The organism is Arthrobacter sp. 05T423 (assembly GCF_056396245.1).
In genome coordinates this window covers 1-55987 of the sequence record NZ_JBFTLC010000030.1, presented here as the reverse complement: position 1 = coordinate 55987, position 55987 = coordinate 1, and the positions used below count along the sequence as shown (strand labels likewise).

General features: G+C 64.0%; 56 protein-coding genes, 1 tRNA gene and 1 pseudogene. 31 read left to right on the top strand and 27 right to left on the bottom strand.

All coding sequences use genetic code 11. The annotated features are described in order from the left end of the window. Window positions 1-23: 23 nt before the first annotated feature. Window positions 24-1190: a serine hydrolase gene (locus AC1DFE_RS18895; protein ID WP_476907399.1), complete on the bottom strand. Its 1167-nt coding sequence runs from the start codon at window positions 1188-1190 to the stop codon at window positions 24-26. A gap of 674 nt (window positions 1191-1864) precedes the next feature. Here AC1DFE_RS18895 and AC1DFE_RS18890 point away from each other — a divergent pair. The 3 genes from AC1DFE_RS18890 to AC1DFE_RS18880 all read left to right on the top strand — a co-directional run bounded on the left by AC1DFE_RS18890 (window position 1865) and on the right by AC1DFE_RS18880 (window position 4901). Further along, window positions 1865-2560, top strand: coding sequence for a DUF695 domain-containing protein (locus AC1DFE_RS18890; protein ID WP_476907398.1), 696 nt, complete (start codon window positions 1865-1867; stop codon window positions 2558-2560). A gap of 604 nt (window positions 2561-3164) precedes the next feature. Continuing rightward, on the top strand, window positions 3165-3458 hold the full coding sequence (locus AC1DFE_RS18885) for a helix-turn-helix domain-containing protein (RefSeq protein WP_476907397.1): 294 nt from the start codon (window positions 3165-3167) through the stop codon (window positions 3456-3458). Between the two features lie 279 nt (window positions 3459-3737). Further along, window positions 3738-4901 carry a hypothetical protein gene (locus AC1DFE_RS18880; protein WP_476907396.1) on the top strand — a complete coding sequence of 388 codons (1164 nt, stop codon included), beginning with the start codon at window positions 3738-3740 and terminating at the stop codon, window positions 4899-4901. 120 nt (window positions 4902-5021) lie between these two features. Here the strand turns inward: AC1DFE_RS18880 and AC1DFE_RS18875 are convergent, their stop codons facing one another. From AC1DFE_RS18875 to AC1DFE_RS18830, 10 genes are all read right to left on the bottom strand, one after another. Beyond that, window positions 5022-5609, bottom strand: a complete 588-nt coding sequence (locus AC1DFE_RS18875) for a hypothetical protein (protein ID WP_476907395.1) — start codon at window positions 5607-5609, stop codon at window positions 5022-5024. Then, window positions 5606-6694, bottom strand: a complete 1089-nt coding sequence (locus AC1DFE_RS18870) for a peptidoglycan DD-metalloendopeptidase family protein (protein WP_476907394.1) — start codon at window positions 6692-6694, stop codon at window positions 5606-5608. Before AC1DFE_RS18870 ends, AC1DFE_RS18875 begins: the two co-directional genes overlap by 4 nt. Beyond that, window positions 6687-7385, bottom strand: coding sequence for a DUF4913 domain-containing protein (locus AC1DFE_RS18865; protein WP_476907393.1), 699 nt, complete (start codon window positions 7383-7385; stop codon window positions 6687-6689). The genes AC1DFE_RS18870 and AC1DFE_RS18865 overlap by 8 nt, the downstream gene beginning before the upstream one ends. Beyond that, window positions 7382-9205 carry a type IV secretory system conjugative DNA transfer family protein gene (locus AC1DFE_RS18860; protein ID WP_476907392.1) on the bottom strand — a complete coding sequence of 608 codons (1824 nt, stop codon included), beginning with the start codon at window positions 9203-9205 and terminating at the stop codon, window positions 7382-7384. Before AC1DFE_RS18860 ends, AC1DFE_RS18865 begins: the two co-directional genes overlap by 4 nt. A 34-nt stretch (window positions 9206-9239) precedes the next feature. Beyond that, a complete protein-coding gene (locus tag AC1DFE_RS18855) occupies window positions 9240-10853 on the bottom strand; it encodes an ATP/GTP-binding protein (RefSeq protein WP_476907391.1) in 1614 nt (537 codons plus the stop codon). Beyond that, complete coding sequence (locus tag AC1DFE_RS18850; protein ID WP_476907390.1) at window positions 10853-12472, bottom strand: SCO6880 family protein; 1620 nt, start codon at window positions 12470-12472, stop codon at window positions 10853-10855. Before AC1DFE_RS18850 ends, AC1DFE_RS18855 begins: the two co-directional genes overlap by 1 nt. Before the next feature lie 4 nt (window positions 12473-12476). Continuing rightward, window positions 12477-13817, bottom strand: a complete 1341-nt coding sequence (locus AC1DFE_RS18845) for a hypothetical protein (RefSeq protein WP_476907389.1) — start codon at window positions 13815-13817, stop codon at window positions 12477-12479. 186 nt (window positions 13818-14003) lie between these two features. Further along, on the bottom strand, window positions 14004-14618 hold the full coding sequence (locus AC1DFE_RS18840) for a hypothetical protein (protein ID WP_476907388.1): 615 nt from the start codon (window positions 14616-14618) through the stop codon (window positions 14004-14006). A 59-nt stretch (window positions 14619-14677) separates the two neighbouring features. After that, window positions 14678-15037 (bottom strand): hypothetical protein, encoded by a 360-nt coding sequence (locus AC1DFE_RS18835; protein ID WP_476907387.1) that lies wholly within the window; start codon window positions 15035-15037, stop codon window positions 14678-14680. Continuing rightward, window positions 15034-16215 (bottom strand): MinD/ParA family ATP-binding protein, encoded by a 1182-nt coding sequence (locus AC1DFE_RS18830; protein ID WP_476907386.1) that lies wholly within the window; start codon window positions 16213-16215, stop codon window positions 15034-15036. Before AC1DFE_RS18830 ends, AC1DFE_RS18835 begins: the two co-directional genes overlap by 4 nt. Before the next feature lie 281 nt (window positions 16216-16496). Between AC1DFE_RS18830 and AC1DFE_RS18825 the strand changes: the two genes are divergently transcribed. The 15 genes from AC1DFE_RS18825 to AC1DFE_RS18755 all read left to right on the top strand — a co-directional run bounded on the left by AC1DFE_RS18825 (window position 16497) and on the right by AC1DFE_RS18755 (window position 30328). Further along, complete coding sequence (locus AC1DFE_RS18825) at window positions 16497-16841, top strand: ArsR/SmtB family transcription factor (protein WP_476907385.1); 345 nt, start codon at window positions 16497-16499, stop codon at window positions 16839-16841. Between the two features lie 91 nt (window positions 16842-16932). Then, window positions 16933-17166, top strand: a complete 234-nt coding sequence (locus AC1DFE_RS18820; protein WP_377999998.1) for an SDR family oxidoreductase — start codon at window positions 16933-16935, stop codon at window positions 17164-17166. 541 nt (window positions 17167-17707) lie between these two features. Next, window positions 17708-19147, top strand: a complete 1440-nt coding sequence (locus AC1DFE_RS18815) for a hypothetical protein (protein WP_476907384.1) — start codon at window positions 17708-17710, stop codon at window positions 19145-19147. Window positions 19148-20311: 1164 nt separating this feature from the next. Next, window positions 20312-20944 (top strand): division plane positioning ATPase MipZ, encoded by a 633-nt coding sequence (locus AC1DFE_RS18810; RefSeq protein WP_476907383.1) that lies wholly within the window; start codon window positions 20312-20314, stop codon window positions 20942-20944. Between the two features lie 20 nt (window positions 20945-20964). Further along, window positions 20965-21261 (top strand): hypothetical protein, encoded by a 297-nt coding sequence (locus tag AC1DFE_RS18805; protein ID WP_476907382.1) that lies wholly within the window; start codon window positions 20965-20967, stop codon window positions 21259-21261. 998 nt (window positions 21262-22259) lie between these two features. After that, a complete protein-coding gene (locus AC1DFE_RS18800) occupies window positions 22260-23348 on the top strand; it encodes a hypothetical protein (protein WP_476907381.1) in 1089 nt (362 codons plus the stop codon). A 105-nt stretch (window positions 23349-23453) separates the two neighbouring features. Then, the gene (locus AC1DFE_RS18795; protein ID WP_476907380.1) at window positions 23454-23678 is read left to right on the top strand and encodes a hypothetical protein; all 225 of its coding nucleotides are present in this window, start codon (window positions 23454-23456) and stop codon (window positions 23676-23678) included. Continuing rightward, a complete protein-coding gene (locus tag AC1DFE_RS18790; protein ID WP_476907379.1) occupies window positions 23675-23962 on the top strand; it encodes a hypothetical protein in 288 nt (95 codons plus the stop codon). Before AC1DFE_RS18795 ends, AC1DFE_RS18790 begins: the two co-directional genes overlap by 4 nt. 359 nt (window positions 23963-24321) lie before the next feature. Next, window positions 24322-25455 (top strand): UPF0158 family protein, encoded by a 1134-nt coding sequence (locus AC1DFE_RS18785; protein ID WP_476907378.1) that lies wholly within the window; start codon window positions 24322-24324, stop codon window positions 25453-25455. Window positions 25456-25560: 105 nt separating this feature from the next. Then, window positions 25561-25770, top strand: coding sequence for a hypothetical protein (locus AC1DFE_RS18780; protein WP_476907377.1), 210 nt, complete (start codon window positions 25561-25563; stop codon window positions 25768-25770). 206 nt (window positions 25771-25976) lie between these two features. Next, window positions 25977-26059: transfer RNA gene (locus tag AC1DFE_RS18775), tRNA-Leu, on the top strand. A 441-nt stretch (window positions 26060-26500) separates the two neighbouring features. Beyond that, complete coding sequence (locus tag AC1DFE_RS18770; protein WP_476907376.1) at window positions 26501-26740, top strand: hypothetical protein; 240 nt, start codon at window positions 26501-26503, stop codon at window positions 26738-26740. Further along, window positions 26741-28678, top strand: a complete 1938-nt coding sequence (locus AC1DFE_RS18765; RefSeq protein WP_476907375.1) for a hypothetical protein — start codon at window positions 26741-26743, stop codon at window positions 28676-28678. Further along, window positions 28671-29531: a hypothetical protein gene (locus tag AC1DFE_RS18760; protein WP_476907374.1), complete on the top strand. Its 861-nt coding sequence runs from the start codon at window positions 28671-28673 to the stop codon at window positions 29529-29531. The genes AC1DFE_RS18765 and AC1DFE_RS18760 overlap by 8 nt, the downstream gene beginning before the upstream one ends. Then, window positions 29528-30328: a DUF6339 family protein gene (locus tag AC1DFE_RS18755; protein ID WP_476907373.1), complete on the top strand. Its 801-nt coding sequence runs from the start codon at window positions 29528-29530 to the stop codon at window positions 30326-30328. The genes AC1DFE_RS18760 and AC1DFE_RS18755 overlap by 4 nt, the downstream gene beginning before the upstream one ends. Before the next feature lie 143 nt (window positions 30329-30471). Here AC1DFE_RS18755 and AC1DFE_RS18750 read toward each other — a convergent pair whose 3' ends face one another. From AC1DFE_RS18750 to AC1DFE_RS18735, 4 genes are all read right to left on the bottom strand, one after another. Then, window positions 30472-31722, bottom strand: a complete 1251-nt coding sequence (locus AC1DFE_RS18750) for a type II restriction endonuclease (RefSeq protein ID WP_476907372.1) — start codon at window positions 31720-31722, stop codon at window positions 30472-30474. A gap of 111 nt (window positions 31723-31833) precedes the next feature. Further along, the gene (gene dcm / locus AC1DFE_RS18745) at window positions 31834-33084 is read right to left on the bottom strand and encodes a DNA (cytosine-5-)-methyltransferase (protein ID WP_476907371.1); all 1251 of its coding nucleotides are present in this window, start codon (window positions 33082-33084) and stop codon (window positions 31834-31836) included. Between the two features lie 207 nt (window positions 33085-33291). Then, window positions 33292-33633 (bottom strand): hypothetical protein, encoded by a 342-nt coding sequence (locus tag AC1DFE_RS18740; RefSeq protein WP_476907370.1) that lies wholly within the window; start codon window positions 33631-33633, stop codon window positions 33292-33294. After that, the gene (locus AC1DFE_RS18735; RefSeq protein ID WP_476907369.1) at window positions 33614-33877 is read right to left on the bottom strand and encodes a hypothetical protein; all 264 of its coding nucleotides are present in this window, start codon (window positions 33875-33877) and stop codon (window positions 33614-33616) included. Before AC1DFE_RS18735 ends, AC1DFE_RS18740 begins: the two co-directional genes overlap by 20 nt. A gap of 891 nt (window positions 33878-34768) precedes the next feature. Between AC1DFE_RS18735 and AC1DFE_RS18730 the strand changes: the two are divergent. Beyond that, window positions 34769-35812, top strand: a pseudogene (locus AC1DFE_RS18730) (IS110 family RNA-guided transposase); the annotation flags it as partial. A gap of 90 nt (window positions 35813-35902) precedes the next feature. On the opposite strand, the gene AC1DFE_RS18725 reads toward AC1DFE_RS18730, so the two are convergent. Further along, complete coding sequence (locus tag AC1DFE_RS18725; RefSeq protein WP_476907368.1) at window positions 35903-36184, bottom strand: winged helix-turn-helix transcriptional regulator; 282 nt, start codon at window positions 36182-36184, stop codon at window positions 35903-35905. Next, on the bottom strand, window positions 36181-36585 hold the full coding sequence (locus AC1DFE_RS18720) for a VOC family protein (protein WP_476907367.1): 405 nt from the start codon (window positions 36583-36585) through the stop codon (window positions 36181-36183). The genes AC1DFE_RS18725 and AC1DFE_RS18720 overlap by 4 nt, the downstream gene beginning before the upstream one ends. A gap of 606 nt (window positions 36586-37191) precedes the next feature. On the opposite strand from AC1DFE_RS18720, the gene AC1DFE_RS18715 reads away from it, so the two are divergent. Beyond that, window positions 37192-38382: a glycosyltransferase family 2 protein gene (locus AC1DFE_RS18715; RefSeq protein WP_476907366.1), complete on the top strand. Its 1191-nt coding sequence runs from the start codon at window positions 37192-37194 to the stop codon at window positions 38380-38382. An 11-nt stretch (window positions 38383-38393) separates the two neighbouring features. Then, entirely contained in the window at window positions 38394-38540 is a 147-nt protein-coding gene (locus AC1DFE_RS18710; protein WP_476907365.1) for a hypothetical protein, read from the top strand. Window positions 38541-38554: 14 nt separating this feature from the next. On the opposite strand, the gene AC1DFE_RS18705 is transcribed toward AC1DFE_RS18710, so the two are convergent. Then, entirely contained in the window at window positions 38555-39778 is a 1224-nt protein-coding gene (locus tag AC1DFE_RS18705) for a glycosyl hydrolase (RefSeq protein ID WP_476907364.1), read from the bottom strand. A 206-nt stretch (window positions 39779-39984) separates the two neighbouring features. Between AC1DFE_RS18705 and AC1DFE_RS18700 the strand changes: the two genes are divergently transcribed. The 4 genes from AC1DFE_RS18700 to AC1DFE_RS18685 all read left to right on the top strand — a co-directional run bounded on the left by AC1DFE_RS18700 (window position 39985) and on the right by AC1DFE_RS18685 (window position 42989). Then, window positions 39985-40404: an Hpt domain-containing protein gene (locus AC1DFE_RS18700; RefSeq protein WP_476907363.1), complete on the top strand. Its 420-nt coding sequence runs from the start codon at window positions 39985-39987 to the stop codon at window positions 40402-40404. Between the two features lie 292 nt (window positions 40405-40696). Continuing rightward, the gene (locus AC1DFE_RS18695) at window positions 40697-41101 is read left to right on the top strand and encodes a response regulator transcription factor (protein ID WP_476907362.1); all 405 of its coding nucleotides are present in this window, start codon (window positions 40697-40699) and stop codon (window positions 41099-41101) included. A gap of 444 nt (window positions 41102-41545) precedes the next feature. Further along, a complete protein-coding gene (locus AC1DFE_RS18690) occupies window positions 41546-42016 on the top strand; it encodes a hypothetical protein (RefSeq protein WP_476907361.1) in 471 nt (156 codons plus the stop codon). Beyond that, a complete protein-coding gene (locus tag AC1DFE_RS18685) occupies window positions 42003-42989 on the top strand; it encodes a pilus assembly protein TadG-related protein (RefSeq protein ID WP_476907360.1) in 987 nt (328 codons plus the stop codon). The genes AC1DFE_RS18690 and AC1DFE_RS18685 overlap by 14 nt, the downstream gene beginning before the upstream one ends. A gap of 231 nt (window positions 42990-43220) precedes the next feature. Here AC1DFE_RS18685 and AC1DFE_RS18680 read toward each other — a convergent pair whose 3' ends face one another. The 3 genes from AC1DFE_RS18680 to AC1DFE_RS18670 all read right to left on the bottom strand — a co-directional run bounded on the left by AC1DFE_RS18680 (window position 43221) and on the right by AC1DFE_RS18670 (window position 45752). After that, a complete protein-coding gene (locus AC1DFE_RS18680) occupies window positions 43221-43382 on the bottom strand; it encodes a hypothetical protein (RefSeq protein WP_476907359.1) in 162 nt (53 codons plus the stop codon). Window positions 43383-43384: 2 nt separating this feature from the next. Continuing rightward, window positions 43385-44392: a glycosyl hydrolase gene (locus tag AC1DFE_RS18675; RefSeq protein ID WP_476907358.1), complete on the bottom strand. Its 1008-nt coding sequence runs from the start codon at window positions 44390-44392 to the stop codon at window positions 43385-43387. Between the two features lie 589 nt (window positions 44393-44981). Beyond that, complete coding sequence (locus AC1DFE_RS18670) at window positions 44982-45752, bottom strand: response regulator transcription factor (protein ID WP_476907409.1); 771 nt, start codon at window positions 45750-45752, stop codon at window positions 44982-44984. A 229-nt stretch (window positions 45753-45981) separates the two neighbouring features. On the opposite strand from AC1DFE_RS18670, the gene AC1DFE_RS18665 reads away from it, so the two are divergent. The 5 genes from AC1DFE_RS18665 to AC1DFE_RS18645 all read left to right on the top strand — a co-directional run bounded on the left by AC1DFE_RS18665 (window position 45982) and on the right by AC1DFE_RS18645 (window position 49116). Continuing rightward, window positions 45982-46593 (top strand): TasA family protein, encoded by a 612-nt coding sequence (locus tag AC1DFE_RS18665; RefSeq protein ID WP_476907357.1) that lies wholly within the window; start codon window positions 45982-45984, stop codon window positions 46591-46593. A gap of 60 nt (window positions 46594-46653) precedes the next feature. Continuing rightward, window positions 46654-47319 (top strand): signal peptidase I, encoded by a 666-nt coding sequence (locus tag AC1DFE_RS18660; RefSeq protein WP_476907356.1) that lies wholly within the window; start codon window positions 46654-46656, stop codon window positions 47317-47319. Next, window positions 47312-47707 (top strand): Hpt domain-containing protein, encoded by a 396-nt coding sequence (locus tag AC1DFE_RS18655; protein WP_476907355.1) that lies wholly within the window; start codon window positions 47312-47314, stop codon window positions 47705-47707. Before AC1DFE_RS18660 ends, AC1DFE_RS18655 begins: the two co-directional genes overlap by 8 nt. Before the next feature lie 118 nt (window positions 47708-47825). Next, a complete protein-coding gene (locus AC1DFE_RS18650; protein WP_476907354.1) occupies window positions 47826-48296 on the top strand; it encodes a SipW-dependent-type signal peptide-containing protein in 471 nt (156 codons plus the stop codon). Window positions 48297-48543: 247 nt separating this feature from the next. Beyond that, window positions 48544-49116: a recombinase family protein gene (locus tag AC1DFE_RS18645; RefSeq protein WP_476907353.1), complete on the top strand. Its 573-nt coding sequence runs from the start codon at window positions 48544-48546 to the stop codon at window positions 49114-49116. Between the two features lie 88 nt (window positions 49117-49204). On the opposite strand, the gene AC1DFE_RS18640 is transcribed toward AC1DFE_RS18645, so the two are convergent. Continuing rightward, entirely contained in the window at window positions 49205-49927 is a 723-nt protein-coding gene (locus tag AC1DFE_RS18640; protein WP_476907408.1) for a toll/interleukin-1 receptor domain-containing protein, read from the bottom strand. Window positions 49928-50558: 631 nt separating this feature from the next. On the opposite strand from AC1DFE_RS18640, the gene dprA reads away from it, so the two are divergent. Further along, window positions 50559-51467, top strand: coding sequence for a DNA-processing protein DprA (dprA, locus tag AC1DFE_RS18635; RefSeq protein WP_476907352.1), 909 nt, complete (start codon window positions 50559-50561; stop codon window positions 51465-51467). A gap of 343 nt (window positions 51468-51810) precedes the next feature. Here the strand turns inward: dprA and AC1DFE_RS18630 are convergent, their stop codons facing one another. The 5 genes from AC1DFE_RS18630 to AC1DFE_RS18610 form a co-directional block, all read right to left on the bottom strand. Then, window positions 51811-52524 carry a DUF998 domain-containing protein gene (locus tag AC1DFE_RS18630; protein WP_284987855.1) on the bottom strand — a complete coding sequence of 238 codons (714 nt, stop codon included), beginning with the start codon at window positions 52522-52524 and terminating at the stop codon, window positions 51811-51813. Window positions 52525-52575: 51 nt separating this feature from the next. Beyond that, entirely contained in the window at window positions 52576-53391 is an 816-nt protein-coding gene (locus AC1DFE_RS18625) for an alpha/beta fold hydrolase (protein ID WP_476907351.1), read from the bottom strand. Beyond that, window positions 53388-53861: an SRPBCC family protein gene (locus tag AC1DFE_RS18620; RefSeq protein WP_284987857.1), complete on the bottom strand. Its 474-nt coding sequence runs from the start codon at window positions 53859-53861 to the stop codon at window positions 53388-53390. Before AC1DFE_RS18620 ends, AC1DFE_RS18625 begins: the two co-directional genes overlap by 4 nt. Continuing rightward, a complete protein-coding gene (locus tag AC1DFE_RS18615) occupies window positions 53854-54207 on the bottom strand; it encodes an ArsR/SmtB family transcription factor (RefSeq protein WP_476874431.1) in 354 nt (117 codons plus the stop codon). Before AC1DFE_RS18615 ends, AC1DFE_RS18620 begins: the two co-directional genes overlap by 8 nt. Before the next feature lie 79 nt (window positions 54208-54286). Beyond that, window positions 54287-55567, bottom strand: coding sequence for an IS110 family RNA-guided transposase (locus tag AC1DFE_RS18610; RefSeq protein WP_476907350.1), 1281 nt, complete (start codon window positions 55565-55567; stop codon window positions 54287-54289). Between the last annotated feature and the right edge of the window lie 420 nt (window positions 55568-55987).

The window sequence follows — 55987 nt, the reverse complement described above, 5'->3', positions numbered from 1 at the left end:
GACAGCACGATCGACGGCCCGTGTTAGAACAGCTTTTCCACGACTGCCTGGGTGAGTTGATGAATGATCCTGGTTCGTGCCGGGATATCCGCCGTGCTGCTGCCCAGGGTGTACACGACAAAGGCGTAGGCGCGCGGGCCTTGGACCAGGATGGACGCGTCGTGCAGGTACCCATTCAGCAGTCCGTACTTATGGAAGACCGTGATGGTGGGTGGGACTGCGGCGGGGATCAGGGTTTCGTAGTTCGTGTGTTGCATGTAGGAGAGCAACTGGTTCGCGTGGGCAAGGCTGATCAAACGCACGGTGTAGAGGAGGTAGAGCAGTGTTGCGGTTTCAGCGGGGGAAAGCTCGTTGAGGGTTCTGTAGTAGGAAATTCCGAGTGCGGCGGCGTAATCGTAGATTCTCTGGTTACCGATGGCGGCAAGAATCAGCGCCCAGGATTGGTTGTTGCTCTGCTGGATCATCTGGTGGATCTGGTAGGCCGCGGTGTGGCCGCCCATCGGTGCCGTGAGGGACAACAGGCCCCGTTCGGCATAGTGGTAGTACGCGGCCGCCGCCAGGATCTTCCCCGTGCTGGCCGCGACGAACTTTCCCTGCACGCCGTAGGTGTGGAGGACACCGTCGGACATATCAATCACGGCAACTCCCAGCCCGTACTGCGGGTACGTGCCGATGATGGTGTTCAGCCGTTTCCGGAGAGCGACGAAGGGCGGTGCAACCGGCGCCTGTGCAACCGGAACCTGTGCAACCGGGCGGACCGGCACGGGCTTTGGAACAGGAGTAACCTTCGAGGCCGGTGCGGGTTTGCGGGCTGGAGCCTTCGGAACCGCCGGCGTCTTTGCCGCCGTGGTCCGCTGGAGTGCAGTGGCGCTGGCCGACGGGACGGCTTTGGTGGTCGCCACGGCGGCCCGTGGCGCGGACTGGTTCGGGCTGGGTGTTGCTGGAGGCTTGGCTGTGGGTGCCGTAGAGGGAACGGCTACCAACGAGGCCGGCGCCGGCCCGTCGTCGGGAGGCTTCGGCGGGGGGATGCTGATTGATGCGAAGGTTGTGGTTGCCGCAATGGCGAGGGCTGTGCCTATGGTCAGCAGTGGACGCCGGAACTCGGTGCGGTGCCGGCCTGCCCGCGAGGCTCGGTGTGCCGGCCGTTTCTGGCGTGCCCGGGCGTAGGGCCGGCTCAAGGACTCACGCATGGCCGGAACCGGACATGCGTCGTGTCTGCCAATTCCTCAACACGCAACCGCCCCAATGTCATCAGCTGGTCGTCACTTCACACGGGATAGCGACAGGGTGAGCGTGAAACCTTGGGAAAACCTTGGAAAGTGGTGGCCTTAAGCCACCAAAACGGGGGGATTGGCCTGCCAGCCTGAGTAGTAGGATCAGAAGTAAGAGAGCAGGGGGCCTCGAATGATCCGGAAATCCAGCCTTTTTCTCGGCAGGGACTGACAGGCTCTGGACACTTGGCCGATGGAGGCCGCTATTTCCCTCCAGAGAGTCGATCCTGACTACTGGCCGCGATTGGCAGGAGGGCATGGCGGGCATGCTGCAACACCGGAACGAAACGGATCAGACGCACGCCGTTACCGCGTTTTGGCGGTGGTGGTCAGCAGAGGGTGCAGGGCGCCTCCATGATGCAGTCACAACAGGTGACTACGGAGACCTTCCGAACACCATCGATAGCATGGTCAAGGCGATTGGCCGTGGGCTCAGCTGGGAGACCGCACCGGGCGTGCATGCCCGGCACCAGTTCTGTGTTTCAGGCCGGGGGGACCCCAGGCTGCGGGTCCTGGCCGAGCGGTGGCGGCGGGCTTCACCCCCGCCCACGTCCAGCTGGGAATTCGCTGGAGCCAGACATCAGAGACCCGGCATGCTCGCGGTCACCTTCGACGTTGGTGGAACCCCGATCAACCTACGCCTGAGCCGTGTCTCAGCGACCCTGGACGAAGAACGGGCCCGGGCGCACATCAGCGTCCACCACCCGGCCTTCACCAGATTGACCCCCGGCCAAAGGCACCAGATCTCCTGCCTGCTGCTGGAATGGCTGCTCGGAGAAGACAACATCCAGCGATGGATCGGTAGCGTCACCGCCACTGAGACCGAAGCCACAGACACCCTGCCAGCGACATCCCTTCCCGAGATCATCGACGCGATGACCGCCCGGCATGCGCATATCCGCTGGACACTGCAGGACGCCGGAACACCATCCGGGCCCCGCACGATCATCAAGGCGCTCCGCCCCCTGCGGTGGATCGACCATCCCCTGCTGGATCTGCACACGGCCCTCCAGGTCAGCTACCCGCAGACCCGTCCGGACGGGCTTCCGGATTACGACGAAGCAATCGACCTGCACAGGCTCGAAGAGAAGCTGACAGCAGTCCTCGGACCCCGCGGCCTGCTTGCCGCCACCCAGACATCAAACGGCCGACGCATCCTGCACTGCTACACAGACTCGGAAGACCAGAACGGCCGGGACACCATCGACCGCTTCGCGGCAAACTGGCCCCACACCGAAGTGACCCACACCCACGACCCCGGATGGACTCTAATCAACCCATTCAGTTAGCCGCAGGATGTTCGGTCCTGCCTCCGGCGCCTCACAGCTGTCCCCGACGAGGCTGGATCCAAGTCCCTGCGGCGCCGACGTTCAAGCCAGCCAGCTTCTCGACGAAAGTCTTCTTGACCTTGCGGCATGCTCCAACGCGGACAGCACCTTGACGACATAGTCACCGACCTAGATGGCGTCGCCAAGATCTTAGACGTCGAAAATTTCAGCAGGCGCCCAAGGGATGCAATGGTCTTGGATCAGGCCGTGCTGGTGGTCCTGAATGGCGCTGACATACTCACCCAGGCCCACCGCAGAGGCCCCATCATCTGACGCGCGGGAGAGTTGGCTATCACGCCCTTCATGGCAGCGGCTGGACGTAAGCCGAGACGAAACCCTGACCCCTTGGACTGGGGGTTGAACGTTCCATCCGTTTGAGTGCCCCAAGAATTTCACAACTGAGCGATTCTTAGGCCCGGCATTTCACATCCCTTGGGAATGTCCGCAAAGATCGTATCGGTACCATCGGACACGAAAGGGTGAAGATGACCCCGAACAACAGCATTAAGAACTCTGGATCTCTCTCGGTACAGCTAAGTACCAATTTGTGGTCTGAGATGGTTTCATGCGGTGGGACGGACTGAGCGTGGACCCCAAGTACCTTGAAGCTCTCTTCGCCAAGTACCCCGAGCGTCTGACGCCTCAGCACCTCGAAGAAATCTTCGGGCTCTCCCGGAACACCGTGTACCGCTGGCTCCAAACCGGAGTGATTCCTGCTTACCAAGTCGAGAAGACATGGTTGGTCTCCAGAGATCAGGTCAAGGACTGGGTCTGGGAAAACCGGAACACCCTCAGGAGGGGCCAGGCGCCGGAAGTAATTGAGGACCAGCCCCAGAGCGAAGAGGCCGAGCAGGTGTGAGGGTGGCACATGCAGATACACAGGAATGGACCTGTGCTGGATGCTGGTGCCGTCCTGGCCTCCGGCGGTGAATACGCCAACTTCGGTGCCGCGTCGTCGCAGACACCTTGGACCATGACGCCTGGGGCGTGGTGGTCATCGACATGAGCACCGTGGGTGGTCGGCGGGAGTGCCGATCTTGCCAGAACGAACGCGGCGTCTGGCTCAGGCCGGCCGTGTGGACCCTGCCCCCTGACGCCCCGATAGGCTTGAGGCTTCCGATGAGAAAAGGCAGGGCCCGTGGGGGGAATGCATGGTTTCGGCCTTACGGACAGGCCGTTGGCGGAGTTGTACCGGACGACGACGGGGCCGGTGGCGTTCATTGATGAGTCTTACCGGGAGCCGCTGTATTCGGATGAGCGGCCCTTTTATTCGATGTCGGCCGTCATCGTTGGCCGTGACCAGGGTGCGCTGGTGCGTGATGTGCTGATGGACATTCCGGGCAGCCGGTACTGGCACACGACCGATGCCTACCGCACGCCGGCCGGTAAGCGGGTCATTAAGGAAATGATTGATTACGTTGCCGGGGCCGCTGACTTCAACATCGTCACCGTCCAGACCCAGATCCGGCGGGACGATCCCGGCATGAAAACCGCGCGGCAGGAATGCCTGGGCGCCCTGACGAAGGAACTCACCCGGGGTGCGGGCGAGAACGCGGTACGGCTCCTGGTGGTCGAGTCCCGGAACGCCAAGGTGCATCCGGGCGGGGACGCCGACGACGCCCGGGTGATCAGGCAGCTGCGGTCCGCGGGCAGCATCGACCGTGCCGTGCACGTTCACCACACCTCGCCGGGCAAGGAGCCCCTGTTGTGGGCGGCCGACCTGAGTGTGTGGGCTTTTAGGCGGAACCTCGCCGTCGGGGACGGGCAGTGGTTCGAACCGTTGCAGGGCATCTCGACGGTGCTGCACGTGGACGGCGCGGATGTGTCCGTTAAAAGAAGCAACCCCCATCTGCCTCAGCCAAGTCCGGGGGTCCAGCAGACTGTCTCCCATGAATCCGGCCGTGACCGGGGCAGAGGGCCCGCTGTTGCTTCGCCCTCAAGTCTAGTGTTCGACGGGACCGAAAGCGAAGCGCTGGGCCGGATCCGGCGCATCGCGGCGGGCGCCGGGAAGAATGTTGAGCAGGAAGTGACACTGGCCGTGGCCACCAACGAACCCCGCCGGCTGGTGGCCGCGGCCAACGTCTACCTGAGGCAGTCCCGGCAACCGCAGGGGCAGCCGCGGCCGCGCACCGAGGACGCCATCACCCGGGCAGCTGAGGCGATCATGCAGCCGCAGGGGGCGGGAAAGGTCAAGGCCGCCCTGGAGCAGCTGCGCCAACAGCGCGCGGCCGACGCGGACAGCATCGCCGCCGCCGAAGGACCGGGCCAGCAAAGAAGCCATCGTCCCGGGTATCAGCGATAGCCCGGGCGATGGCCTCTCCCCTCCCCCAACTGCGGGAGGGCAGCGGAGGACCGGCAAGAAGGTGGGATGGTTGCCGGCCCTCCAGGACTATGGGCAGCCCCGTGTTGAGGCCGCCTCGTTTTAGGCGGGGAGGTCTTCGGTGACGTAGTCGGCCACGGACCATGCCCCGTTGCTCCGGGTCAGGACCAGGAAGATGTTCCGCTTCCGCTGATCGGTCTTCAGGTGTTTGCCGTCGGCGTCGCGCCAGGTCCAAGTGGCGGTGAAGTTCCGGTAGGCGGTCGTTTCGGTGTCGGTTCCTTCGTCCCCGTCAACTGGTACGCCGGGCCCAATAGAAGGTTCGGAGAAGGCCCCCAAAGGTGCGAGTTCCAGCCACAGCGCCTGGGAGGCGTTGCGTTGCGGCTCCACGGTGCGGGCCGCCAGCGCCGGAGTCATCAGCGGACGGGCGCGGACCGCGGCCGCCGTCTCCGTCCGGTCGTTCGCGACGTCCCAGCTCGTGATCAGTGCGGCGAACGCGGTAGCGGCCTTGTCCGGGTTGGCGCGATCGACCTCGAGCAGATGCTTCACGGTCGCGTCGAACGGCACCGGCTTCGGTGTCGCGCTCACGGACGGGGTTGGGGCAGGTTGTCCGTCGGTCGTGCCCTGCCCGCAGCCCGACAACGGCAGCATGGAAGCAAGAGCAACAGCGGCGAAGGTCTTGGTGAGCCTCATAGAACGCCTTTGCCTTTCAGGATGGGTGTCGGGTCAATGGGTTTCACTTCGCCGAGTTTGGGATCGACGGCGCCGAGGCGGGGGTCTTTCGGTGCGCCTTGGTACATTTCGAAGTGCAGGTGCCGGCCGGTGACGTTCCCAGTGGCTCCTTCGGTGCCGAGCGGGGTGCCGGCGGAGACCGTGTCGCCTTCCTTCACGCGCAGGGATCCGGCTTCCATGTGGGAGTAGGTGGCGGTGAGTTTGCCGTCCAGGCTCACCCCGGCCACCCAGGTGCCGCTGCTGGACTGCAGCTCGTGGGCGATAACGATCTTCATGTCCATCACGGCCACGACCGTCCCGGCCGATCCCGGTGTGGCGAAGTCGATCCCGTAGTGGAAGTTCCCGCCAATGTTCAACGTCCCCGCGGGTGTGGGGCGTGGCCCGTACCCGGAGATGAACGTTGAGCCGGGCAGCGGCTTGGACCATTTGCCGGTCAGCGCCCCGATCTCGACGTCGCCGCTGGCCGGGCAGGATTCGCCGTACTTCTCCTGGGCGGTGCGCATGATCTTGTCCACGTAATCGCGGGTCTCGGCGAACGCCGGGATCCCTTTCGCCGCTTCCACGGCGCCGGGACCGGCGTTGTACCCGGCAAGGGCCAGACGGACGATGTCCTGCCCGCTGCTCCTGGCCACCGGGAGCAGCTGTTTGATGAGGGCGGCCATGTAGCGGCCCTGGGCGGCGATGGCATGGGTGGGGTTCAGGATGTCGCCGCCTTCGCCGTACGATGCCCAGGTGCCGGGCATGAATTGGGCCAGCCCTGCTGCGCCCGCGCCGGACGTGGCGTTCGGGTTCCAGCCGCTTTCGGCTTCCAGCTGCGCGGCGAGCACGGCGGCCGGCACACCGGCGGTCTTCGCCGCCGCGGCCACCGCCCCGCCCCAGCCGTTGGGGATCTCCTCCTGATTGAAGGCCTTGCCGTTGACACTGGTGCAGGCCGCCTGTGCCGGGGCAGTTCCGCCGCCGACGGAGAGAACGGCGACCAGCAGCAGGCACGCCACGATGAGGATCGGAAGCGCCGGAACCAGAAGCAACAGCCCGGCTTTACGCATGCGCACGTTCCCCTGTGCCGGCTGCAGCGCCGGCTGTTTCCTGCCCAGCTATTTCTCGTGCCTTGGTTTCGTGGTTGAGGAAGGCGGTGAAGTCGTCGCTGGCGGGGGTGAGTTGCAGGCCGGGGCTGGTGGCGTCGAAGTGTTCCTGGCCTTCCATGCAGTTTTTGAAGGTCATCCGCTGGGACAGGGAGTCCATGGTCGGCCAGAGTGCGCGGCTGAACCATTCGGTGAGTTCGAAGCCGGGTTTGGTGTTCTTGGACCGGTAGGCGGCCTTGTGCGCGACCATCAGCGCGGTCAGCAGTTCGACGGCGTCGGGGTGGCGGTACCAGCACGCGGGGATCCACCCGGCGGAGTTGGAGGAGTGCCGCAGGATCCTGTTCTGCAGCCAGACCACAAACCCGTCCAGCTCGGTCCACAGGTCCCTGGCCTGCTCGCCGGTCAGGTCCGCCCAGTACCACGGCCCGCCGGCCGGGGCGCTGGAGATCTCTTCGAACAGCCCGGCGGCGAGTTCCTCAACGGCACCCATCCGCTCCAGAAGCTCCGGAATAACCTCAACCCCCGGTACCCCGCCAGACGGAGGCGTACCGGCAGGTTCAGGTGCCCGGGCGGGGATGGATGGTGCCGCGTCCTCGGGCGGGAGCCAGGCGTCGTCGGGCATGGGGTCTTCTTCGGGCGGCGGTTCGTGGTTCATGAGGTGGCCTGCAGGGTTGCTTCGGCGGCGGTTTCGTTGTCGGCGGCCTGGGCGGCGTTCTCGGCGGTGATGCCTTCCTGTTTCAGGCACCAGGCGCGGGAGGCCCTGAACTTTTCGCTGTCGGGCCGTTCCCACCAGGGCACGACGTTGACGACGGCCTCGATTTCGCGGTACATCAGCAGGACCCGGCCCTGGGGGAGCTTGCGGATCTCATCGACCCGCATCTTCTGATCGAGCTGTTTGGACTTGGAGATGTTCACCGAGGCCACGCCGTCCTTGCCGGTCGAGGATGAGGTGGAGGTGTGTTCGACCCAGTGCCGGCCGATCAGGTCCGAAATCTTGGTCAGGAAATTCACGTCCGAGATCCCGCCGAAGATCGTCTTGGCGGCCGCGGAATCGAAGATCGTTTCCGCGCCTTCCTCGCCCCACCGGTTCACCAGCTGGGAGTAGGTCTGGACGAACACGGAGGTGTGGATGCCGTTCCCGCCACCTTCGGACATGAGCGAGGGCAGGGACGGCAGGGCGCAGGTGTTCGCCGCCTCGTCCAGGATCACGGAGACGGGGACGTCCAGTTTCCCCGAGGCCATTGCACCGGATCTGCGGATCCCCGCCTGCACAAGGGATTCGACCAGGGCGGTGACGATCGGGGCGGTGGAGGCGTTCATCGACACCCGGGTCAGGCAGTACAGCGTGTTCGCCTCGTCCGTGAAGGTGTCCACGTTGATGCCGGGGTCATCGTCCGTGGGACACAGCATCGACAGGACGTTCTCGTTCTTCATCGGCCCGGTGATCTTGCCCAGGGTGGTTTTGGTGTTGCCGATCGTGTCCGGGTTGTTTTGCCGGCACCACTCATCGAGGTTCCCCGCCCAGGTCTTCACCGTCGGGGACTGTTGCCGGAGGATGTTCGCCGGTTCGTGCTCCGAGAAGTTCTGGGACCAGCGCAGCACGTCCCGCATCGAGCCCCCGGTCTTGAGCGCGGCGGCGTGCAACAGGGCCTCGAGGATCATCACGCAGCCGGAGTCGAAGTACCGGTCGGCCGAGGACGGGGCGCCGGTGCGGGGCATGGCGTTGACCATGGCCGAGGCCCGTTCGGAGGCGATCTGCGGGTCCTGGCAGCCGGCGACCATGTCCCAGCGGAGCTTGTCCGGGTACTGGCTGAGCCCGTCGAAGTCGGCGACGTAGACCTTGCCCGCGTCTTTGCGCACCCCGGCGGTCAGGCGCAGCACGTCCGGGCGTGTGGAGGTGGTGATGACCGCGCCGGACGCGTCGGCGACCATCCCGGCGACCATGTAGGTGGTCTTTCCCCACTTGGGCGGGGCGACGGTGCAGGCGGTGTCTTCGAGGCGGATGGCGATCTCGTGCCCGTCCAGGACGTACACGGCCGGGGCGAGCGAGGACGCATCGGCGCCTTCGATGCGGGTCCTGATGCCCTTGGCGGTGCTCATGCCCTTCTCCCCCGTCCGGGCCTTCCGGTACCGGGCCCGCAGCGCCTTCACCCCGAACAACGCACCAACATAGGCAGCGACCAGCAGCACGACCAGGCTGGCCCAGACGGTGACGGGCCAGCCCCACTCATCGCCGGGGTGACCGTTCACCGCGACCGGTGAGGCTGTCTTCGACGGTGCGATCAGGGCTATGACGGAGTCGAGCAGGGCTTTCCAGGTCGCCGGCCAGTCCGCGAAGGCCAATCCGGTGGTCCAGACCAGGGCGACGTGCCACAGGAAGGCGGCCAGGACCGCGAGGACGGCGAGTTCGCGTTCGGTCCGTTTGACGGTGGAGCCGGACGGGTTGTGCTTGTCGACGGTGATGTTCCCGCTCATTGGTCTTGTTCCCCCTTTTGGTTAGGCGACTTGTTTAGGCGACTTCGGCGTAGGCGGAGTCGGTGTCGCGCAGTGCCGAGTCGGTGTCGGTCATGGCCACTTCCCAGGCGGAGCGGACGTGCTCGATCTCGATCTCGGGGACGTCGGCACCGGATTTGAGGAGGTGGTGGCCGTTGCGCAGGACCATGATGTCGTTGGCCGAGTCGGGGTTGAGCCCGAACGTCCTGACGCACCACTGCGCCGCTTCGGGTTTGTCCTGCCGGAAGATGTGCACGGTCTGGGCTTCTTCGATGACGGCCATGCCCGGGGACCCGGCGGGCACGTCGGTGGCGCCCTTGTGGATGTTGTAGATGTTGGACAGGCCCAGGCCGCGGGAGAGCTTAATGTTCGACCGCTGCTGCAACGCCAGCGGGCCGCTAAGGATGTGGCCGGCTTCTTCGTTGATCACGTTGGTGCGGATGCCCCGGTTTTCGGGGCGGCGCACGGTGCCGAGCAGCCACAGGTTCGCCAGGCCCATGACCATGGGAATGGCCGGGCCGGTGTCGGGCAGCTGGGAGATGTCGAACGAGGTCAGTTTCCGGTTCAGCCGGACACGGGCGGAGGTTTCGCCGTCGAAGATCGCCCCGTAGGTTTCGAGCAGTTCGTTGAAGCAGAACCGCATGGCGATCCCGGACCGGTGCAACTGTTCCAGGGTGGCGTTGCTCATGCCGTGCAGGCTGGGGTCCTTGGGGTCGATGACGCCGAGCAGGTCGTGCAGGTCCGCCGTCGTGGGCGTGCGGGTCCCCTCGAAGTTCTTGATCATGGTCCGGTAGGCGAGGCGGAGGGCTTTGCGTTCCCATTCGTCGGGTCCGTGGCCGTCGCGCATGAGTGCCGGGATGGTGTTCAGGTACACGAGCTGGTTGTTCAGTCCGTCATCGTTCACCCCGGAAATGGCGGGGTCCAGGATGTTGAAAACAACCCCGGTCCCGTCCATGGCGAATTTGATGTGGTCGCCGTTGAACTCCCGGACGATGGGCGAGTACTCGCCCTCGCCTTTTTCGTTCTTCTTGTCGAAAACCACGGCCCGGCGTTGGCGCAGGATCAGCGGCCGCATGACGTACACCGTTTTGGTGTAGGCGGACTTGCCCGCCCCGACGTCGCCGACGACCAGGACGTTGGTGGAGGTGATCCGCCTGGGGGTGGAGTTGTAATCGGTGATCGGGTCTTTGCTGATCGCCGTCTGGGACAGCACGTCCCGGCCGGCCGCGACACCCTCCACCCCGGTCGGGGCAGCGATCAGCGCCGTGTTCAGGATCTCCGCCTGACGGGTGGTCGTCGGGGCGCCCTGAAAGGCCGGGGCGTAGAACCCGTTCCGTGCCGCCCGTTCCCGGACCCGCAGCCGGATGCCCTGCTCCGCGTACGGCGGCCACTCCCCCGACTCCAACGTCAGCACCGGTTCGATCTCCGGGGCGGCGAACACCCTCAACAACGGAACCCGCCGAATCCACGAACCCTTCGTTTTCGTGTCCGTAGCGGTCACCGTCTGCTCTGCCTCCGGAATCAGCGGAAAACGATCCTCACCCGGTTTCGTGATCACAGGTTCGGTGATGACCTTGTTGGCGAGTTCCTCGACACTGCGGTTGTCGGTGAGTTGTTCTGTGGTGTCCATCAGGCGACCTTCTCTTCTTTTTCGCCGCGTCCTGCCAGCTGGTCCATCATCCTGGCGCCGAGGGTTGGTGTTGCCGGTTTCGTACCGCGGTAGATCGGCCATGTGGTCCCGGACGCAGCGGACTGGTAGGTGTCCAGCCATTCGAGCTTGCCGATGCCGGCAGCGGTCGCGGCCGACTCTTCCAGCCGCCGTGCGGCGTCGGTTAGCCCGGCCTGGGTGCGGGCGGAAATGGTGATGAACCCGACCCAGTTCACCCCGTGCTGGCCGGTGCCGGGCATCAGGTCCGCGCCCCGTGCACGGGCCGAGGCCAGGTTCACGTCCGTGGCCGGATCGACCAGCTGGCCTTTCTTCTGTTTGGAGATCACCGCGGCCATGTCCCGCACGACGTCCTTGGAGGCCAGCAGCCGTGCCTGGTCGGCCGGGACGGTCTCAAGCTGGAAGCTGAGCGTCCGCGCCCCGGACCCGGCGTTGTGCAGCAGGGACAGCAGCCAGTACGGGGTCCGCTCCCCCGTTTCCATGTTCTCGGCGCTGATCATCGCCGTCCGGTGCCCCCACACGACCTCGGCGCCGGTGATCGGGTCGGTGCCGGTGACCCAGGTGGAGTTCCACTCGTCCCGGGACGGCAGTCCCATCCGGTCGGCCCGGACCCCGGCGACCATCAGGGGCGGGCGGGAAGGGTTCTGCTGGTGCAGCATCATGGCCACGACGGCTCGTGCAGTCAGCGGCCGCACCTTACCCAACTTGGCCGCGCGCAGGGACCGGGCCAGGGAGGAGATCTCCGCGGCCATCAACAGCCGCCACCCGTCCCGTCCGGTACCGTAGCGGGCGGCGGTGGCGTAGAAGTCCGGGGTCAGCGGCCAGCGGCCCACGATCAGGTGCCTTTGGACGAAGGTGTCCCGGCCGGTGCGCTCCAGCACCTCCTGGTAGGAGCGGACGGCTGCAGGGTTCGCGTCGGCCGCCAGGTGGTCCTGGACCCAGGCCTCGTTCAGGGCCAGGTCCGGCGGCAGCACGCGGGTGATGGACTGTATCCCGCTGACCAGTTTGGACGCCGGCGCGAACCCTGACAGCAAAGCCCCGAAACCGGCCTGCGCCTGCTCCTGCCTCCGGGCGGACTCTGCTCCGCGCAGCTGCCCGGAGACCTCGAACGCGACCGACAGGTACGGCTGCTCTCCGACCGGTGCGTGCCAGGCGATCCCCGGTTTGCCGGTGCGGGCGTCCAGCCAGCCCATCCCGTCTGCCCCGTCCGGACGTGACCGGACAGCTGCCATGATCCGTGCCTTCTCCGCGCTGGACGTAGCGAGGTCGGCCAGGGCGGTGGCCTCGTCCCACGCGGCCGTGCTGTAGGGGATGAACCGGTCAGTTCCGCACTTTCGGCGTTCCTTCCACCGGAGGCGCCGCTTCCGCCGCTCCCAGTAGGAGCCCCGGTGCGTCGAGGCGGTGAGGAGGTAGACGACCACTCCGGAGAGCACGCCGGCGACCAGTCCGGGCCAGCCCGTGAACATCATGCCGAAAAAGCCGACAACCAAGCACCCGCCCAAACCGATCAGCTGGGAGGTGGACTTGATACCGCCGAAGAAGCTCCGGTGCCCCGATTCCCCGCCAATGAACCGTATCGCCATCCGTCTATCCCCCGTACCGTTCCGTTTCGTCGTCCATGCCCCCGGCCGCGTACTCGCCGCCTGCCGCTCCCAGCCGGGCCGCTGTCTCGCCCACGTCCTTGGCCTTCTCCGCCGCTGCCATCGCACCCGCGGCCAGCAGGGTAGGAATGCCGATCGCCGCACCAACACCGGTCGAGGACTCGGCGGCACCCGCCACAGCCATCGCTTCCGCACAACCGGCGGCACTACCGGCGCCGGCCGCCGAAGCACCGGCTCCGGCTTCCGCACCAGCTGCGGCACCGGCCTTCGGGCCGCCCCCGATGGGCATCTTGGGCGCCAGAGGTGCGCTGTCAGGGCTGGCTGCAGCATCGGCCTGGGAGCCGCCGTTCAGCTCGCGGAGTTTACGGACCAGCGACCCATCCCCCGGATCCTGGGACGCTGCACCCGAGCCTTGGGAACCAGCACCCTGCGAACCAGCAGTCTGGGAACCCGGGCCCGGCGTTCCGGGGTCACCACTGGCAGGGTCTGCCCGGTTCATGTCTTTCACGTCCCGCATGGTCTGCGGCCCGTATTCCTTCTGGGGTGGAGTCAGGGAGGGGCCGTGCTGGCCGCCGGCTCCCGCGGGGATGACCGGGGCGAACTTCATCAGCATCATCGGGGCCAGGCCGGCGATCATCAACGCGATAAAGGATGCGATGATGTTCATCAGCGTTCCCAGCCCGTCGCTCCACTTCATCCAGGACGCGGACGCGGCAATCATGTTGTACGCGATACCCAGCATGAAAAACAGCAGCGGATGGCAGGCGAGAATCCCCAACCAGAGCAACGGGATTTTCCGGCCGAAGGAACCGTGCCTGGCCGAGGTGAACCAGACCATGCCCAGCGGTGCCATAACCCCGGAAAAATACAAGGTCACCAGCATCACGGCCAGCATGATCACCACCACGAACAGGCCAACGATCATGCAGACCATCAACCCGATACCCACGATCACCCCGCCAGGGAACGCTGCCGCGTCAGTCTTCAGCATCGAGTCCATCGTGGAGAGCATCCGCTCCGACGAGGAAACAATCCCCCAGGAAATCAGGCTCTCCGACAAACCCCCCAGCGCCTTCACCAACATCACACCGATCAACGGCCCAAACAGGGCGCCCCCAAAAAACAACGCCGTCTTCGTCGTCAAAACCTCAACGAACTCCTGACCGGCCAGGGCACCCCGGGCAACCGCGATGAACTGGAACAGCAACAGGAAACCCCACACCACAATCGCCAGCGCGAAACTGATCGCATACGCCTTGATGAACCAGTCCACCGACAGATCCGGCTCGGTGGCCTTGGACAACGCCGGCAACAAATCATTCGCCAACCCACGGGCACCATCACGAGTCGCCGTGAAAATCGCCCTCAACGGATCAGAAGCAAAACTCACGACCCCGCCAACGGCATCCGCAGCAGGCTTTGTTGCGGCTATTACTTTGGCGGCACCTTTGACCAATCCTCCTAGAACGCCGGGATCCGGGCTGTCCTCCATGGGAACCAACATCAACATTGATTAGCACCCTCCTGCGAACGCAGAACCAGTGGCGAAAAGCTCATCAAGGCTCCGCGCGGTTCCGTCGCTCTTGACTTTCCACGCTCCGGATTCCCAAACCAGCGTTAGTGTCGAGCCGAACTTCCGGCCAGTCGGCTTTCCATTGACAACTTCTGCGCCGCCGACCGTTACCTGCGCCGCGCTTGGCGTCGTCTCCTCGAAGATGTACCGGCCGTCAGCCAGATTTAAGGAAGCTGACGTCACACCCGGGTAACTCTTTGGCGCTGCGCTGTTTGCCGCTAAATCAGCAATTGTTCCCGTGGCGCCACTAGCGAGGATGGATTGCGCAACGATGGCCGCGTCCTTAGGGCTGGAGCGGGGATATTGTGCCGCCCAGCGGAGGACTGCGGCGCCGAAGCCCACAGCCCCGGCCTGGTTGTGCGGGGCATTCTTCTGGGCCTGCAACAGGCCGGCAGCGTCGTTCAAAGGACCTGCCAGGCAGCCATTCGGCACCGCTGCCGCCCCAGTAGCGGTCGGTGCAGAACTGGTAGCGGCACTTTCGCCCCTTCGTGGGTTCCCTTGGTACCAGGCGCTCACGCCGCCGACCAGGGCGAGCACGACGACGAGGCCGGTCACGATCCATGCCCAGCGCGGGAGCCCGCGGCCGCCGCCGGCGGCGGGGCTCCGGCGCACCATCAGCCCGCCACCGCGAGGATCGCCCCGGCGATGACCCCAAACCCGGCCAAGCAACCCAGACCGATACCCGCCCCCACAGCTTTCTTCTTGCCCTCTGCATGGGCATGCGGATTGTTCGAGTCTGCTTTCGCCATGGCGGTCAAACCGATGACGAGGTAGAGGCCCGCCACGATGATGGCTATGCCCCAGGCGGCAGCGAACAGTTTCTGCCACCACTCCGTGAACTTCCCACCCAGCGAGGTGAAGTCGGGGATGCCGGGGAAGGGGTTAGCGATCATCGGCGCCGGACCGGCCTGCACGACGGTGGAAGGGTCAACGTGCGTTGAGAGCTCTACGAGGGCTGAAAGAATGACGCTCATCGGTTCTGATCCTTTGCGAAGACGTTCTGGTTCGTTTGGGCGACGACACCGGCGGCGATGGCCGTCAATGCCTGGCGGGTGGCCGGGGCCAGCTTGTTGAGCGTGAGCGCACCGCGCTCAGCCACATGGGCGTCGTAGGGGACGGCGTAGATGTGATCCTCAGCGATGCCCTTGTCCATGAACTGCTTCTTCAGCCGCGAGGGTTTGAACTCCGGGCGCCCGTCGGACATCATCACCACGATGGCCGTCCGTGCCAGCCGCGCCGCGTCCCGGCCCTGGTGTTCCAGAAACTCGAGCAGCTCCAGCGCCTCTGAGACGGCGTCCTGAGCAAGCATCGTCGGGATTACCAGCACATCGGTGACATCCACCGCGGCCCCGAATGGGCCGGAGCTGTACTGGTTGCCCGTATCCATCACACGGATCGTGAAGTGCTCGTCCACGATCGAGGCCACATCCAGCACGTTCTCGCGCGTCAACGGCGGACGCCACTGGGGCGTGGAACCAATCACTGAGGCAAAGCTTGTCTGCGTTACCGTGTAGCCGCGCAACTGGGACTGGGTACGGACACCGGAGATGTTCGCGACCAACTCCCCCATGCCCAACTGCGGGTCCCCCTCGGCGCGGTAGGCCAACTGTCCCTTGTCATCGGACGTTTCCAGGATGGCCACCGACCCGCCACGAATCGCGGCAAGAACCCCGCCCAGCAGGATCGAGAGCGGCGTCTTCCCAGCAGTGCCTTTCTTGTTGGCCACCAACAGACCCACGGCCCGGGTCCAGCTCGACTGCCGGATCAAAGCCTCAAAGCGGCCCTGGTCCACGACCAGAAGGCGTGCAGCAGCTTCAGCCTGGGACGGCCTAAGTTTCAGCAACCCGCCCGACACCCGGTTCACGAAACCCCGAAAGCCTTCCCTTGCAGGTACCGCCGGCTCCTCCTCATCAGCCTCAGAATCCTGTTCCGTGACCAGAGCCGGCGCCTTTGCAGGCACAGCAAGGGCAGTGCCCGACCTGACCTCCCGGACCTCCCGGACCGCCTGGGCGTCGCCGGCGTAAGCCGGTTCAACGAACGGATCCGCGGGCTCTTCAAAAGCCTCATCAGTGGCCGGAGCCGGCTCCGGCCGCTCCTCCGTTTCTACATACATGCCCGAACGCCGCGCGCCCGGAAAATTCACCTCAGTCATCGAAAGATCCCGCCTTCCTAGATCCCAACAGGACTCAAACGAGCCCCGCACCTTACAAACACCTCTCCTCCAGCGGTACCAAAAGGCACCGACAGGAATCCATCGACTGGACCAAGGGGCGATTCTCCCCGACTTGTCACGCTTTTGCATGTCAAGTCACGTGTTCGTGGCGGGCTTCACATGCCAGTGACGGAATGAGTCAATAGAAACCGTCTTTAGGATAGCGCGTACTTTAACTATGCACTATGGTTTAGGTATGATCACCGTCAAGAAGTTGGGGCATGATAGAACCCATGCCCCGCTACGTCCGACCCAGTGTGCCCGCCTCTCTGGAGGCAGCCATTGACGCGTTCGGTGGCAATCACGCAAAGATTGCCGTCCTCGGCTTCCTTGCTGAGCATGGTCCGGCGACATCCGCTGAAGTCGCGGAAGGGACCGGCTTGGGGCGGCCTACCGTTAAAGCGCACCTCTATCAATTGGCAGATGCCGGAGCCGTCACCGCTGATCCACCAAGAGGTCTTCGCGTTGAAGACCGGGTCGGTAAGAGAGTCAGGTACTCAGTGGTACGCGAAGAGCTCACCAAGCACTATAAAGCGCTTGGACGCGCCCTGAAACTCGTGGACTAACTCCCGCCAGCTGGAAGCGCATGCTTAAACTGCGCACCGTTGGGCGTGTCACTCCCAAGCTCACACACACATACATAGTTAAGTGGGTCTCATGGCAGCTCGCAGACTTCCCAAAGGTACACGGGTCAATCCCGTCCGTCTTGGCTGGGCAATCGAAGAACCGCGCAAGGACGTAATCGACGATTTGGCAAAGCGGGCTGGCGTATCCAGCGCGGTCGTGCTGGAGGCCATCATCGACCACATCCAGCCGGACATTCCCACCGTCGGACTGCCCTCCTGGATGCTCAAGAACCAAGGAGCGCTGCCCATACCGCAAGCATCTTAAAGGAAGAAGGCCCGCACTAGGCGGGCCTTCCAAAGTATGTAGTTCAGATCCAGTTCTTGGCGGGACGCGATCTGAACTTTTCAAAACACCCACCCAGTGGGTGGATTTTTTCGTACCCTCCGGAGAGGACTAACTGCTGTCTATGGTACAGCTCTACACATCCGCGTCAACAAAGGCGCGGCCGCGTTTTTCGTGTCATTCCACGCCCAAGCAGGCGTGGAAACTGGCTCCGCTGATCGCCGGTCAACCCCTGTACCGGGTTGGCCGCTGGCGTGGCCAGCGGTTTGGGTATCCGCGGCCAGATATTCCCCCGCGGATTACGGACGCTCTTCCGGATGCGCCCGCAGCGGTCATGGTCCACGGCCCCGATGGTTCCGTGGCGACCCTGTGCCTGGACCTGGATACTTCCAAGGCCGCCAAGCACGTAGTTGACTCCGACGCCGCCAGCTTGGGAAGCCTATTGGCCGAATGCGGCCTGCGATTCGTTCAGGACTTCTCCCCTAGCGGCGGTGTTCACCTGTACGTACCGCTAAGGCAGCGTATGGATGGGGCAGCTGCGCGGGAACTCGTTGAAGCCATGACGCTTCGGGCTCCCAGCCTCGACCCGGGGCCCCATCAAAACCTCGGTGACGGCTGCATCCGTGTCCCCGGTTCTCCACACAAGTCCGGCGGCCACCAAGTCCTAGTCACCCCATTGTCGGCCGCGTACGAGATCCTGCGGCACCGGAACCCGGCCGCCGCAATAGAGACGCTGCGCAGAAAACTCGCACCAGAACTGCACCGGCGCCAGGAACTCAAAGACCGGCTCCGCAGGGCTGCTGCACTCCCCAGCCCGGCCCCGGCCGCTGTGCCCCTCCTGGCCGGGACTGAATCACCGCTGCGCAGGATAGCCCAGACCGGCCTGTTCGACGCGAACCGCTACCCCTCCCCTTCCGAAGCACGCCTTGCCGTCCTGAACCATTTCGTGGGCTCCGGCTGGACTCTGTCACAGGTCGAGCACGAGCTCACCGGACAGTTCACTGGACTGGCGGCCCTCTACGGCACCCCCACCAAGCAGCACAGGCTCCTACCCAAAGAGTGGGAAAAAGCCACCGACTACGTAAAAGAACGGGACCTCGGAAAACAAGGGGAAAGACATGCACTTATTAACGACACAAGCCCTACTAAACCCACAGGGGGGGCACCCAACCCCAGCAACGCAGCCATCCACCAACTGGTGAACGATCTGGAAAATGTCCTCTACTCGGTCCTGGACCAACGACTCAAAGACCGAGGGCGAGAAGGCCACAGCCTTCGCCTCCTACTTCGCGCATTACTGAGCTACATGAGGGCCAAGAAGACGAATGTCCTGGACGTAGGGTGCCGCACTCTGGCCGTAGCCGTCGGTAAACACCACGCAACGGTGGCCCGGCTCCTGCCGATTCTCGCCGCAAACTCAGATGGCATCCTCACCAAAACAGAAGACGCCAGGCACAAAGCCGCGGACGTCTATATGATCCAACTGCCCGAACACTTCCAACAGCTCGCACGCGAACTGACTTGGCGAAAGGGCAAAATCCACGGGATACGGCCCGTGTTTCGCACCCTCGGAGATCCCGCAGCACTTGCCTACGAGGCCATCGAACGCGGCCGGCACTCCCCCACCACAGCCGAAATCATCCGTGCCACAGGCATCAGCCGCAACGCCATAGACAACGCACTGGCAGAGATGGCAAGCCTCGGCATGATCCACCGAGACGGCCGGCAATGGAAAATCAACGCAGCCACCAGCCTCACACGCCTCGCCATCCGCTTGGGCGTCATGGATGACGTCCAAGCCCAAATCAGCAGGAACCGTAAAGAACGCGCCGCATGGCACGCATGGCTCGACCGGCACCTAACGCCAGAATCCATCACCGAGGAAGATATGTACGACGCCGAGAGGGACGAATATTGGCTGCCACCTACCGAAGACGATTACCCATTGTGGGCGGCTGCGTAGGAAGGCTAGGGAAGCCGAGCCCCTTCGGTGTCGAATTAACGGGAACGTGACCTTCCGGCGGCCCTCTACGAGCCTGGTTCCGTTGGCCTGGTACGAGCCCGGACGGCGCAGGAAACACCCGTCGCCAGCCTGGCGGAACTCGCGGAGTTCGCCGGCCGCGGGCCGTCCTCATGGCTTGACGCCGGGCTCCTCGCCGGCGCGGCTGCTCAACATGCCGTCGACGGCATCATGATCGCAGAAAGTTGTCGAATGCTTTGGGCAAGTTCGGGCGGGCACTTATTCCTTAGATATAAGCCTCTCGAAAGAGCGAGTGATGTCACGGAGGGCGGCCCGCGTATTGGGACCGCGTACCGAAGGCGCAGATAGCTGGGCTGGCTTGCACTCCACGTTCTAATTGCGTCCTGTAAGTGATATCAAATTAATAGCGTATTGCTAGTGATGTTCGGTAGAAGCCGCGATGAGGATGGCTTGACTGCTGCCGATCCAATTTGGTGGTCTACAGGAGAACGCTTCGAAACTCTCCTCGTTGGTCACCTTCTATGGATTTGCAGGTTTAGATCAGTAAGTCTCTCGGGCGGTTACCGTTAGGGTCGCCCATAGGTTTTCGGGATGTTGAGGTCATCACTCACAGAGGAGCTCCATCTCAGATTGCTGCCAGCCCCTAAAAGCCTGGTCGCGTATGGTAGCAATTTGCTACTGGTTTGAAATTGGTTTCAAATCAGTAGCGCTATGCTAGTTAGTTGATAGCATTTTGCCCGACCACAGGCGGAGAGACTTCGTAGCCTCAGATTGAGGGCCGCATTCGCGCAATCGCAAAGTTGGGTCGATAGCTCACAGCTTGATATCACTTTGATACCAGTTTGAAATTGAAAGTGATATCAAACTAGTAGCACATTGCTAGTGATCGGACACTTCCCTTGACCGGCAACCATCAGAGCGGAAGCTTTGATCGCGTTGGGATAAAACCTCAAGCGCAGCACTCTCCTCATCTGATAGCAGTTTGATAGTGATATCAGATCGCTAGCACTGCTAGTCCTAGTCCGGGAAGCTGGTTGGCCAACCCGCAGTATTTTGATACCAATTCACTAGCTCTTTGCAAGTGATATCAAATCAGTAGCGTGTCGCTAGCGCTTTAATATTGATAGCTCCCCTAGAGTGACAGTCATGATCATTGTTGTTGGAAGCGAAAAGGGCGGAGTCGGCAAGTCTACTGTCGTTACCAATGCCGCCGTAGAACTTGCGAAGCGTGGACTTCGTGTTGCCGTGGTGGACGGCGATCGACAACGGTCTACGGCGCGATGGGCGGGGGACCGAGAAGAGGCAGGGCATCAGCCGCGCATCTTCGTTGTCGAGAAGCTCGGCAGCCTTCACGAAACCCTGCGAGAGCTTAACGACAGTTATGACGTGGTGTTGGTTGACGTGGCCGGCAAGGACAGCAAGGAAATGCGTACCGCCATGACGGCCGCACATCAGCTACTCGTTCTTACTCAGTCCAGCCAGTTCGACCTGGACACCCTAGAAACGGTGGACCGGCTGATAGAAACGGCTAGGGATTTCAACCCGGAGTTGCGTGTTCGCGGGGCACTTACCAGGGTATCGACGAACGCCTTTGAGTCCGAGAGTGCGGATGCCCGTGAATACCTTTCCGACTTCCCGAGCATTGAGCCACTCAGGACCGTGTTGTACGAGCGGAAGGCGTACCGCGATGTCGTGGGGGAGGGGCTCGGTGTTGTCGAGTGGAAGAATCCTAAGGCGGCCGGAGAGATTCGCGGGCTGGTAGCGGAGCTGATGGACTAGTGGCGATCAGAAAGCGCTCCGTGGACAGGGCACGGGAGGAAGCCATTGAGGCGTTTGGCAATGGCGCAGAGCCGTTGTTGGCCCCGCCGGCGGTTAGTGTGGCGAAGGCGGCCTTGGCACGTCCCAGCGTAACCCCGCAGCTAGGAGATGCCAGAGATAAGAGCAATCCGCGGACGATGTTGCTACGGTTCGACGAAGATCGTGAATTGGTTGATCTGCTTGCCGAGGTGGCGAGCTTGGAAGGGCGAAAAAAGCACCCAATGGCGTTGAGGGCTTTGAGGATTGGGCTCGAGCGCGTGCGCGAAGGCTATGAGTGAAAATTGCCCGGTCTGAAGGCGAGGGCAGAACGAATTAGGCCCACGGCCGTTCCAGGTTGATAGCAAGCTGATAGCAATTGGATATTAGTTTTTCCGGAGCCCAATCGCGGTGCGGGTGCGAAGCTGGCTGGGCCGGCGGAACTGCAGCAGGCTCGCGTGTGCCGTCGGCCAGCTCATGACCACGTCCTTGGCTGGGCGCGGACCGGGTTCCCGTGTTCGCGGTTGCAAGCAACCAGTAATTCAGCCTTGTCCAGATTCCAAGCCCCTGACCGGGAAGTGCGCGGCGTCACCGGTTCTGAGCCGCGCCACACGCAGCAGACCCCACCTACTGGGGCACAGTTCTAACGGGTCTGTCTTGAGCTCCCTATCCGGGAGGTCCTCCGCACTAATGTCGCCCTTGTTCGAACTCCTCTGCACGAGAAGGAGGGAACGGGGTGGGACACCGAATCTGTGCGCATCGAGTCCGACACGCTGTCGATGCCGGATGCCGTGTGGGATCGCACGAAGGTGGTGACACCGAAGCGCTGATCGAGAGTATGCAGCAGGGCAGCTTGAAGATCCATGACGGCGAGTGCGGGACGCCGGTGGAACACTCCACAGGGCAAGAGGTGGCAATCTCCGGATCATGCAGAAGTGTCTAACCAATGCCCTGAAACACGGCGGGCGCGGCACGGGATGTCCAGACCACTTTGACTGGAGCGGCCCAGGCCTGACCCTCCCACATGGCCTCGACGATGGCGCCCGACTAATGCACAGACCGGGGAACCCGGGCCCGTATCGGTCGGGGACTTCCCGGCGTGCAAGAACGCGCCATGCCGGCGGCTGGCTGACGGCGCGGCCCGATGGTGACCAAAGCCTGCGCCGACCCGTTGTGCAAGCGAGTATGAACATCCGTGCAGACGTCTTTGGAAACGACAAACAAATGAGGCGCACAGAGATTGTGTCCCTATTTCGTCTTTCGTATTTCGTTAAGTTACGTCTTGTGTTAGGGTGGCGCTATGAGTGAGCAACAAACCGAGGAGCGCGTCTGCCGGTTTCCTGGCTGCCGGCGCCCGGCGATGGCCGGTGAGGCGGGGACGGGGCGGCCGCCTGAGTATTGCGATGACCCTAGGCATAACCGTGCCGCCGCGTGGCGGGCGCGCCAGCGGCAAGGGGAGCATCAGGAGCGGGCCGAGGAGACGAGGCCGGTTGATGCTGCGCGTCAGCGCGCCAGCGAGATCGGGGGCCAGGTTGCAGGCATGATCGAGCATCTGGGCCAGCAGCTGGCGTCACTCGTCGAGGAGCTGCGCACGGTGGGGGATCCGGACGCGGCAGAAGCACAGATCGAGTCGATTTCGACCGAGGCCGCCGAGAAGATCGCCGCTGCGGCGGCCCGTGCCACGCGCGCGGAGCAGGCCCAGCGACGTGCGGAGGTCGAAAAGGACGAGGCCGACGCCGCCGCGGCGGAGGCGACCCAACAGGTCGAAGAGCTGACCGGGAGCCTGGCTGGCCTCCAGGATGAGCTACTTGCTGCCCGAAATGCGGGGGAGGCCTTGGAAGAGGAACTTGCCCAGGCCCGCATGGCCGCCGAGCAGGACCGGGCACAGGCAGCAGCAGCCGCGGGGGAGCTGCGCGCCAGCCTCGAGGCCGCCCGCGACCAGCTCGCCCGCACGGAGCAGGAAAGGGATGCCGCCAATGCCCGGGCCGAGGCCACGGAACGGGAAAAGACCGGCGCGGAGAGCCGCGCGGCGGCCGAAGCGGAGCGGGCCCATCGCGCCGAAGCAGAAGCAGGGGAAGTTCGCGCCCAGCTCGAGGCCGTCAGGGGTCAGCTCGAGGCGGCCCGTGGCGATCTCGAGGGCGCCCGCGAGGCGACAGCCGAGCTGCGCGGATCCGTGGCCGCGCTCACCGCCGAGCGCGACGCTGCCCGGGCCGACGCCGATCGCGAACGCGACCACGGGAACCAGCGCGTCGATGACCTCCGTACCCTGTACGAGCGCCAGATGGACCAGCTCCGAACCGAGGCCGCCGAAGCGCGCACTGCCGTGGCTGAATCCCGGTCCCGCCGCGGCGGTCCAGCCGGGAAGCCGGGGGAGGGGCCAAACCGGTAGAGCGGCCGGTTTTCGCTGAGCCGCCCTGCCAGGCGGGCGAAACGCCCGCCATGGGCTTGTCAGAACCGCTCCAGAAAACGGCAAGGGCAGGTAATGAGAAGAGCGATGATCGGCCTGATCCTGGCACTGTCGGGTTGGGCGTGCGCGGGGATCTACCTGGTCCTTACCGTTCAGGCGCTCGGGAATGCGGTGACACGGGCAAATGTGTTCCTCGTGGGTGACGCAGCAGCTTCCTTTGTCACCGGCTTGGTGAGCTGGTCGGTGCTGGTGTATCTGGGAGGCCTGTTCGGCATCAGGCGTCCCCGGCTACTGGGGAAGAAGAGCAAATGAGTCGAATTGAAACCGTGTACGTGGTCAGTGAGCCGCAGCCGACCGTCGAGGAGTCGGTCAGGCAGCTCGCCCAGCGCCTGGACAAGAACCTCAAAGACCTGGTGACCGTGTTCGAGGAGGCCGGCGACCAGTTATGGACAGCAGAGCCTGCATCCCACAGCGTCACGCCCGTGCCATTCACTGAGCGTAGGCCTGTCGGAATCATTGGTCATGAGAACGTCCAGGTCACGCGCTACATCGCTTCGGCCCTGGTCATGGTCTCGTTCCAGAAGCGCATCGACTGACTCGAGGCGCCCGGGGGGTGTTTCCCCACGATCGAGTTGCTTACGCCAAAGGTGTACCGACCGTGCCCGGATGAAGCCAAGAGATCTTGTTGACTGCATAGGTCTCCCGGGACTCCCGGGGCGTGTGGGCAGGCGCGGAGGATTAGAGGCAATGAGTCCGGAGCAGGTTGGGATGACTTACCGGTCACTATGGGCGAGCCTTGAAGTGATGTGTCCTATGCGCCGCTACGGGGCGTGCCATCCTTGGGGGTATGGCACGAACTTGGTTGTCGGTGACGGTGGAGCTGCTTGGTGGTCGTGGTGAGGAGCTGTGGCCATGGCCCGGGCGTGTTTTCGCGGTTGGACCGTCGCACACCTTCGTGGACCTCGCTAATGCCATCAACGATGCCTTCGCCCGGTGGGACCGCTCGCACCTGTCAATGTTCACCCTGGCCGATGGCCGGGTGATTACTGATGAAGAGACGGGAGCCGAGATGGCCGGCTCGGTCAGGGGTCCGATCATCGCACCACTCGACTTCGCTGCTGCCAAGGTGGCCCGGACGGTGGAGCCGGGGGCTGAGTTTCAGTTCACGTTCGACCTCGGTGACGCCTGGGTGCACCGATGCGTGGTTGGCGAGGTGAAGGTCGACCCGGTGGAGGTCTTGGGTATCCGTCCGGATGTTCCTCTGCCGTATTGGGGCTGGGGCGGCATTCCGGATCAGTACGGGCGCCGGTGGGCTACCGACGATGGGGAGAGCCGGGCGCCGGGGAGACCGGGCCGGCCGCACCCTATGCTGCGGCACTCGTGGCCCGCACGGGTGCAGGTGCCGGGGCTCGACCTGTCCGAGCTGCGTGAAGCCATCGCGGCGGAAGATGCGGCCCGTTTCCTGGCTGCGGTGACGGGATGCGACATCGATGATGTTCTCCAACAGGTGGCGGCGGGCATACCGATGGCGCTGGAGCAGCGGCCTCAGGAAGCAGAGCCGGTGGCGCTGTCAGTCGTTAACCGGCTGACGTGGCGCGGCGGCGCTGGCGATGGGGTGCTGGCGGAGGACCTGCTGGCAGGGTTGCGCCGCGTGCCGCTGACCGGCCACGTGGTGCCGGTGGACCTGGACATGCTCAGCATCGTGTTGGAAGGGGATCCGGACCTGTCGAGCGGTGGCTACCTCGACCTGCGCACCGGGCAGGTGTACGACGACAGCGCCGCTGACCCCAGCATCGTCGGGGAGAGTGCCGCGATTGACGTGGAGGAGGAACCTGACCGTTGGCTCAGGCTCGACCACGCCGGTTCCCGGGACGGCTGGCAAGACATGTCGGCTTTCGCGGAGCGGCAGCATGACGAGGCCCTCCGAGCGCGGCTGGAACGGGCGATCGAAGGCAAAGGAGCCTTCGGCCGGTTCCGCGAACTCGTCCACGACGCGAACCTCAGCGAACAGTGGTACGCCTTCTCCACGGACCGTCAGATCGGCCGCCTCCGCGAGTTCCTCGCTGACAATGGCATCCGCGTGGGGTGACGCGCTGGCCCGGGTCAAGGCCGAACTCGTCATGGGCATCTCGTAGATGGTCCCCTGTGGAGGCGGCGGACGCGCCTGGATGCCTGAAAGTGAGAGGTTAGGCATGTGAACATTGAGAGAGCCACCACCGATGAGCTTTACCGGCTGCTTCTGGACGTCCAGGACCAGCTCAACGAGCTGTTGGAAGATGACCGACTGACGCTGGCCAGAGACGCGGAACAGAGGCACGGCACCGCCCAAAAAGCTGTCGGCCTGGCGCTGGAGCATCTGGACGCCGCACGGCAGGTACTGGCCGTGCTTGAAACAGCAGAGTAGCTGTCCGTGGCTCCCCGGTTCCAGACCGGAAACCAACGCAGCCCTACGCGGCCCGGCTGAATCGAGGCTCGCTTTGTTCGGCTTGGGTTTCGTGTGGGCCGTACACGACAAACTCGCGAATCTGCGGAAACTTCATGCTAAGGTCTTTGTCGCTGCTTCGGGAAAAGCGAGACGCTGAAGCGTAGGCCGGACCCGAACGACTACTTGCGCGGGTGGCGGAATGGCAGACGCGCTAGCTTGAGGTGCTAGTCCTCGAAAGGGGGTGGGGGTTCAAGTCCCCCTTCGCGCACGCATGTGATGTCTCGGAACACCGACGACACCCCGGTCCTCGGACTGGGGTTTTTCGTTTTTTAGACTGGTCGCCGCGGGGCACACTAATGGTGAACTTTACGAGGACTGTCCATGCCGTGCGCATGGTCATCTGGACAAATCAATAGCGACCATTTCTCACCTGCCTATTGACTCCGTTGGACGCCGATGGCGGTACTGTGTTCCGGCACGTGTGGATGGCCGGCAAATAGGGGAGTGGCGATAGGGCACATTTTAACGTTGCGTGCCTGCCGGCATGAGCTAAAAGTAGCTGGAATCTAGGCAAGGCACCCCGCAATGCTGGTCCCGGCCGAGTATCCCAATGCCGGGTGTCTGGCCTCACCTGCCTTGTACACGCTCGTTTTTACACTAGATATCGCATATGTAGACTTCTTACCTCAGATATGCGACGATTCTGAGCATGGAAGAAAATATGTCCGGCAAGGAGACTAAGAACCAGCGGTTCCGACGTCTAGCAGCTTCGCGTGGTGACAGGGTTATCCGTGAAATAGGCCTTCTGGGCAACCTCTCCAATCCCAACAACTACGAGTACAGCCGTGAAGAGGTGCAGAAGATGTTTGCCACCATCGATGCCGAACTGAAGGACTGTAAGGCCAAGTTTTTGGGCAGTACCGCCAGTCGGCGGAGGATCGAGTTCTAAATGGCAGTGGACGACTACGGCTTCTACTTTGAGCTGGCTGGCAGGGCAGGCTACCAAGGGCCGAACGACCCGTCGGGGGAGTACTTCACTAATAAGGATCTTGAGCAGTCTCTGACGAGGGAAATCATTCAAAACTCGATGGATGCCCGCTCCGAGTCTCAAGAGACGGTCATTGTCGAGTTCGATCTCCGGGAGATGAGGACCGACGAAATTCCCGGCATCGCTGGATTGCGCGTCGCCGCCGCCCAGGCTTTGGAAGCGAGCCAGGACCTGCAGGGGAAGAAGTACTTGTCGGACGCCCTTGGGGCAGCACGCCAGGAGATTGTCCCAGTGCTGCGTGTGGGGGACTCCGGCACCAAGGGGCTGACGGGAAGCGAGTCTAAGAACGACCCTCACCGTCCCTTGAGCACCTTGACCCGGAGCACCGGTGCTTCCTCCAACGATGGCGATCGCGGAGGGTCCTTCGGGATTGGTTCCGCTGTAGGTCCTCTCGCATCGCGCATGCGGACGGTCGCTTACGTCTCCAAGCGGGAGGGTGATCCTGACGTCGTCTACGCGGCCATGAGTCGTCTCGCGAGTTTCGTGGATGGCGACGGGGAATGGCGGCTCGGTACCGGGTATTTCACCCTGCTTAGCCGTGACGATGACTTCGAGTACCTGCGCAACCCTGAGCCTCTCGGCGACTTTCCGGCCCGGACTGAGAACGGCACGGACGTGTATATCTTCGATTACCGCGAGGCGGGCAGGTCCGCAGGTTTGGTAGACGTCAAGCGCGCCGCCGTGGAGAACTTCCTGGTGGCCATCCACCGCGGACGGCTCATCGTGAAGGGTCGCTCCGAGAGTGGAGAATGGACCCTCGATCGGGAGACCCTCGGACCCACCATTGACAGCGATGAGGAACTGGTGCGCACAACCCGCCCCTTTTTCCGTGCAATCACCGAGTCAACTCCCGTCATCAAGACGCTCAGGCACACCGGCGAATGCCAGCTCTTCGTGCACGTGGACGAGACCTTGGACAAAAAGCTTGGGACGCTTGTCATGCGCAAGCCTCTGATGAAGGTCCAGCCCCTTCCCCATGCCATCCATGTTCCTTATGCTGCCGTCTTCATTTGCGAGGACGAGAAGGGCAACGAGCTCCTCCGTGACATCGAACCGCCCACGCACGACAAGTGGAACCACCAAGGGCCCCGGTCCAACAAGCCGGCGGTTGACGAAATCAAGCGCTTCATTAGGGAAGAGCTCCAGCGCATCATCCCTCAGAAGCTGGGACAGACGGCCACCATCAGGGGACTCGCTAAGTTCCTGCCCATCGACCTCGGAACCTCTACTGACGGGGCCAAAGGAACGGGTTCACGACGATCCCAGCAGGCCGGCGTGGAGAAAGAAACACCCGTCCGGTTGGGCAGGCCTGAGAAGTACGGGCCCTTGGATTGGCGAACCCAAGGAGCTGTCAGCTTGCCCGTTGTCCGGCAAGGTAGCCCTGAAGGCGAGGATAACGGGGCAGCCGGCGGAGCGCCCAGCCGCAACGACCCCACCCAAGGCGGTGGTACGGGCGGCAGCGCGACAGGTTCCGGCCAGGGCGGCAGCGGCGGCGACACCGCGCCGGCATCCACCGGGGACGGCCGCAGCCGCATCCCGGCAAGGTCTGTGAAATTCAGGAGCTTCGCCGACGGACTCGACGGCTACAGCACCATCGTCCTCACGGCCTTGGAGGACGTGACCGGCGACCTCGAGTTGATGGCCATGGGAGCGGCCAACCGCGAAGACTTCAAGGTCGCGATTGAGGAGGCCGCGGCGAAGACGGACGACGGGCTGATCCCGGTGTCTGCTCGGGAATCCACATTAGAGGACATCGTGCTGCAAAAGGACGAGCAGCTGCGCATCCGGGTGAAGCTCGGACACGGTGCACAGTACAGGCTTGGAGTGAAGAATGGCTAGAACTAGGGGATCCTACCCCCATCCTGTCTTGGACGACAGCGATGACGTAGCGTCGGTCTTCCGGCTCATTAACCCGAGGATGAACAGCCTCACCGAGAGGATGGACCTCGAATTCGAAGTCGAACTCACCGATGAGGACCTCTCCAGCCACCTTCAGGCAGGCACGGCCGAACTAGTTGTGCGGTGGAAGTGTGCGGAAACGTTCGGCCTCGGTTTCCTTAAGCCCAGGTTGATCCAGTCCTTGGAGAGGTCCAAAAGATACCTCGTCAGTCTCCCTCAGGACGACCTCGACGGCCGAGTGGAGTTCCAGCTCCAGATCCTGGCAGCAACCGATATCCCGTTTTATTGCTTGGGAAGGCAGAACCGAGACTATGCCGATGCCACCTTCCGGGTGCGGGAGGGCAGCGTTCTTGCCGTCGGCGGCATCATCACCGTCCAAGCTCGGAAACTATACGACCCCATGCAGCCGCCTCTTGAAGCCTGTTTCGTGTTCAAGGACGCGCCGACACTTTCGTCCGGGATCGAGCTCGACTTCGGAGACTCAGAACATGTCGTCGTCTGGATCGCCTCGGAGGCCTTCCAAGACTTCGTAGCACTCGGTGGCCGGCCAGAATTTCAGGTGGCTTCGGTCATGATGCCTGCTCTCATGGGGACGCTGGAGTATATGAAGGAGGTCGGGGAGAACGGCCTCGTCGAGGACACGGCATGGCACCTTTCCCTGAGTCAGCGGATCAAGGACCTGCGGGCTGAGGACAAATCGGTCCTAGAGCAGGCGCAGGCAATTCTTGAAGACCCTGTGGGCAGGGCAATCAAAAAGGAGACAGAGGACATGGACCAGGACGATCAAGCATGAGCGTTACCGGAATGCTGACGGTCTGCACCGAGACCGGGGTTGCTCGTTTGGCCCGGAGCTTGACCTCCGCAGCCAACCCTGGAGAGTTCCTAGCCTCCATCCGGGACTTCCACGAGACCAAAGAGGAGACCTTGCAACTGGAGTGGAATTTCGGCAACAGCCTCCCGGAACTCGCGTACGAACAACGGGGAGGGAATCTCCTCCCCGGACTTGAGGCGGAAAACGCGATCAAGGTATTCGAGTACTTGGGGGACATGAAGCCGGTCGAAGCCTCCGACTACCGTCTCTGGACCTACCTCGGGTGCAGGGCCTTCTTCGACTACACCTCAAACCGCTGGGCTCTGGACGACCAGTCATGGCGGGGCACCGCGGAGAGCCGTTGGATCATGAGAACCGGCAGCCGTTCACAGTTGGTGCGGCATGGCATCGCCCGCCTTTGGTGGGCTGCCAAGCTCACCCATGACCCAACCATGGCCCGTCCACTATCCCGCGAAGAGCAGGACCCTTATGCCTATCTCCGAATGGCTCTATCCAAGGAAGACCGCTTCCTAGCTCTCTTCGACCGCGACATGGGCATGGTCCCGGAGCTGAGATTCGCCATCCTCGAACACCTCGGCAAGGACCCCGCCTATCTGAAGGAGGGGTACGTGCGCGAGCTCATGAAAGAAGTCGTCCTAGTCACCGGCTACCGCGAACTGGCCGCCCTCAATCGACCTGGACTCCACACGATGCTTGAGGAAATCAGCTCCAGGCTGGATGAATCGGCCATTTCTGCCCCGGCGAAAGTATCCGTTTAGCGGCAACGGTGCCGCGTATTCCACTGGTGCCGGGCAGGGTGGCCGCCACGAGTGGATCAATAGAAGCCTCGTAATGAACGAACGCTCACTTCACCGGACTGACCGAGGGCATATGTATGGACAACTGCCGCCAGAACGGCCTTTTAGAGGAGCGCTGGCTGCCTCGGCCCTTGCCGATCACGTTCTTTGGCTAATCCAATAAACTCGTCCACACTCATCAGCCATTGCTGCTGTTCCGCTTTGTACGGTTCGTGCAGGGACCGGGGGATGACGAGTTGGATCCTGTGGTCTTTCATCTCGTCGGTTTGGGCTGGGCTGATGGGGCTTTCCAGCGTCAGGAGATGCTTGTCCTCGATGCGTTTTGCTTCGCTGAGGACCTGCCGCCATCGGTCTTTGCACGTAGTTTTGACACCCAGCATCGTCAGATCGAGGGCCGGGAACTGAGGGTCCTGGTATTCGGTGATACCCGGGAAGATGAAGTCGGGCCGCGCCCGATTCTCTGTCACGGGGTTGAAGGTGTGTCGGACATCCAAAGCGTCGAAGAGTGCGATGAGCTGGTTCTCCAGCCCCTTTCCGGCGCGGCTTTTGCGCCGGTTGTGCAGGGACAGGGACACCTCGATGAAGCGGTCCACGTCCACGTGTCCGTCACTGTAGAGGGAATCCAAAGTGTCCGTGGCGAGATGTCGTTCCAAGGTCCTGAAGAGTATTTCTTCCTGCTCCATCCACGCCATCAGGACCTTGTCGGGATCGTCGGCTGGATGAAGGTCTGGGAGGGTGGAACGGGCAAAGGCACCAAATTCGGCTGAGGTGGGGAACCGGGGACCAAATTTTGCCAGGATCCGGTCTAGCCATGCGTCGTTGGCTGGTTCGATGGCGATGCCGAGCATGTCCAGCAGGTACATGGCGGTCAGGCCGAGACTGTCGTGTCCGCTTTCCAGACCGGAGCGGACGGAGAAGCCATGGTGTTCCAGTACGTCTGTGCCGAAGAGCCAGTCCAGCTGGGCGGCGATGCTGGATCCGGATGGGGCGACGATGAAAAGGGCGCCGCCTGTTTTCTGTTTGGCGATGAACACGAGGTCGCCGGGCTGGGCCCTTTTCATTGCGTCCACCGCGGCCGGGTAGTACAGGCGATATTCGGAGCGGTTGGGGATGTTCAGGCGGGCATCGTAGAAGGTCAGGGTGCCGTCTTCTGCGACGGGCTCATCGGTGTCATCGGACACCAGCAGGAAGCGCGTCGGAATGAGCAGTTTCTCGGTGGGGCGCCCGAAAAGTCCCTGGAGTGCTTTGACGCCGTCAAGTTCGTGCTGGTTTGAACTGCGCCCGACGGTTTCCACCGTGCTGAGGATCTTGGCGGCCACGCCGTCGAAGTGGTCGGCCAGGTCACCGAAATCCATTTTGTTCCCCCAAAGCTGTCAACGACCGGAAGTGTGTGCACACCGGAATTGACCGTATCGTGGTGCCGTTTCAGACCGGCACCACGACACGGCCGTCACACGCTGGGCCGGTCAGGCGGAGAGGGACTCCACTGCGGCGGGCTGGTTCATGATTTTGAGGACGTGCGGGGTCATGATCCTGGCGATCTCGCTCATCACGGGTGTGACGACACTGTTGCCGAACTGCTTGTACGCCTGGGTGTCACTGACGGGGATCCTGAAGGTGTCGTCATAGCCCATCAAGCGCGCGCATTCACGGGGTGTGAGCCGGCGGGGCCGGAGCCCGTCCTGGGCGACGAGGATCTCGGAGCCGTCCTTGTAGTACCGGGCGGAGAGGGTCCGTGAGGTTCCCATGGGGTGGACGAGCCCGAAGCCGAAGCCGTTGCCGGCGGCCTTGTGCTTGGCGGCGTAGGCCTGCAGGTAGGCCCATAGTTTCGGTGTCAGGGTGAATTTGGGCTGGACTTCGGCGTTGTCGTGGTCAAAGAACCGGTCTCCGTCCCATTCGAGGACCGGTTCGGTGCCGTCGGTCCTGTGCAGGATCGTGTGGAGTTTGGGCCCGACCGGCGGGATCTCCAGATCGTCCCAGCTGAAGTCGGTGGGTTCGCGGAAGCCGACGATGATGATTCGTTCCCGGTGCTGGGGGGTGAAGTTGATCGCGTCGATAACCTTGGTGTGGACCTCGTAGCCGAGTTCCTCCTGCAGGGTCTCCATGATCACAGCGAAGGTCCGTCCCTTGTCATGGGACCGGAGGTTCTTGACGTTTTCGAGCATGAACCCCGCCGGACGCTTTTGATTGATGATCCGGGCCACGTCGAAAAACAGGGTGCCCTGGGTGGCGTCCTCGAAGCCGTGCAGGCGCCCGAGGGAGTTTTTCTTGCTCACGCCGGCGATGGAAAACGGCTGGCAGGGGAAACCGCCCAACAGAATGTCATGGTCCGGGACGTCCTCGGCGGGGAAGGGCTGGATGTCCCCGACGAAGGTGTGGGTATCTTCCTGATCGTCCGGGAAGTTGGTCAGGTAAGTTTTTTCGGCGTACTTGTTCCACTCGCTGGTGAAGACGCAGCGGCCGCCGTGGGCCTCGAAGCCCTTCCGGATCCCGCCGATGCCGGCAAAGAGGTCGATGAACTTGAAGTCATCCGCGCCCGCGGATGTACGCAGACCCAGCAGTTCCTTCAGCGCTGGTGCGAGCATCGTCGGGCAGGCCGTCTCACCGCTTTCCCAGCGCGCCACGGTGCGGTCGGAGACGTTGAGCTGCTCGGCGAGCTGTCGTTGGGTGTACCGGGCACGTGCCTGGGCGAGGAGCGTGTTTGCGTTGTCCATCATGTCCTATCTGGGTTGTTCACCCGACATTCTGTCGTATATCTGACCCAGAGTCAGAACGGCGCGCCGGGCACCGCCCCTACACGGGTGATGTAGATCTTTGCTTCTGGGAAGGGAACCCGTTAACGACCAATCACGGGAGCCCCAACGAGTGGGCCTCAGTCCGGATCTGAACGGACGCGGCCTTCCGGGGAGTGGTGGCGGTAGTCGTCAGCCCGCAAGTGGCATGTCGATGACGCCGTCGTCGCTGATCCCGGCCACGACCCACTGCGTGGTCAGCGGATCCAATCGCAGCTCGAAGGTCCTGAGAGCGGATGTCGAGCTGCCCAGGCGTACCTGGACCCTCCAGTGCTCGATGTCCACGATGTTACCGACGCCCACGGGGGCGGTCCGCCGGGTGTCCCACCAAGAGTCCCGGCTGAACCAGTGGACCGGTTCCGCTGCCACAGCCCACACCCGGCCGTCATAGCGGACGGCCAAGGGGATGCCTGCCCGGGTGAACCGCACGTCCACCGGAACGTTGAGGGCGTTTTCACTTGCTGCTGTTGTCACGGTTTGTCCGCTCTCCCAAAGTCTTCTTGTTCCAGTCATCCCGGCGGGTCACCGCCGAGCTCCATGCGCAGGTCCGGTAAGTCACCGGACCGTCCTGCCATGCCACTTCGGCCGCTTTTGCCGTCCAGGCGAACACTTCGCCGTCCACCAGCTCGGCGCAGTTCAGGAACCGGATCCACGCCTTCACGGGGATCCCGGGGAACCCGTTTTTGACCGGGAAGTGCTCGAAGTCGGGCTCTTCCACCGTCAGCCCAAGGGGCCCGCGCGCCGGGCATACCGCGCCTGCAACGCGCTGGCTTGCTCCGGTCCCATACCACAACCTTAGAACATATATTCGAATAGACACGCCAGGAAAAGGCGGCCTCTCGACCGCCGGGATTCAGTATGGGGGAGGGGTCTGACAGCCAACGGGTTGCACGCCAAATGGGGACAGCTTTGAGCTGTGCTGAGGGCTCCACCTGCCCCCCACAGGCACAACCCGTCCACCCTGCTCACGTGCTTTGCTGGCCGGTTTCCCACGGCGCTGTGCCCGCAGGGCTCGCACCCCAAACGGGCGTCCGCTGGCGCGGCCGGCTGTTGGGTCCAGTGCTGTCCGTCGCAGAGCTCCGGCCATCCCTGGCCCTGCTTGTCTACGACGTTTCTTGGCTGCTGTCCTTCGGATTGTACGTGTCCGCTCCGGCCGGTCTAGCCCCTCCTTCGTCGGGGCCTGCGGTCCGGGAATTTCCCTCCGGCGCTCGTTCCTCGCTTATTTCCTCCGGGATATTCCCGGACCTTGCCCAAGGGTAGACAAGCCTCCGTCGGCCACAGCTCCGCAAGCTTCGCCAGCAGCCAAAAAACAACTGTGAGTCTTTACGTGGCTGGTCTGGGACTAGCTGGCAGTGTTGATGCCGGTCGTTCTGCCTGGTGCGTGACTCGAAAAAACAATTGCCCCTCGAGGGTGCGTTTCCCCCGATTTGTCCGCGCTGGGTGGAGCGGCCGGCGTTGATCTGTCCCACGTCGGTGGCTTGATTAGAAGCTTGCCCAGCCTCTGCGGTTGTGGCTCATCACAGTTTTGCCTCGGGGTGACTCTTCCCAGGTCCGGCGCCGGTCGTGCCGCGGCCATTCTTGCCCGTTCGAAAGAAAGGAGGGTGGTGCGTTGACTATCGTTGCGCAGACCCGCCCGTTCGTCATCGGCGTGGACTGTCACGCCCGCACCCACACTTACGCCATCATCGAGGCCAGCACTAAGCGACAGGTCGCGTGCGAGCAGTTCCCGACCACCTCGGCAGGGATTTCACGCGCACTCGCCTGGGTAGGCCGAAGGACAGACGGCGATATGGGGTGTCTTTGGGCTGTTGAGGGTATCGGCTCATATGGGGCCCGTCTGGCCAGGGCAGTAACGGATGCAGGTTACGACGTCGCCGAAGCTCCACGGATGAACGCCCGAGGCCGTCGGGGCCTGGGCAAATCGGACCCGTTGGACGCCACCGCCATCGGGGCCGCGGTCCTGGGCTTGGAGGAGTCCCAACTCCGGGTCCCGCGCCGGGATGAAGGAACCCGTGCTGGACTCAGGATCCTGAGTGCAGCCCGGGATCAGCTGACGCGGGAACGAACAATGAACGTAAATGCACTCATCGCCCTCCTCCGGGCACATGACCTCGGGGTCGACGCCCGTAAGCCTCTGCTTCCCGCGCAGATCGCTGCGATCACTAGATGGCGGGAACGGCAGGAGCAGATGGAGCTGGCGATCGCGCGGGAGGAAGCGGTTCGGTTGGCGCGCCGCGCTCTCGAAGTGACCAATCAGCTGGCTGCGAACCAGAAGCGCATGACCGAGCTAATCCAGCAAAGCCCAGCTGCGCCGTTATTGGAGATGGTGGGCGCAGGAGCTGTCACAGTCGCTACTGTCCTGACGGCTTGGTCGCATCCAGGAAGGGTTCGCAGCGAAGCTGCTTTCGCGTCACTGGCAGGGGTGAATCCCTTGCCGGCCTCAAGCGGTAACACTGTCCGTCACCGGCTCAACAGGGGCGGTGACAGGCGCCTCAATCGTGCCCTGCACACCATCACCATGACGCGGATGATTCACCACCCCGAAACGCGGGAGTACGTCGCCAAACGCACCCAAGAAGGCCGTAGCTACCGGGAAATCCGAAGATCCCTCAAGCGCTACCTCGCCCGAACCCTCTACCGTCAGCTCAACACCCTTTACGCCTCTATGGATCCAGCCCGCCCAAATGTTGCAGGGGCAGAGCCCAGCCAACTCGTCGGAGCGTATCGCGATTCCGCGCTACCCCTAGGCCTCCTCGCTGCCCCAGCGTCCTAGCGCGATGACCGCCTCACGCAAGGCAAGCCCGCGATCGGTCAGCGCATAGGCCCGGGTGTTGTGCCGGAGGGGCAGACGGGACAGTACCCCGGCCGCTTCGAGCTCGCGCAGGCGGGACGCGAGAATGTTCGTCGGCACCCCGAGGTCGCGCTGCAGATCGCCGTAGCGCTGCGGCCCGTCGAGCAGCCGCTCCACGACGAGCAGGGCCCACCGTGCGCCAACGATATCGAGGGCCGCGGCGAGGCCGCTCACTCGGTCGGATCGGCGTCCGGTTTCATCCAAAACGGCGAGTAGTGGTAGCCGTCAGGGTCGTCGAACTGGCGCTGGTACATGAAGGGGTAGTCGTCGATATCACCGATCCGCCCGCCGGCGGCACCGGCGCGTTCGACGAGCTCATCGACCGCTTCACGGCTGCCGAGGTCGAACGAGACCGTGACCTTCGAGGGCGTATCGGGTCCGCCGACCAGTTCCTCGGCGCCGCCGACGCTCGCATACATCTCGCGGCTGCCGAGCATGACGTACTGCTCGGGCGCGATCGCGAAGCATGACACGTTGTGATCGGACATTTCTGGGTTGAGGGTCCAGCCCAGGGCTGTGTAGAAGGCGGTCGCGCGCTCGACGCTCTCGACCGGGCAGGTGATGAAGAGGCTCATGCGGCTCATACTTGCAAAATGCAAGTGTCAGGTCAAGGCTCAGCAGCGCGGTCCCGGACGTGCTGGCGAGTAGGAGCAGGTGAATGATGCAAAGGGAAGAACCTGCCTGAAACATACGAAGGCAGGGGGCGTTAGGGTCTGCGTGCGATCTGCAGGCGGTTCCGCCGCGTTTTCGGCATCGGGCGACCGCGGCCCGATGGCAGAAACTATTGGCTTGACCTGGCCGGTCTGCAGGGACCGTTGGGGTGGAAACACGACGCCGGGCATCCGCCCCAACGGTCTTGAGGCCTGTCCGCCCCCAACGGCACATACAAACAGGACCGTGAACAGCCTAGAAGTAATTGATGGCTCTGGGCAACAGAATTTTCGGCGTTACGGAGAACCCGCGTCGGCATGATCGGGCTCTGCGGAACATACTGCGCCGGATGCCTGGACTGCATGATGCCTTTCCGGGGGCTACGGACATGGGGGAGTGGGCTTCCCGGACGGGGTCCCGGAGGAATTGACGGAATCTTGATTCGATGCGGGGTCTAAAGCTGAGGAAGCGTGGAAAGGGTGGCTTTGAGGGGTCCCGCCGGGACCTGCGAACCTGCGAAGAAGGCCACCGTGCACGTTGACTTGTCCCCGGCCTCCGGCCGGCGCGCCCGGCCTTACGATGTGTCTGCCGACCGTGGGGGTACCGTACCTGTGTGCTCGGAGGATCTGGCCGCGGACGCCGGGTCGGCGCTGCGGGTGGTTGTGCTGGTTCCTGCCTACAACGAGGCTGACTCGATCGGGGCGACGCTTGACGGGCTGATGCTCCAGTCCCGCCCCGCGGATCTGGTCGTTGTCATCCCCAACGGCTGCACTGACGCTACCGCCTGGGAAGCCCGAAAGTACCCGGTCACGGTAATGGAGTTGCCGCGCCTGGAACACCGCAAGTCCGAGGCGCTGAACCGCGCCTGGACCCGGTACGCGTCTGACGCTGACGTGGTGGTGTGCCTGGACGCTGACACTGTGCTCCCGCCCAACGCCCTGTCAGCCTGGGCCGGCGAATTCGCCGCCGACGGCGGGGAGCGGCTGGGCGGGTCATCCTCGAAATTCACCATGCAGGACCCGGGGCTGCTGAGCCGGCTGCAGAAGGCCGAGTTCGCGACCTGGACCGACACGGCCCTGCGCCGTGGCAGGACGAGCGTGCTCGCCGGCACCGGATGCGCGATCAACAACAGCGTCCTGCGCCGGATCGCAGCCCGGGACGACCGGGAAGGGCCCTGGGTCTACACGTCCCAGGTCGAAGACTTCGAACTGACCTACCGCATCCGCGAACTGGGCTACATCTGCCAGGTTTCACCCGATGTCCGCGCCTACACGGACTCGATGAAAACCGTGAAGGCGTTGTGGGGCCAGCGGATGAAATGGCAGGTCGGCACGGTGGAGGACCTGCTGGACCTGGGCATGAACCGCCTGACGCTGCGTGACTGGGGGCAGCAGGCAATGGGTCTGCTCAGCGTCTTCCTGAAACTGCTGTGGATCGCGGTCCTGGCCCTGTCCTCGGCGTTGGGCGTGTTCCACTTCATCCTGTTCTGGTGGCTGGTGCCCGTGCTGTTCGTGGCGTTGGACATCAAGCGCGCGCTGCGGATACCGCACCGGGACTGGAAAGACATCGTGATCGCGGCGTCCTTTTTCCCGCAGGAACTGTTCATGTGGCTGCGCGCAGGCTGGTTCCTGGCCTCCTGGAGCGCCGTGGCCAAGACCAAAATCACCCGGCGGCGGATTGACCGCTGGGAAGCCCAATACACCGCAGAGGAAATCACCTAGACATGTATGGAATGAACACGGCCGTACCGGCGTCCGGCGCCGCCCTGGCCTACTCCGGCCTGAACCTGGGCGCTGACCTGCTGACCGCGCTCGGCGTCCTGCTGATCGGCGTTGCCCTGGTGGCCCTGGCCCGCCGCAACAGCGCCACCCGGCCATAGGCCAGGCCGGAATGTTACGGGGTCCGGCGGGCCGCCAGCGCGGTCTTGAAGGCGGCCGCGGAGGCGTCGCTGCTGTTGATACGCCAGTCGGTTTCTTTCTGCATATGGAACCAGACGAAACCCGTGACATCCGGCTGGGCGGCGAGGTAGGACACCAGATCGGTGATCCAGGCGGGTTTGGACCCTCCCGCTTCGCTCGAGGACGTCTCGGCGATCAGAATTGGGCGACCGGGGGCAAGGGCCCGCAGCTGGGCGATGCCGGGGGCGAACAGGTCCTGCGGAGAGATCCAACCGCTCCACGACGCGGACGTGCCCCAGTTGTACCCGTCCAAGGCGACGATATCCACGTAGCCGGTGCCGGGGAACAGTCCGGCCAGGTCAGTGGAGCCGTAGTAGGGAACGTTCGGGCTCCACACCCAGGAGACGTTGGTCGCGCCGGTGGCAGTGACGATATCGTGCACGTGGTGCCAGGCGCGGACGTAGTCCCCGGGCTGGTTGCCGTTGACGCCTTCGGCCCACGGGTACCAGTTGCCGTTCATCTCGTGGGCGAACCTGAGCTGCACCGGGTACCCCCAGGCGGCCAGCGCCTGGCCCCACTGGGTGATCCGGGCGTCGAAGTCCCCGGCGGTGATCCTGTTCAGGGCGTAGGCGGGCTGGTCCAGTCCGCCGCCCCACGCCCAGGGCTCCCACGTGACCAGGGGCACGGCGCCGCGGGCCCGGACGGCGTTCATCTCGGCGATCGGGGGTGCCTGCAGGAAATCCTCGTAGAACAGCACACTGGAGGGGCTCTCACCGGCCAGCCGGGAGACGTCGTCCAGTTCCCCGCTGGCGAGCGGTCCGCCGGCTGTCGCGACGCCGAAGCGGAGGGCTGCCGTGCTGACTGGCGGGAGCGCCGGCGCCGGGGGAGTCACCGTGAACACCGAGGATGCCTGGACCGAGGACGTCTTGGCCGTCACCGTCACCTTGCCGGTGGCGGCGGCGGGAATCGTGATCGAGGCGGTGAACGTGCCGGCCGCTGCGGTCCGGAACGAAAACGTGGTCGATCCTGCGATGACGGTACCCGACGTCGAGGCTTTAAAGCCGGAGCCGCTCACGGTCACGGCCGACCCGGCCGTTCCGGTGGACGGGCTGAGGGATATCGTGGCCGCGGTGGCAGCCTGGACAGGCTGGACTCCGGCCAGGGTCACGCCCAGGCCCACGGCGAGAGCAGCAACGAAAACCTTTACAAACTTGAACACGGCGATCGGTCCCCGCAATCGTCAAGGCTGCCGGTAAAGCAGCCAGTCAGTTCGCATGCCAGCTGGCACTTCCCTGATCCTAAGGGCAGTCGGCATGGATTGATCAAGATCTGCTCAAGTTTTTTTGCCGCCCGCGCCAGCACCGGAAGCCGGGCACCGGGCGGTCTTCCGGCGGCTGGCCGGGCCGACGCGAAGACGGGTAACGAATGAGTCATTCACCGAGCACACGGCAGCCTCTGGTCGACCACGCCGTCCTGGCACGCCTCCGCAGCGACCTGCAGCCTGATCCCGGGGCCTGCGACAGCTTCATCCGCAATTACATCCGCCTCTTACCTCACCGGCTCGACAACCTCAGCCGGGCCGCGGAATCCATGGACGCGGACGCGGCCATGGACGCTGTCCTCAGCCTGAAGACCTCCAGCATGATGGTCGGAGCCTCCCGTCTTGGAGTTCTTGCCGGGGACCTGGAACAGCGGCTGCGGATGTCCCCGACCGGGCCCGGGCCGGATCCTGCCCCGTGGACGTCGATGTTCCTGACGCATCTGGACGGCATCCGGGATGCCACCGCCGTGACAACCGCGAGACTCGCATCGCTGACGTCCCGCTGTACCCGCAGCCAAGGGTGAGCGCCGCACCTGTTGACACACCCAACACCACGGCCAGCCTCTGAAATCGTCCGGACCTGCCGGCGGAGCAACACCACGGCCCAGGCAGCAGCGTCCCGAAGACCACACCCATGGTCTTGTCGAAAAAGTTCTGCCGACACGGCCCCGGTGTGGATACGCTGTAGGTGGGCCGGATGTTTCCCCTGCTCAACAAGACCCCTTCCGAGCTTTGGGTCCGGAGGGGTTTTTGTTGGCCCCGGGTTGAGCGCTCCGGCAATAGACTGTGGAGCACCAACAACGGGGGGAAACACTTTTGGGTTCACGGGGGCTGGTCCTGGTCATCGAAGACGACCGGGACATTCAGGGTCTGCTGACGCTGATCCTGACGAGGATGGGCTTTGACGTGCACGCCGTCGGCAACGGCGCGGACGGGGTTGCCGCAGCCTGGGAAGACGACCCGGTCCTGATCACCATGGACCTCAGCCTGCCGGACATTGACGGCCTGGAGGTGGCCCGGTATATCAGGTCCCGGTCGGAGGTGCCCATGCTCTTCATCACCGCCCGGGCCGAACCGGATGACGAACTGGCCGGGCTCGCCTCCGGCGCCACGGCGTACGTGACCAAGCCTTTCCGGCCCCGCCAGCTCACCGACACCATCAACGTGCTCTGCCCCGCCGGTGCCTTGACCGCCCACCGCCGCGTACCCCCACGCACCTGACGCACCGTCCCGGAAAAACGTGTCTGGGTACCGTTGCGCATCTGCGGACCCCCACTGCCCCTCACAGTGGCTGGGGGCCGCGTCTGGGGGATGGGGTTACAGGGTTCTCCGTGTTTTCCGCAGGACACACCTGCCACGCTGGAGCATCTGGCCCGGCCCGGACGCCGCGAATCGGGTGAGCCAGGCCACCGGTCCCGGCGGAAGCACCCCCCAGTAGCCGCCGGGACCGGCGGCACCCTCCACGTTCGGCGGGGAAACAAGCGCCGCGCGCCGGTGAATGTGGTGATCCTGCGCGAATAGTGTTGATTTTCTGCATGAAATCTTGAGCTGTTACCGGCAGCGTGGCAGGCAGCACAAACACGACCGGTGACCTTCGACATGCCAACACCGCTGCGGCGGGGGTGCAGGGGGCACCACCTGAGCATGGATTGAGGACAACCACACATGAGCACGTTCAGCCGGGTTCCGGGGGGCAGAACCGCGCTGATCGCCTTCGCCGCGACAGTGGTGCTGGGCACCGGCGGGGTCGCCGCCCATGCCCTTTGGCAGCAGTCATCCACCGCCACCATGACTGTTGCGGCGGCCGGCAGCTGGCCCGGGCCAGCGATCACTAGCCTCTCGTGCGTCAACAATGCCAGCAAGAAACAGGCAACGCTGCAGCTCCGGCTTCCGCAAGCCGCGTCCGTGACCTACTCCGCTCCGGGCAACGCGACCCCAACAACCTACACGTGGGGCACCGTCGCGGCCGGAACGCCCGGCGGAAGCCTGACCCTGGACGAGAACTCCGCCATCATCCAGGACAACCCCACGGGATCCGTGACCGTGAAGGTCACAGCGACTTACAACGACCAAACAGACGCATCGGCACAGTTGGTCCTTGCCGTGGAATCGAACGGAAAAGTTGGCTGCCCGTAGCGCCGCCCGCGCGTGGCGGAAGCGCCCGCGGGTCGGCGGGGTACATGATGAGCGCGGTGCGGTCGCCGTCCTGGTCGCTTTGATGATGGTAGTGCTCCTCGGTTTCGCCGCCATCGCCGTAGACCTGGCCATGCTGCAGGCCGAACAGGCCGAACTCCAGAACGGCGCCGACGCCGCAGCCCTGGGCATCGCGCAGAACTGCGCGACCGGGAACTGCGGCAACATCGCCGCCTCGGCCGCGGCCCTGGCGTCGGCCAACACCCGCGACGGGTACGCCACCGCGACAGGAACGGTGGCCGGGAACACGGTCACCGTCCAAACCGGGACACTGAACAAGGACGGCACAACCAAGGTCAACTACTTCTTCGCCCCGGCACTCGGCATCACCGACGGGAGCGGCTCCGCCCGGGCCTCGGCGCAGTGGGGCAGCCCGGGCGCCGGCCCGGCAGTGCTCCCGCTGACATTCTCGATGTGCCAGTTCGACGCCGGCCTGACGGGCATCCCGCGCCTGATCCAGTACAACACCGGCCCGTCCTGCGTCGGCCCGACCGGTCATGCCATCCCAGGCGGCTTCGGCTGGCTCAAAACAGCCAACGGACAGTGCTCCGTGAATGTCAGCACCGCGAACGCCCAAACGTTCAGCGACACCGGCAACTCGTTCCCCGCCCAATGCGAGACCGCGCTGCAGGGCATGAAGAACCAGGTCATCCTCATCCCGGTCTTCGACGATGCCGGTTCAACCGGAACCAACGGCTGGTACCGAATCTATGGCTTCGCTGCCTTCAAAATCACCGGCTGGAAGTTCGCCGGCGCCGGATCGTCAACCCTGAACTGGAACAACACCGGCACCCCCTCCTGCACCGGCAACTGCCGCGGCATCATCGGCTCCTTCCAACAATTCGTCACCCTCGACGCCGCATACTCCTCTGGCGGAGCAAACGTCGGCGCCAAAACCATCAAACTCACGCAATAAGCCGCTCAGCGGACACACTCCCACTCGACGCACGAACCCCGTGCCCGGACGTGCTTTCGCAGGAGGTGACCGGGACCAGACCAATCGACGGCGGGCTGTGGGCCGGCAGGGGCAGACGTAGTCCAGGACCAGGCAGGTGACGATCTCGAGCTGGTGGTTTCCCCTATCTGCCAGCAGGCTCGCCCAGCCCGCCGCCGGTCCCGACACCGGCCGCAAAGCCAGCGTGTCCGGTCAGGACCCGGGCGTGCAGTCCTTCGGCTCCGGAGCGAAATGGAACCAGTGGGGGAGTCCTGCTGTGTAGGCCTTGGTGATGGCCGGGGTTGCCGCGGATCGCCAGTCCACTACGGCCTTGACCTCGACCTCGTTCTTGTTCCATTCGAACCAGTTGATCATTTTCAGTTGGGGGTAATCCTTCGGGATCCGTGCGTCGAACAGTTGCCGCCACCAGGCCTGTTTGATGGCCAGTTCCGTGGCGCCCTTGTGGCTGGGGACGCTGAGGGCGGCGGTTTCCGGGATCGCGACCGGCTTGTTGTGTTTCTTGCCGTACTCGGCGTAGAAGTCGGGGACGGCGAGGTCGTTGCCGCCGGCGCCGTTGTAGGTCCGGTCAGCTGCTGCAGGAACTTGCCGGGCTCGGGAACGACGTTGGCGCCCCAGGGGTGAGTGTTGCCCCAGTGGTACAGCGACATCCCCACCCAGTCCACGGCGTCGTCGCCCGGGTAATACGGGGCGTAGGGGTCGTCCGCCCCGGTCACCTCACCGTTCCTGTCGGTGTCCAGGGCCGTGTACGCCCCCGTTCCGGCCACCGCCTGGTGTGCGCCGCCGGTGAAGGGGTAGCCGCCGCCGTAGTTCGGAGCCCACATGGTGGCGCTGCCGGGCGCGAGCCGGTGGACGGAACCGGCCACCCGCCGGAACGCTGCCTTGTACTCGGCAGGCTGCTGGCCCCATTCGTACCAGGAACCGTTCATCTCGTGGGCGAACCTGACGATCACCGGAACCCCGGCCTTGTTGAACCGGTCCAGCGTGCCGGCCAGTTTGTCCGTCACCGCCTGCGTCACAGCGGCCAGTCCCTTCCTAGGCTCCAGCGTCAGCAGCAGGATTCCGCCGTCGGCCCGTACCTGTTGGTACGCGGCCTCGAGGTTGGTCTCGTCGGCGGCCGTGAACGGGAACTGCGTGAAGCTGACCACCACGGCGGGACGGCGGCCCAGGCCGTCGCTGTACTCCTGCAGCGTTTCCTGTTCCCAGTCCAGATTCACTCCAGACAGAATGCCCGATGCCGGTGCCAGCTCAGTCCCGCGGGTCACCGTGCACTGGGATGCGGCAGGGGTCGAAGGCTGCTCTCCGGAGGGCGGGGCCGGCGAGCACCCGGCCAACAGGGCCGATACGGCCCCTACTGTTACTGTCATCCATCCCCAGCTGATGCTCACCCACACCAATCTATGCCACCGCTTTTCCATGCCACCGCCTCGATGCGGCATTGCGGGTGAGCTCCTGTGGCATTGGACCGGTGGACGTGCGGGTGGGGCCGGGCGGGTTGTTCCGGATGCCCGTGCGGAGTAGCGGAGGGGCCGCCGAGCAGTGGATTCGACAACATGCAGGTCAGAGACGACCTGCGCCGGCTCCAGGAACTTATCGCATCAGGGAACACAGCAGACCGCTAGCCAAACCGGCGTAAGGGTCGATGACGGAGGGACCGGAGACGGCGCTGGCACGGACAGGTCCGGCTTTTCCCAACTTCTGGTTGTCAGAGTCGGGTTGTCCCGCTCGTGGTGGCTGCGCACCCTGTAGCGGGCGATTGGGCAGGGCCCGGCACCGTACCCCAGGTGGTGCCGGGTCCGACTTGCGCATCCACGTAGCCGGAAGGGCACGAAACAGATATCGGCGGCGAGCGGCCGTCCCGGGAGACCGGCTGGCCGGGCCCGTGCCATCCCCCCAGGAAGCGTTCGGCCCGGCTGCCAACCTCACAACTGGCGCAGTGCCGGCCCCCGCCACGGATCAGGTCGGCAGAACAGCACGACGGGCCGCGCCGGCATACTCTGTGGGTGTCATCCGGTACCCGTAGCCGGGCACGGTTTCGATCCAGCGCCGGATCCTGGCCGTGTCGCCCAGTTTCCGGCGCAGCTTGCCGACGGCGTCCCGCACCGTAGCGTCTTCGCGTGCGCCGGGCAGGCGTGACGGATCGGGCCGGCCAGTGATGAGGACAGCCAAGTCCGGTTTGGTGAGTACCGTCCGGCCGTTTTGCATCAACGCATGGAGCAGATCAAATTCGAGCCTGGTCAGGTGGACCGGGTTCCCGTGGAGGGCGGTCGTCCTGGTCTGGACGGTCAGTTCCAGTCCGTTGTGCTCCAGCACCGTCCATACCGGGTTCTCTTCGCCGGGTGCTCCGGGTGTGCCGATTGTTGGTGGCCGGCGCATCAAGGCCTCGATCCGGTGCCGCAGCTCGCGTGGGCGGAAGGGTTTGGTGACGTAGTCGTCGGCGCCGGCCCCGAGCCCGGTCAACAGGTCGGCTTCTTCTGTGCGGGCGGTGAGCAGCAGGATGCGTGTGTCGCTGAATTCCCGGATCTGCCGGGCCACTTCAAAACCGTCGATGTCCGGCAGTCCGATGTCCAGCAGCACTATGTCCGGCCGGTACCGCAGCACCGCCTGGGCCCCCTCATGGCCTGAACCGGCCGCGTGGACCCCGAATCCGGACTCCCGGCAGATCAGCCTGATGACGTTGCTGGTGTCAGGGTCGTCTTCGACTACTATTGCTGTCCTTGGCAGCACCCTCAACCCCCGTTCCGTCAGGTGTCCACCCTGTTTTCGGCTGCGTTCAGCACGCTAACACCCCGCCGGGCGCGGGCAGGCAAGGTTACGTTCAAGTCTTGATTGAATCTTGACGGTATGCGCCATGGGTTCTTGATTTCGGCCCGGCAATGTACTTCGTGTCAGCCACAAAGGCTGAAAAGTTCACGGCCGGCCCGAGGGGGGCGGGCCTCCCGAAAGGAACGAAGACATGGGCATCAGCATGAAGACCACCTCCGGCAAGATCCTCGCTTCCGTCGCGCTGGTCGGCACCGCCGCAGCCGTGGCCGGCATGGGAACCTACGGCGCGTTCACCTCCACCACCTCCGCCAGCCAGGTCACCACCGCCGGGACCACCGTGATCGCGCTGGGCTCCGGCGCCGCGAACACCCTGAACGTCCCGGTCGCCGGCCTGCTGCCCGGCGACAAGGTCGAGAAACTGGTCACCCTGTCCAACACCGGTAACTCGGACCTGAACAACATCACCCTGAGCACCTCCGCCGGCGCCACCGCATCGCTGCTGACCACGGATCTGACCAACGGGCTGCAGCTGACCATCGAAAACTGCTCCACCGCCTGGACCGGGACCGCCGCCCCCTACACCTGCCCGGCCGGCAGCACCAAGACCACCGTCCTGGCCAGCACGCCGATCATCGGCGCGAACACGGCCCTGGCCAACCTCACCGCAGTGACCTCGGGCAAGACTGACAACCTGAAAGTCACCACGTCCTTTCCGTCAACGGCACCGAACACCTTCCAGGGGCTGTCCTCCACCATCGGGTTCGACTTCACCGGCACCCAGCGCACCGGAACCACCAAATAATCCCAACGGCCTGCCCGGCGGTCCTCCGCCACCACACTTTCGATAAGGGACACGACGATCATGAGCAGCACCCTGGACCTGGCACCCGCAGCCCCGACGGCCGCCCCCGTCCTGGGCACGCCGGCCGCGGCCGTTTCCCGCCGGGGCCGGTTCAAGCGGGCGGCCCAGCGGTCCCTGAAGGTCCTCAGTACCGCGATGATCGTCCTGGCCGTCGCTGCGTTTGCGCTGCTGGCCATCGGCCCCCGGCTGCTCGGCTACCAGACCTCCACCATGCTCACCGGATCCATGGCGCCGCTGATCAACCCCGGAGACGTTGTCGTCACCGTCCCGGTCCCGGTCAACGACATCCGGGTCGGGGACATCATCACCTACCACATCCCGGTCGAGGACCAGCGCGTCGAAACCCACCGGATCACCGAGATCACCGCCACCGCAACCGGGCAGACGGCTGTCCAGACCAAGGGCGACGCGAACAACGGCAAAGACCCTTGGGTTGCCACGCTCTCCGGCCAGACCGTTGACCGGCACGTCATGACCATCCCGTACCTCGGGACCGCGATCCGCACCCTGCGCGAACCCGCCGTCAGGAACACCTTGATGTACGGAGCGCCGGCCCTCCTGGTCCTGGGCCTGCTCGCCTCCATCTGGCGCAAGAACCCCGACACCGCCGACACCGCCGACAGCGCAGCAGCCGCTGCCAGCGCCGAAGGAGCCACGGGTGCCTGAGGCGGCAGCGGAATTGCCCCTTCTCGAGCTGCAATGGATGCAGGAGCTGGCCCTGGAGATGGACGACCCTGCTCCAGCGTTGACATTCCTGGCCGGGTACCTGGCGATGCTCCCTGCCCGGCTCGAACGGATCATCCTGGAACTGCAGGCCGAAGACACCGAGGCGAGCCTGGACGCCCTGGTCAGCCTCCGGGTCACCTCGTCCATGGCCGGGGCCCGGGAAGCCGCAGCACAGTGCGAACACATTGAGACCCTCGTCTGCGAGGCCAGGTTCGGTTCTGCGCTCGACGCAGCGGACAACCTGAACCGGCATCTCAGCAGATTCATCAAGGCTGCACCGGATCTCCTGGCCGAAACACGGACCGCCCTGGATCCCGCGCGATCCTGACCGGGTACGTTCCGCCCGGCCAGCGAGGAATCTTGATCAAGTCTTGAGCCTTTGCGGCACGAAGACTGATCCACGCGGGGGAGAGTGGGAAAGGCATCAAGACCAGCATGGAGGGGGCATGAGTCACGTGGCGCTGCGCATCAGCATGAGGAGGACCCTCGCTGCTGCCATTCTCCTGCTGCTGGCGCTGGCCGGAGCCCCGGCCGCCGCGGTTGCCGCGTTCACCGGCACCGGCAGCGCTGCACCCCGCTACAGTGCCGCGTCCCTGCCTGCGCCGTCGGCTGCAGCCACCAACGTCACCTTCGTCTGTCTCCGCCATGGCAACGACATCACCGCCACCATCACGGTAGTCGCGTACGGCACGGTCCCCCAAGCCAATTACCACCAGATCACGATCACTCCTCCCACCGGCGCGGTCGTCACGGGGGACCTCAGCCAGCTCACCGGGCGGACGTTCGCGTACGCTTTTAGCCGAAAAGACTCCGGCCCCGTTGAGTGGACCTACGAGATCCAGGGCCAATACAAGGTCCCCGGCACCACCAATGTCTGGTCCGGAACCCCGCTCGCCGGAACCCTGACCTGCAACTGAGAGATAGCCACTTATTCAAGGCACATGAACGATCAGTCTCGGAGCCATGGCCGTGGCTGCCGGGAGCCGTAAGGGGCTGTGCTCCAGCTGTCCCGAAAATCTACAGCTTTTCAAGACATCACTCCAGGACGCGAATGAACCGGCCGGATAGGCGGAAACCCGGGCCGACGCACGTCTCGAAAACGCGTCCCACCATACATCGTCTCGCCGAAGGCGCATCAGGGACTTTTCGAGTCAGAATGGCTTGGTGAGGCAACTTGGTTACACGCGCGTCAGCACTACCAGTCAGGATGCCCAGTTGCAGCTTGACGCGCTGGTCGCCGTCGGCGTTCAGAAGCGCGACGTCTTCGCTGACGTGACTTCGGGCAGCAAGACTGCGATCGAGCGGCCCGGAATGAAGAGGCTCCTGGACTACGCCGAGGAGGGCGACACCGTTGTTGTGTGGCGGGTCGACCGGTTGGGCCGGTCCCTGATCGACGTGCTGAACACCGTGGCCCTTCTGCGCGACCGCGGCATCCATGTCCGATCCATCTCAGATGGGATCGACCCGGCGACCTCCACAGGCCGGCTGATGCTGAATATGCTCGCAACCCTTGCCGAGTATGAGCGCGAGCTCATCGTCGAGCGGGTCAATGCCGGCATCTCCGCAGCACGACAGAACGGCACACGCTTTGGCCGGCCGGTGTCCGACCCGGCCGTCATCGCAGACAAACTCGCAATCGTCCAGGACGCCCGTGCGAAGGGGCGGACCGCAGAAGACGCCGCCCGTCTCGTCGGCTGGAGTCGGGCAACGCTCTACCGCCATCAGCAAAACCGCTAACTTACCGTGAGGGTGGTGGGTTGCTCCAGGACACGAGCCACTAACCGCGGGCTGTCTAGTCGACCATCATTGAGGTAGCTAGCGCCGCTCAGTCCGTTCCGATGAGCAGCAACTCATCCTCGACGGTAACCAGCTCCGCGATCTTGGCAGCAACGACTGCCATCGAATCCTCCGCCGTGTCCAACCCGTTTCGGGAGCCCAGCAAAGGACTCACTGACCGAAGCTCGTCATAGGTAGTCCCGTGCACAATGGGGATCAGCAGGTCGCGGGCAAGTAGTGCCGAAAGCTCCTTGTCAGAGACCCCGCGGCTGTCGATGCGCTTCAGCAACGAAGGCGTGACCAGAACAAGGCCCGTACGCGACTTCGCCAGGCCTCTGTCGATCTCTCGGAGGAACGGTTCGCCAAGCGCGATGTCCCTCTCGCTGAACCAGACCGAGACCCCCTCGGACTCAACCAAGTCGTGCAGTTCCGTGGCAGCACCGCGTCGGTCATCCCATGCGTGGCACAGAAAGACATCCCGCAGATCGGGCAGGGCCGATCTCAATTCGACGGTACGGCGAATAGGTGTCAAGGCCCGCACTTCAGCAGGCGTGTAGCTGACGGTTGAGGTACTTGGCGACCACTTCGGCCGAGTCCTTGCGCGGGCAGATCCAGCTCCGCTGCTCGAGCTACCCCCTCTGCCGCTGCGCGGCGAGGAGCTCGGCGGCGTGTAGTAGGACCTAGACGAGTACCCATAACCTCTGCCCCCGCATGCAGGGCAGGCAGCCCTCGCAGCTGCTGATCTGTGGCCACGACGTGGGGCTGTGCACATGCTCATGAGCGGATCGTATCAGCGTGCACTGACATCCTGATTTCGCCATCGGGACTGCCGCCGCGAAACACGGGACACACTTTGACCGGCCGGCGCCAGACCCGGTCGTCATCGCGTACAAACTGCGCGATCGCCTAGGGCGCCCGCGCCAAGGGGCGCACCGCCGAGGACGGCGCGCGTCTCGTTGGCTGGAGCCGTGCAACGTCTACCGCCACCAGCAAGCCCGTGCTGCAGGCGAGAGCACCGCAACGTAGCCCGGAATCCATGCGCTGTCTGAAGACTCCGGTTTCCGGCCTCGCTTAGCTAGCGCCCAGGTCTACTGCACGGACCTCGCTTCGCTCGGGCTGTAGAAGCGTTTTTCTGTTTTTGCTGCTGTCCTCCGGATCGTACGTGCCCGCTCCACCGGTTCAACCGTCCTGCGGACGGCTGCGCAGCCGATGCGTTGTGTCGGCGCTTCGCTTATTTCCTCCCACAACCCATCGTCTGCTTGCCCTTCGGGTTGTCCCGGCTCCGTCGGGCACAGCTACGCGCTGCTCCGCCAGCAGGCAAAAACAACCGGGGGAGAGGGGACGCTGGCCGGTCACCAAAGCCGCCCCATCCACCGGATCCTCAGCAAAGGACCAGAGAAACCATGAATGATCGCATTGCACGCGCAGCCTTGACCCGACTCTTCGAACCCGGCGACCGTGTCGGTCGGGCCCTGGTGGGCAGGCTCGGCGCGTACGCCGCGTTGAGGCTTGCCACCGGTGCGCAGCCCGTCCACGCCATTCCGGAGGCCACGGTCGAAGAACTGTCAGAGGCGTTGAAGCGCTGGGCTCCGCGGGTTCCGGAGGTCGACGCGGAGAAGGACCTGGCCACCATCGAACGCCTGGGCGGCGGCTTCCTCATCCCGGGGGATGAACACTGGCCGGAAGGCTTGGACGATCTGCCCGACGCCCCGTACGGGCTTTGGTACCGGGGCAACATCGACAACGGCATCCCGGCACCTTCCCGATGCGTGGCCCTGACCGGATCCCGTGACTCCACCAGCTACGGCGCCTCGGTTACAGGGGATATGGCATACGGGTTGGCCCAACGTGGAATCTGCGTGATCTCAGGGCTGGCCTACGGCATCGATGCGCACGCGCACCGGGCCGCGTTGGCCGGAAGCCAGGGAGAAGGACCGGCGACCCTTGCGGTACTGGCCGGAGGCCTTGACCGGGACTACCCGTCCGGTAACGCTGACCTCGCGGCCGCGATCCGTGCCAACGGCCTGACGCTCTCCGAGCTCCCGCCCGGTTCCGCCCCGACCCGGCACAGGTTCCTGCAGAGAAACCGCATCATCGCCGCCCTCGCCGGAGTGACCTGTGTCGTGGAAGCCCGCTGGCGCTCAGGGGTGCTGAACACCGCCCACCACGCCGAAACCATTGCCCGGCACGTCGCGGCCGTCCCCGGGAGCGTGCACAGCGCCAACTCGGCAGGATGCCACCGGCTTCTGAAGGAAGGCGCGGCGGTGCTGGTGTCCGATGCGGCCGAACTGGCCGAACTCCTCGCAGACTAGTCCCTTCAGGTGGCCGTCCCGTTGCCGGGGCGGTCACCGGTGGCGGTCCGCCGTCGTGGCCGGCCTGCGCTGTGGGTCGGCGGCGGCGGACCGCCATTCGCACACTCAGTGCCGGCGACCCGGGGCGTGCGGCCGCCGATGCCAGGGACGCCGAGAGAAGACCCGGGGTGCTGATAGTGGGGTTCGCAGGGCTCACCAGGAAAAGGGCGTCCGCTGGCGCGGCCGGCTGTGGGTCCAGTGCCGGCTCCGCAGGGCTCCGCCGCCCCTGGCCCTGTTCTGTCTACGACGATGCTCCTATAGTCGTCAAATTGCTGTTGATCGTGCTTTTTAGTGGTTGGCTCGCTCAGCTGGTGCGGACGGTGGGAGGCAGGGGTTGGCTGCGTCGTAGGTGGGCGGCCGTTATTGCCAGCCAGGTCCAAGCGAGGACTACGGCTGCTGTGAAGCTAAGAACGATGACGGCTGACGTTGACCCGCTGGCAATGCCGACGAAGGCGGCGAGAAAGAGGATTCCGGTAGCAAGGGAGAATGCTCCGAGCCTCCGGTTTTCGGATGTGTAGAACCGGCGGGCCATAACGCAGCAGGCAGCGATGAAGGCGGCAAAGCCAATCCCTGCGGTAACGAAGTGAAGAAACCCGTGGAGGGACCCGGAGGTAGGGGGTCCGGGAGGTGCGCCTTGAGGGAATCCGTTCATGGGATCGGCGGTGAAAATCCCCGCACCCACTAATCCGGCACCGTAGATTCCGACGAGAACCGGCCCCCAGGTGGCTCCTCGTCCGGGGTTGAGTGCGCGACGGAATCCGACGGCGGTCAGGAGGGTTAGGGCGCCGGTGAGGATCAGGTTTGTGGTTTGTATCCAGCCTAGGTCGCCGTTGGCTAGGACGCTGAGGTCGTTATGTGCCGCGTCGAAGCCCGGGCGAAGAAACGCCTGGGCATAGCTGACCAGAAGGTATAGGGGGCCGGCGGTGATGCCACAGGCCAGCAATACCCGCGTGGCAGAGGAGGCGGGCGGGCGTCGTTGGGATCCCTGATGTTCGGTCTGATAGCTGATTTTGGGCATGGTCTATTCCGGTCTGTGGGCGAAATGAATTTGGTGAGAGTGGTCAACGGGTCAGTTGGTGAAGAACCCGCGGAGTTCGGCTGCCATTGCTGCGTCTGAGACTTGGTGTGTTTGGCCCTCGAGGGTGCGGTGAAGGGCCTGGGGGATCGCGGCGGCTGTTGTTGCTTGAGCTGAGGTCAGGACCGGGGCGGCTTTTCCACCGACCATGACAAGGGTCGGCACCGTGATTTTGGCGAACCGGCCGGTGGGTGCGGTGAAGTTGTTGGTAACGGCAATTTCATTGGGGAGGGTGTTGGCGGCGTCCTTTTGGCTCTTCCAGATCTTTGGCATGAGCCGCAGCATGAGGGGCACAAATGCAGGGACGCCGATCATCTTGACCAAGAAGTAGGAGACCATCGCGCCGCGCTTGTTTTGGGCGAGCAGTGAGTTCAGGTGCCCGGCGTGGTCGACGGGCGTTCCGTCGACGTTCCCGATTCCCGTGTAGGGGGCCTCGTAGGTGGCGAGCTTGCGCATCGGGATACCCGCCGCTGCTGCTTCGAGGGCGAGGGCCGCACCGGAGGAGATGCCATAGACGTAGGGGTCTCCGCCCGCATGGGTGATGACGGCGGCTAGGTCTTCGATTTCGCGTTCCACGGAGTAGGGCCGTGTATCACCGCTGTCGCCGCGGCCGCGACGGTCGTAGAAGTACACGGTGAAGGAGTCGGCCAGCGTGGTGGCCAGGGCCCGCGCCGGGCCGAAGGACCGGCCGCAGAAGGCGCCGTCAACCAGGACCAGGGAGGGGCCGGAGCCGATGTGTTCGACGGAGATGGGGGTTCCGTCCGCTGAGGTGATCTGGGTGACCTGGCTTTGGGCGGCGCTGGTTTTCATGCTGTGGGCCTTTCGAGGAGGGTGTCGAGTTTGGTGAAGGACAGTATCCATCCGGCGTGGGTCATGTCCCGGATCTCGTCGGTGAACGGGCCTTGATGGAGGGTCATGCGCGTCCGGTCGCCGTGATCGTGGAACTGAAGCCGCAGCACGACGTCGTCCACGGGCCCAGCCTCGGTCAGCGCTGTCAGTTGAATCTCGAGGGATTCCGGTGCCTGAAAGGCGGTGATGCGCCCCCGGATGGGGTGGCCGGCCCCGGTAGCGTTGTCGACCATGGTCAACTCCCACCGGCCCTGCTCCACGAGCTCCACGATGATGCTGTCCACGGGTACGTGAACTCCTTCAGGCCCGAACCATGAGGCGAGGAGTTGGGGTTCGGTCCAGAACCGCCAGACCGTGTCCCTGGGGGCGGCGAAAGAGCGGGAAATGAAAACATCGTGTTCTGTGACTTCCTGCTGGCGCCCCTCAGACATCTCGGCCCTTTCCCGTAGGTGGGGTGTCGCGCTGAAACGAGGCCAGCGCGCCGTCGAGTTTGTCGAAGGACTCACCCCAAAACTTCTTGTACCGCTCCATGTACTCGCTCGCTTCCTTAAGCCGGTCGGGCTCCAGATGACTGAACCGGGCAGTCGCTACCCGGTTCCGGGAGATCAGGCCAGCATTTTCCAATACCTTCAAATGCCTCGAAATCGCCGGTTGGCTGATCCTGAAAGGCGCCGCGAGGTCGGACACCTGCGCGTCACCGTCAGCGAGCCGCTGCAGAATAGCCCGCCGAGTCGGATCGGCCAACGCCGCGAACACTGCACTCAATTCATCAACCATCAAAACCATAACCTTGTCGTTATATAACTTTGTGGTTTTAGAGTAAGTCTGGTTTGAGTAAAGCGTCAAGCCTTGAGTCTCAGCTAACGGCGCCCGGTAACGCATTTGTCCTTGCTGCAGCTGTCGTCGGAGGTGTGCGGCGTGGCATTTCGGCCTGGTCGATGAGCCATTTCCGGTAGGCGCCGGCCAGGGCATCGTTGCGGATATGTCCGCGTTCCAGACGCGAAATGATGGAAACCCATTGACCAAGTTCGCCGGCGACGGTCGTTAAGGTCATGCCGAGGTCTGTCCGCCTGCGGCGGAGGTCGGAGTTGTCGGGTGCGGGCCGGGGATTGGTGATCTGACGGTAGATTTCTCTGGCTGCGTAGCGTTTGAGGCAGCGCATGATTTCGCGTTTGCTCTTTCCCTCGGACGTGCGTTTAGCCACGTACTCCTTGGTCCGTTGGCACGAGCCCATGCGCACTAGAACAACCTGGTGCAAGGCATTATTGGCGCTGCGGTCGCCGCCCCTGCTGAGCCGGTGGCGGGTTGTCTTGCCCGATGAGGCTGGCACCGGGGCGACGCCGACGAGCGAAGCGAACTGGGCCTCGTTCCCCAGACGGTCCGGATTGTCCCCGAAGGTGATCAACAACTGGCTGGCCACTTCGGTCCCGACTCCTGGGAGATCACAAAGCATCGGAGCATAGCTGTCCAGGATTTCCTTGAGTGCAGCGTCAGCAGCCGCGATTTCCGTTCCCAGCGCTTGGCATCGGGCTGCCAACGCCTTGAGCGTCAGCAGAGTCACGTACTCGGGGTCAGCCATATGCCCGGAAGGTCTCGTGCGCTGCAGGGCAGGAATCAGCGCTGAGGTGGCCAGCGCCCGGTATTTCGCCCGGATCTTGTCCGGGGCTGAAACGAGGAGCGCCTTGATCTGGTTGATGGCCGCAGTGCGGGCCTTGATGGCTGATGCGCGCCCGGAACGTACGATCCGCAGGCATTCGACGGGGCCGTCTTTGGCCTTAGGGATCGCCTTGGTCCGCCCCTCGAGCACGGACTTGGCGGCCTGGTAGGCATCCAACGGGTCTGACTTCCCTTTGAGACGACGGGCGGCCCGGTTCGGGCGGTTTACCTCCAGCACGGTGAGCCCTTCACCCCGAAGGGTTCGGGCGAGTTCGGCACCGTAGGAGCCTGTTCCTTCGACCCCGACGGCTACGACTGTGCCGTAGGAAGTGATGAAGTCGATGATTTTCCGGTATCCGGATCCCACGGCCAGGAATTCCCTGTCTGCAAGGGGTTTGCCGTGTTCGTTGATCACGGCTACGTGGTGTGTGTCGGCGTGGGTGTCGATACCCGCGATGACTTTTGTTGGTTCGCTTGCCAAGATGGAAATTGCCCCTCAGTCGAGTTCAATACTGATCGGGGCGCGGGCCAGGTGGGCAGACAAAACGGTAATGGGACTGGTCGTATCAGGCTCCTATGAGGTCATGTCCGCCTGGCTCGACACCCCTTTTAACGGACCTTGAGCCGGCGGACAGATCGTCGGAAAGACAGTGCCGCCTGGTACGTCAGTTTTTGGCTGGGTCACGCCGGCTCAAGGACTGTTCCAGTATTACCGTTTTGGCTGCTGTCCTTCGGATTGTACGTGTCCGCTACGGCCGGTCGAGCCCCTCCTTCGTCGGGGCCTGCGGTTCAGTAAATGTCCCTGCGGCGCTCCTTCGTCGCTGATTTCCTCCGGGAATTTCCCGCCCCTTGCCCTGCGGGTAGACAGGCCTCCGTCGGCCACAGCTCCGCAAGCTTCGCC

Excerpts from the sequence above, each read along its gene's own strand:
- dprA (WP_476907352.1), top strand. The coding sequence starts at position 50,559 with ATGAATGATCGCATTGCACGCGCAGCCTTGACCCGACTCTTCGAACCC.
- AC1DFE_RS18790 (WP_476907379.1), top strand. The coding sequence starts at position 23,675 with ATGAGTCGAATTGAAACCGTGTACGTGGTCAGTGAGCCGCAGCCGACC.
- dcm (WP_476907371.1), bottom strand. The coding sequence starts at position 33,084 with ATGATGGACAACGCAAACACGCTCCTCGCCCAGGCACGTGCCCGGTAC.
- AC1DFE_RS18835 (WP_476907387.1), bottom strand. The coding sequence starts at position 15,037 with ATGAGCGTCATTCTTTCAGCCCTCGTAGAGCTCTCAACGCACGTTGAC.
- AC1DFE_RS18850 (WP_476907390.1), bottom strand. The coding sequence starts at position 12,472 with ATGGCGATACGGTTCATTGGCGGGGAATCGGGGCACCGGAGCTTCTTC.
- AC1DFE_RS18665 (WP_476907357.1), top strand. The coding sequence starts at position 45,982 with ATGGGCATCAGCATGAAGACCACCTCCGGCAAGATCCTCGCTTCCGTC.
- AC1DFE_RS18640 (WP_476907408.1), bottom strand. The coding sequence starts at position 49,927 with ATGTGCACAGCCCCACGTCGTGGCCACAGATCAGCAGCTGCGAGGGCT.
- AC1DFE_RS18815 (WP_476907384.1), top strand. The coding sequence starts at position 17,708 with ATGGATGGGGCAGCTGCGCGGGAACTCGTTGAAGCCATGACGCTTCGG.
- AC1DFE_RS18855 (WP_476907391.1), bottom strand. The coding sequence starts at position 10,853 with ATGGACACCACAGAACAACTCACCGACAACCGCAGTGTCGAGGAACTC.
- AC1DFE_RS18630 (WP_284987855.1), bottom strand. The coding sequence starts at position 52,524 with ATGCCCAAAATCAGCTATCAGACCGAACATCAGGGATCCCAACGACGC.
- AC1DFE_RS18820 (WP_377999998.1), top strand. The coding sequence starts at position 16,933 with ATGGCAGCTCGCAGACTTCCCAAAGGTACACGGGTCAATCCCGTCCGT.
- AC1DFE_RS18750 (WP_476907372.1), bottom strand. The coding sequence starts at position 31,722 with ATGGATTTCGGTGACCTGGCCGACCACTTCGACGGCGTGGCCGCCAAG.
- AC1DFE_RS18895 (WP_476907399.1), bottom strand. The coding sequence starts at position 1,190 with ATGCGTGAGTCCTTGAGCCGGCCCTACGCCCGGGCACGCCAGAAACGG.
- AC1DFE_RS18830 (WP_476907386.1), bottom strand. The coding sequence starts at position 16,215 with ATGACTGAGGTGAATTTTCCGGGCGCGCGGCGTTCGGGCATGTATGTA.
- AC1DFE_RS18870 (WP_476907394.1), bottom strand. The coding sequence starts at position 6,694 with ATGCGTAAAGCCGGGCTGTTGCTTCTGGTTCCGGCGCTTCCGATCCTC.
- AC1DFE_RS18675 (WP_476907358.1), bottom strand. The coding sequence starts at position 44,392 with ATGACAGTAACAGTAGGGGCCGTATCGGCCCTGTTGGCCGGGTGCTCG.
- AC1DFE_RS18765 (WP_476907375.1), top strand. The coding sequence starts at position 26,741 with ATGGCAGTGGACGACTACGGCTTCTACTTTGAGCTGGCTGGCAGGGCA.
- AC1DFE_RS18650 (WP_476907354.1), top strand. The coding sequence starts at position 47,826 with ATGAGTCACGTGGCGCTGCGCATCAGCATGAGGAGGACCCTCGCTGCT.
- AC1DFE_RS18710 (WP_476907365.1), top strand. The coding sequence starts at position 38,394 with ATGAACACGGCCGTACCGGCGTCCGGCGCCGCCCTGGCCTACTCCGGC.
- AC1DFE_RS18755 (WP_476907373.1), top strand. The coding sequence starts at position 29,528 with ATGAGCGTTACCGGAATGCTGACGGTCTGCACCGAGACCGGGGTTGCT.
- AC1DFE_RS18690 (WP_476907361.1), top strand. The coding sequence starts at position 41,546 with ATGAGCACGTTCAGCCGGGTTCCGGGGGGCAGAACCGCGCTGATCGCC.
- AC1DFE_RS18865 (WP_476907393.1), bottom strand. The coding sequence starts at position 7,385 with ATGAACCACGAACCGCCGCCCGAAGAAGACCCCATGCCCGACGACGCC.
- AC1DFE_RS18825 (WP_476907385.1), top strand. The coding sequence starts at position 16,497 with ATGATAGAACCCATGCCCCGCTACGTCCGACCCAGTGTGCCCGCCTCT.
- AC1DFE_RS18810 (WP_476907383.1), top strand. The coding sequence starts at position 20,312 with ATGATCATTGTTGTTGGAAGCGAAAAGGGCGGAGTCGGCAAGTCTACT.
- AC1DFE_RS18625 (WP_476907351.1), bottom strand. The coding sequence starts at position 53,391 with ATGAAAACCAGCGCCGCCCAAAGCCAGGTCACCCAGATCACCTCAGCG.
- AC1DFE_RS18885 (WP_476907397.1), top strand. The coding sequence starts at position 3,165 with ATGCGGTGGGACGGACTGAGCGTGGACCCCAAGTACCTTGAAGCTCTC.
- AC1DFE_RS18860 (WP_476907392.1), bottom strand. The coding sequence starts at position 9,205 with ATGAGCGGGAACATCACCGTCGACAAGCACAACCCGTCCGGCTCCACC.
- AC1DFE_RS18800 (WP_476907381.1), top strand. The coding sequence starts at position 22,260 with ATGAGTGAGCAACAAACCGAGGAGCGCGTCTGCCGGTTTCCTGGCTGC.
- AC1DFE_RS18700 (WP_476907363.1), top strand. The coding sequence starts at position 39,985 with ATGAGTCATTCACCGAGCACACGGCAGCCTCTGGTCGACCACGCCGTC.
- AC1DFE_RS18890 (WP_476907398.1), top strand. The coding sequence starts at position 1,865 with ATGCTCGCGGTCACCTTCGACGTTGGTGGAACCCCGATCAACCTACGC.
- AC1DFE_RS18720 (WP_476907367.1), bottom strand. The coding sequence starts at position 36,585 with ATGAGCCTCTTCATCACCTGCCCGGTCGAGAGCGTCGAGCGCGCGACC.
- AC1DFE_RS18795 (WP_476907380.1), top strand. The coding sequence starts at position 23,454 with ATGATCGGCCTGATCCTGGCACTGTCGGGTTGGGCGTGCGCGGGGATC.
- AC1DFE_RS18680 (WP_476907359.1), bottom strand. The coding sequence starts at position 43,382 with ATGATCAACTGGTTCGAATGGAACAAGAACGAGGTCGAGGTCAAGGCC.
- AC1DFE_RS18620 (WP_284987857.1), bottom strand. The coding sequence starts at position 53,861 with ATGTCTGAGGGGCGCCAGCAGGAAGTCACAGAACACGATGTTTTCATT.
- AC1DFE_RS18660 (WP_476907356.1), top strand. The coding sequence starts at position 46,654 with ATGAGCAGCACCCTGGACCTGGCACCCGCAGCCCCGACGGCCGCCCCC.
- AC1DFE_RS18615 (WP_476874431.1), bottom strand. The coding sequence starts at position 54,207 with ATGGTTGATGAATTGAGTGCAGTGTTCGCGGCGTTGGCCGATCCGACT.
- AC1DFE_RS18770 (WP_476907376.1), top strand. The coding sequence starts at position 26,501 with ATGGAAGAAAATATGTCCGGCAAGGAGACTAAGAACCAGCGGTTCCGA.
- AC1DFE_RS18760 (WP_476907374.1), top strand. The coding sequence starts at position 28,671 with ATGGCTAGAACTAGGGGATCCTACCCCCATCCTGTCTTGGACGACAGC.
- AC1DFE_RS18875 (WP_476907395.1), bottom strand. The coding sequence starts at position 5,609 with ATGAGGCTCACCAAGACCTTCGCCGCTGTTGCTCTTGCTTCCATGCTG.